The organism is Brachybacterium muris, from assembly GCF_016907455.1.
Lineage (GTDB): Bacteria > Actinomycetota > Actinomycetes > Actinomycetales > Dermabacteraceae > Brachybacterium > Brachybacterium muris.
In genome coordinates, this window is sequence record NZ_JAFBCB010000001.1 from 1,887,830 (window position 1) to 1,944,033 (window position 56,204).

At 70.3% G+C, this 56,204-nt stretch carries 51 protein-coding genes, 3 tRNA genes and 1 pseudogene (2 of these 55 running past the window's edge); 21 read left to right on the forward strand and 34 right to left on the reverse strand.

Annotated features, from left to right (window positions below):
• The 6 genes from JOD52_RS08740 to rbsD all read left to right on the forward strand — a co-directional run.
• On the forward strand, positions 1–967 hold the 3' portion of the coding sequence (locus JOD52_RS08740) for a substrate-binding domain-containing protein (RefSeq protein WP_204409522.1). Its footprint begins 50 nt before the window's first position; 967 of the gene's 1,017 nt are visible here — the last part of the coding sequence; its start codon lies beyond the left edge, outside the window; the stop codon is at positions 965–967.
• On the forward strand, positions 964–2,490 hold the full coding sequence (locus tag JOD52_RS08745; protein ID WP_017824099.1) for a sugar ABC transporter ATP-binding protein: 1,527 nt from the start codon (positions 964–966) through the stop codon (positions 2,488–2,490). Before JOD52_RS08740 ends, JOD52_RS08745 begins: the two co-directional genes overlap by 4 nt.
• Positions 2,487–3,467, forward strand: coding sequence for an ABC transporter permease subunit (locus JOD52_RS08750; protein WP_204409524.1), 981 nt, complete (start codon positions 2,487–2,489; stop codon positions 3,465–3,467). Before JOD52_RS08745 ends, JOD52_RS08750 begins: the two co-directional genes overlap by 4 nt.
• Before the next feature lie 69 nt (positions 3,468–3,536).
• Positions 3,537–4,496, forward strand: coding sequence for a substrate-binding domain-containing protein (locus JOD52_RS08755; RefSeq protein WP_204409526.1), 960 nt, complete (start codon positions 3,537–3,539; stop codon positions 4,494–4,496).
• Entirely contained in the window at positions 4,493–5,422 is a 930-nt protein-coding gene (locus JOD52_RS08760) for a PfkB family carbohydrate kinase (protein WP_204409528.1), read from the forward strand. The genes JOD52_RS08755 and JOD52_RS08760 overlap by 4 nt, the downstream gene beginning before the upstream one ends.
• Positions 5,419–5,802, forward strand: a complete 384-nt coding sequence (gene rbsD, locus JOD52_RS08765; protein WP_204409530.1) for a D-ribose pyranase — start codon at positions 5,419–5,421, stop codon at positions 5,800–5,802. Before JOD52_RS08760 ends, rbsD begins: the two co-directional genes overlap by 4 nt.
• Positions 5,803–6,011: 209 nt before the next feature.
• Here rbsD and proB read toward each other — a convergent pair whose 3' ends face one another.
• The 5 genes from proB to JOD52_RS08790 all read right to left on the reverse strand — a co-directional run bounded on the left by proB (position 6,012) and on the right by JOD52_RS08790 (position 12,916).
• Positions 6,012–7,163 carry a glutamate 5-kinase gene (gene proB, locus JOD52_RS08770; RefSeq protein WP_017824104.1) on the reverse strand — a complete coding sequence of 384 codons (1,152 nt, stop codon included), beginning with the start codon at positions 7,161–7,163 and terminating at the stop codon, positions 6,012–6,014.
• 33 nt (positions 7,164–7,196) lie between these two features.
• The gene (gene obgE, locus JOD52_RS08775) at positions 7,197–8,732 is read right to left on the reverse strand and encodes a GTPase ObgE (RefSeq protein ID WP_204409532.1); all 1,536 of its coding nucleotides are present in this window, start codon (positions 8,730–8,732) and stop codon (positions 7,197–7,199) included.
• A gap of 121 nt (positions 8,733–8,853) precedes the next feature.
• Positions 8,854–9,108, reverse strand: a complete 255-nt coding sequence (gene rpmA, locus JOD52_RS08780) for a 50S ribosomal protein L27 (RefSeq protein WP_017824106.1) — start codon at positions 9,106–9,108, stop codon at positions 8,854–8,856.
• Between the two features lie 36 nt (positions 9,109–9,144).
• Positions 9,145–9,453 carry a 50S ribosomal protein L21 gene (rplU, locus tag JOD52_RS08785; protein ID WP_017824107.1) on the reverse strand — a complete coding sequence of 103 codons (309 nt, stop codon included), beginning with the start codon at positions 9,451–9,453 and terminating at the stop codon, positions 9,145–9,147.
• A gap of 286 nt (positions 9,454–9,739) precedes the next feature.
• Positions 9,740–12,916, reverse strand: coding sequence for an Rne/Rng family ribonuclease (locus JOD52_RS08790; protein WP_204409534.1), 3,177 nt, complete (start codon positions 12,914–12,916; stop codon positions 9,740–9,742).
• Positions 12,917–13,397: 481 nt separating this feature from the next.
• On the opposite strand from JOD52_RS08790, the gene JOD52_RS08795 reads away from it, so the two are divergent.
• The 5 genes from JOD52_RS08795 to JOD52_RS08815 are packed head-to-tail and all read left to right on the forward strand — an operon-like array spanning position 13,398 to position 20,785.
• A complete protein-coding gene (locus JOD52_RS08795) occupies positions 13,398–14,954 on the forward strand; it encodes a cytochrome ubiquinol oxidase subunit I (RefSeq protein ID WP_204409535.1) in 1,557 nt (518 codons plus the stop codon).
• A gap of 18 nt (positions 14,955–14,972) precedes the next feature.
• A complete protein-coding gene (cydB, locus tag JOD52_RS08800; protein WP_204409536.1) occupies positions 14,973–16,073 on the forward strand; it encodes a cytochrome d ubiquinol oxidase subunit II in 1,101 nt (366 codons plus the stop codon).
• 58 nt (positions 16,074–16,131) lie between these two features.
• Positions 16,132–17,862 carry a thiol reductant ABC exporter subunit CydD gene (gene cydD, locus JOD52_RS08805; protein WP_204409537.1) on the forward strand — a complete coding sequence of 577 codons (1,731 nt, stop codon included), beginning with the start codon at positions 16,132–16,134 and terminating at the stop codon, positions 17,860–17,862.
• Positions 17,859–19,640 (forward strand): thiol reductant ABC exporter subunit CydC, encoded by a 1,782-nt coding sequence (gene cydC / locus JOD52_RS08810; RefSeq protein ID WP_204409538.1) that lies wholly within the window; start codon positions 17,859–17,861, stop codon positions 19,638–19,640. The genes cydD and cydC overlap by 4 nt, the downstream gene beginning before the upstream one ends.
• Positions 19,637–20,785 (forward strand): sensor histidine kinase, encoded by a 1,149-nt coding sequence (locus JOD52_RS08815; protein ID WP_204409539.1) that lies wholly within the window; start codon positions 19,637–19,639, stop codon positions 20,783–20,785. The genes cydC and JOD52_RS08815 overlap by 4 nt, the downstream gene beginning before the upstream one ends.
• Before the next feature lie 8 nt (positions 20,786–20,793).
• Here the strand turns inward: JOD52_RS08815 and JOD52_RS08820 are convergent, their stop codons facing one another.
• From JOD52_RS08820 to JOD52_RS08860, 9 genes are all read right to left on the reverse strand, one after another.
• Positions 20,794–21,381, reverse strand: a complete 588-nt coding sequence (locus JOD52_RS08820; RefSeq protein ID WP_204411608.1) for a response regulator — start codon at positions 21,379–21,381, stop codon at positions 20,794–20,796.
• Positions 21,382–21,413: 32 nt separating this feature from the next.
• On the reverse strand, positions 21,414–22,400 hold the full coding sequence (gene mutM / locus JOD52_RS08825; RefSeq protein ID WP_204409540.1) for a bifunctional DNA-formamidopyrimidine glycosylase/DNA-(apurinic or apyrimidinic site) lyase: 987 nt from the start codon (positions 22,398–22,400) through the stop codon (positions 21,414–21,416).
• Between the two features lie 3 nt (positions 22,401–22,403).
• Complete coding sequence (gene rnc, locus JOD52_RS08830; protein ID WP_017824116.1) at positions 22,404–23,156, reverse strand: ribonuclease III; 753 nt, start codon at positions 23,154–23,156, stop codon at positions 22,404–22,406.
• Entirely contained in the window at positions 23,156–23,809 is a 654-nt protein-coding gene (locus JOD52_RS08835) for a YceD family protein (RefSeq protein WP_204409542.1), read from the reverse strand. Before JOD52_RS08835 ends, rnc begins: the two co-directional genes overlap by 1 nt.
• A 42-nt stretch (positions 23,810–23,851) precedes the next feature.
• On the reverse strand, positions 23,852–24,343 hold the full coding sequence (gene coaD / locus JOD52_RS08840; RefSeq protein WP_017824118.1) for a pantetheine-phosphate adenylyltransferase: 492 nt from the start codon (positions 24,341–24,343) through the stop codon (positions 23,852–23,854).
• 10 nt (positions 24,344–24,353) lie between these two features.
• Positions 24,354–25,448 (reverse strand): GNAT family N-acetyltransferase, encoded by a 1,095-nt coding sequence (locus JOD52_RS17720; RefSeq protein WP_338124072.1) that lies wholly within the window; start codon positions 25,446–25,448, stop codon positions 24,354–24,356.
• 8 nt (positions 25,449–25,456) lie between these two features.
• The gene (locus JOD52_RS08850; RefSeq protein ID WP_204409544.1) at positions 25,457–25,654 is read right to left on the reverse strand and encodes a hypothetical protein; all 198 of its coding nucleotides are present in this window, start codon (positions 25,652–25,654) and stop codon (positions 25,457–25,459) included.
• A 178-nt stretch (positions 25,655–25,832) separates the two neighbouring features.
• Entirely contained in the window at positions 25,833–26,117 is a 285-nt protein-coding gene (locus JOD52_RS08855) for a GNAT family N-acetyltransferase (RefSeq protein WP_017824121.1), read from the reverse strand.
• A gap of 5 nt (positions 26,118–26,122) precedes the next feature.
• Positions 26,123–26,788, reverse strand: coding sequence for a hypothetical protein (locus JOD52_RS08860; RefSeq protein WP_204409546.1), 666 nt, complete (start codon positions 26,786–26,788; stop codon positions 26,123–26,125).
• An 82-nt stretch (positions 26,789–26,870) separates the two neighbouring features.
• On the opposite strand from JOD52_RS08860, the gene JOD52_RS08865 reads away from it, so the two are divergent.
• Positions 26,871–27,410 carry a GNAT family N-acetyltransferase gene (locus JOD52_RS08865; protein ID WP_204409548.1) on the forward strand — a complete coding sequence of 180 codons (540 nt, stop codon included), beginning with the start codon at positions 26,871–26,873 and terminating at the stop codon, positions 27,408–27,410.
• Between the two features lie 43 nt (positions 27,411–27,453).
• On the opposite strand, the gene JOD52_RS08870 is transcribed toward JOD52_RS08865, so the two are convergent.
• Positions 27,454–27,768 (reverse strand): Beta-galactosidase C-terminal domain, encoded by a 315-nt coding sequence (locus JOD52_RS08870; RefSeq protein WP_150108459.1) that lies wholly within the window; start codon positions 27,766–27,768, stop codon positions 27,454–27,456.
• Positions 27,769–27,967: 199 nt separating this feature from the next.
• On the opposite strand from JOD52_RS08870, the gene JOD52_RS08875 reads away from it, so the two are divergent.
• Both JOD52_RS08875 and JOD52_RS08880 read left to right on the forward strand, forming a co-directional pair.
• On the forward strand, positions 27,968–28,750 hold the full coding sequence (locus JOD52_RS08875) for a phosphatase PAP2 family protein (RefSeq protein ID WP_017824125.1): 783 nt from the start codon (positions 27,968–27,970) through the stop codon (positions 28,748–28,750).
• On the forward strand, positions 28,747–32,199 hold the full coding sequence (locus JOD52_RS08880) for a DEAD/DEAH box helicase (RefSeq protein ID WP_239551848.1): 3,453 nt from the start codon (positions 28,747–28,749) through the stop codon (positions 32,197–32,199). The genes JOD52_RS08875 and JOD52_RS08880 overlap by 4 nt, the downstream gene beginning before the upstream one ends.
• Before the next feature lie 36 nt (positions 32,200–32,235).
• Here the strand turns inward: JOD52_RS08880 and JOD52_RS08885 are convergent, their stop codons facing one another.
• Positions 32,236–32,844 (reverse strand): RsmD family RNA methyltransferase, encoded by a 609-nt coding sequence (locus JOD52_RS08885; protein WP_204409550.1) that lies wholly within the window; start codon positions 32,842–32,844, stop codon positions 32,236–32,238.
• A gap of 1 nt (position 32,845) precedes the next feature.
• The gene (locus JOD52_RS08890; RefSeq protein ID WP_204409552.1) at positions 32,846–35,149 is read right to left on the reverse strand and encodes an ATP-dependent DNA helicase RecG; all 2,304 of its coding nucleotides are present in this window, start codon (positions 35,147–35,149) and stop codon (positions 32,846–32,848) included.
• A 339-nt stretch (positions 35,150–35,488) separates the two neighbouring features.
• On the opposite strand from JOD52_RS08890, the gene rpmB reads away from it, so the two are divergent.
• The gene (gene rpmB, locus JOD52_RS08895; RefSeq protein ID WP_017824130.1) at positions 35,489–35,683 is read left to right on the forward strand and encodes a 50S ribosomal protein L28; all 195 of its coding nucleotides are present in this window, start codon (positions 35,489–35,491) and stop codon (positions 35,681–35,683) included.
• Positions 35,684–35,829: 146 nt separating this feature from the next.
• On the opposite strand, the gene JOD52_RS08900 is transcribed toward rpmB, so the two are convergent.
• The 3 genes and pseudogenes from JOD52_RS08900 to JOD52_RS08910 form a co-directional block, all read right to left on the reverse strand.
• Entirely contained in the window at positions 35,830–36,918 is a 1,089-nt protein-coding gene (locus tag JOD52_RS08900; protein WP_338124128.1) for a phosphotransferase family protein, read from the reverse strand.
• A gap of 64 nt (positions 36,919–36,982) precedes the next feature.
• Positions 36,983–37,590, reverse strand: a pseudogene (locus tag JOD52_RS08905) (LysE/ArgO family amino acid transporter).
• A gap of 34 nt (positions 37,591–37,624) precedes the next feature.
• Entirely contained in the window at positions 37,625–38,722 is a 1,098-nt protein-coding gene (locus JOD52_RS08910; RefSeq protein WP_204409556.1) for an NAD(P)-dependent alcohol dehydrogenase, read from the reverse strand.
• A gap of 394 nt (positions 38,723–39,116) precedes the next feature.
• Here JOD52_RS08910 and JOD52_RS08915 point away from each other — a divergent pair, with 394 nt between their 5' ends.
• On the forward strand, positions 39,117–40,604 hold the full coding sequence (locus JOD52_RS08915) for an HNH endonuclease signature motif containing protein (RefSeq protein ID WP_204409558.1): 1,488 nt from the start codon (positions 39,117–39,119) through the stop codon (positions 40,602–40,604).
• Positions 40,605–40,723: 119 nt separating this feature from the next.
• Here the strand turns inward: JOD52_RS08915 and JOD52_RS08920 are convergent, their stop codons facing one another.
• The gene (locus JOD52_RS08920) at positions 40,724–41,806 is read right to left on the reverse strand and encodes a thiamine-phosphate kinase (RefSeq protein WP_204409560.1); all 1,083 of its coding nucleotides are present in this window, start codon (positions 41,804–41,806) and stop codon (positions 40,724–40,726) included.
• A gap of 81 nt (positions 41,807–41,887) precedes the next feature.
• Here JOD52_RS08920 and JOD52_RS08925 point away from each other — a divergent pair, with 81 nt between their 5' ends.
• Complete coding sequence (locus JOD52_RS08925; RefSeq protein ID WP_259886125.1) at positions 41,888–42,424, forward strand: DUF3515 family protein; 537 nt, start codon at positions 41,888–41,890, stop codon at positions 42,422–42,424.
• A 64-nt stretch (positions 42,425–42,488) separates the two neighbouring features.
• On the opposite strand, the gene JOD52_RS08930 is transcribed toward JOD52_RS08925, so the two are convergent.
• From JOD52_RS08930 to leuC, 7 genes are all read right to left on the reverse strand, one after another.
• Complete coding sequence (locus JOD52_RS08930; protein WP_204409562.1) at positions 42,489–43,604, reverse strand: D-alanine--D-alanine ligase family protein; 1,116 nt, start codon at positions 43,602–43,604, stop codon at positions 42,489–42,491.
• Positions 43,605–43,617: 13 nt separating this feature from the next.
• Entirely contained in the window at positions 43,618–44,628 is a 1,011-nt protein-coding gene (locus tag JOD52_RS08935; RefSeq protein ID WP_204409563.1) for an NAD(P)H-dependent glycerol-3-phosphate dehydrogenase, read from the reverse strand.
• Positions 44,625–45,473 carry a lysophospholipid acyltransferase family protein gene (locus JOD52_RS08940; RefSeq protein WP_204409565.1) on the reverse strand — a complete coding sequence of 283 codons (849 nt, stop codon included), beginning with the start codon at positions 45,471–45,473 and terminating at the stop codon, positions 44,625–44,627. The genes JOD52_RS08935 and JOD52_RS08940 overlap by 4 nt, the downstream gene beginning before the upstream one ends.
• Positions 45,473–46,027: a DUF2867 domain-containing protein gene (locus tag JOD52_RS08945; protein ID WP_204409567.1), complete on the reverse strand. Its 555-nt coding sequence runs from the start codon at positions 46,025–46,027 to the stop codon at positions 45,473–45,475. The genes JOD52_RS08940 and JOD52_RS08945 overlap by 1 nt, the downstream gene beginning before the upstream one ends.
• Position 46,028: 1 nt before the next feature.
• On the reverse strand, positions 46,029–47,345 hold the full coding sequence (gene murA / locus JOD52_RS08950; RefSeq protein WP_204409569.1) for a UDP-N-acetylglucosamine 1-carboxyvinyltransferase: 1,317 nt from the start codon (positions 47,343–47,345) through the stop codon (positions 46,029–46,031).
• 182 nt (positions 47,346–47,527) lie between these two features.
• The gene (gene leuD / locus JOD52_RS08955) at positions 47,528–48,139 is read right to left on the reverse strand and encodes a 3-isopropylmalate dehydratase small subunit (protein ID WP_204409570.1); all 612 of its coding nucleotides are present in this window, start codon (positions 48,137–48,139) and stop codon (positions 47,528–47,530) included.
• 83 nt (positions 48,140–48,222) lie between these two features.
• Complete coding sequence (leuC, locus tag JOD52_RS08960) at positions 48,223–49,635, reverse strand: 3-isopropylmalate dehydratase large subunit (RefSeq protein WP_204409572.1); 1,413 nt, start codon at positions 49,633–49,635, stop codon at positions 48,223–48,225.
• Positions 49,636–49,801: 166 nt separating this feature from the next.
• On the opposite strand from leuC, the gene JOD52_RS08965 reads away from it, so the two are divergent.
• The gene (locus JOD52_RS08965; RefSeq protein WP_017824143.1) at positions 49,802–50,536 is read left to right on the forward strand and encodes an IclR family transcriptional regulator; all 735 of its coding nucleotides are present in this window, start codon (positions 49,802–49,804) and stop codon (positions 50,534–50,536) included.
• A gap of 39 nt (positions 50,537–50,575) precedes the next feature.
• On the opposite strand, the gene JOD52_RS08970 is transcribed toward JOD52_RS08965, so the two are convergent.
• The 6 genes from JOD52_RS08970 to JOD52_RS08995 form a co-directional block, all read right to left on the reverse strand.
• Positions 50,576–51,394: a universal stress protein gene (locus tag JOD52_RS08970; RefSeq protein ID WP_204409573.1), complete on the reverse strand. Its 819-nt coding sequence runs from the start codon at positions 51,392–51,394 to the stop codon at positions 50,576–50,578.
• A gap of 115 nt (positions 51,395–51,509) precedes the next feature.
• Positions 51,510–51,585, reverse strand: a tRNA-Glu gene (locus JOD52_RS08975).
• 62 nt (positions 51,586–51,647) lie between these two features.
• Positions 51,648–51,720 (reverse strand) — tRNA-Glu (locus JOD52_RS08980).
• A 29-nt stretch (positions 51,721–51,749) separates the two neighbouring features.
• Positions 51,750–51,821 (reverse strand) — tRNA-Gln (locus tag JOD52_RS08985).
• Positions 51,822–52,021: 200 nt separating this feature from the next.
• Positions 52,022–53,545 (reverse strand): glutamate--tRNA ligase, encoded by a 1,524-nt coding sequence (gene gltX / locus JOD52_RS08990; RefSeq protein WP_017824145.1) that lies wholly within the window; start codon positions 53,543–53,545, stop codon positions 52,022–52,024.
• A 108-nt stretch (positions 53,546–53,653) separates the two neighbouring features.
• Positions 53,654–54,430: a fumarylacetoacetate hydrolase family protein gene (locus JOD52_RS08995; RefSeq protein ID WP_017824146.1), complete on the reverse strand. Its 777-nt coding sequence runs from the start codon at positions 54,428–54,430 to the stop codon at positions 53,654–53,656.
• A 35-nt stretch (positions 54,431–54,465) separates the two neighbouring features.
• On the opposite strand from JOD52_RS08995, the gene JOD52_RS09000 reads away from it, so the two are divergent.
• The 3 genes from JOD52_RS09000 to JOD52_RS09010 form a co-directional block, all read left to right on the forward strand.
• Positions 54,466–54,747, forward strand: a complete 282-nt coding sequence (locus JOD52_RS09000) for a DUF2249 domain-containing protein (protein ID WP_017824147.1) — start codon at positions 54,466–54,468, stop codon at positions 54,745–54,747.
• 90 nt (positions 54,748–54,837) lie between these two features.
• The gene (locus JOD52_RS09005; protein WP_204409574.1) at positions 54,838–55,896 is read left to right on the forward strand and encodes an Atu2307/SP_0267 family LLM class monooxygenase; all 1,059 of its coding nucleotides are present in this window, start codon (positions 54,838–54,840) and stop codon (positions 55,894–55,896) included.
• Between the two features lie 59 nt (positions 55,897–55,955).
• Positions 55,956–56,204 carry the beginning of a hypothetical protein gene (locus JOD52_RS09010; RefSeq protein WP_204409575.1) on the forward strand. Its footprint extends 330 nt past the window's final position, so only the first 249 of its 579 coding nucleotides appear in the window; its start codon is at positions 55,956–55,958; its stop codon lies off the right edge, out of view.

Sequence of the window (56,204 nt, forward strand, 5' to 3'; positions counted from 1 at the left end):
CGGCACCGCGTCTCGAGCCCTCAGCGGGAACGGTTCCGTTCGCCCGGCCACGCGCGAGGCCGTGCTCCAAGCCGCCAAGGACCTGGACTACAGGGTCAACTCCCTCGCTCGATCACTGCGTTCGAACCACACGGCGAGCATCGGCCTGCTGATCCCCGATGTGCGCAACCCCTACTTCTCCCAGCTGGCGCACGTGGTCGAGCAGAGCGCGCTCGAGCACGGTGTCACCACCCTCCTGTGCAACGCGGACGAGCGCCCGGAACAGATGGCCATGTACGTCGACGTGCTGCGCGAGCGCCGCGTGGACGGCGTCATCGTCTCCCCCTTCGCCGATGCAGAGCAGGCCCTGGCTGGCCTTGATGACGACGCGATCCCCACCGTCTTCATCGACAGGCGGATCCCCGACTCCCCCACCCCATCGGTCACCAGCGATACCGGCTCGGCACTCGACGAGGCGATCGCCCTCATGTCCCGGCTGGGGCACCGCAGGGTCGGCTTCATCACCGGTCCTCGCACGACATCGACCGGTATCGAACGCATCGAACAGGTTGCCGCCGCTGCGGATCACCACGGTGTGGAGGTCGAATGGCAGGAGGGAGACTTCCACCCCGAGTCCGGCCACCGCGCCGCCACCTCCCTACTCGGGAGCGGCATGCGCGCGATCCTCGCCAGCGACGCCCAGACCACCGAAGGTGCTCTGAGCGCGATCGTCGAGCAGGGCGTCACTCTCGGTGAGGGCCTCCATTTCATTGGCTTCGACGGCACACCCGCCACCGCACTGATCCGTCCGTCGCTCACGTACGTGCGCCAGCAGGTCCAGGAGATGGCTGCGACCGCTGTCGATCTGCTCGTACGTCTGCGAGCAGGGGAGATCGTCACGTCGGTCCGGCTTCCCAGCACACTCGTCCTCGGCGGCTCCGCCCGGCCCGCCGCCGATCACCTCACAGAAGAGAGGTCCTGCGCATGACCGCCCCCTTGCTCCGACTGGACCACGTCACTAAGACGTTCGGGCCTGTCACCGTGATCGATGACGTGAGCGTCGATGTCCTCCCCGGCCGCGTGCAGGTGCTGCTCGGTGAGAACGGTGCAGGGAAGTCCACACTCATTAAGATGATGTCGGGCATCTACCAGCCCGATGGTGGGCGCATCCTGATCGACGGCAACGAGACCCATCTCCCCACGGTCAAGGCTGCCGAAGCCCACGGCATCGCCACGATCCACCAGGAGCTGAACCTGGTCCCTCAGCTCAGCGTGGCCGAGAACATCATGCTCGGCAGGACCCCGCAGAAGCTCGGGCTCGTGGACCGCTCCTCTCTGCGTCGCCACGCCTCCGCTGCGCTTGAGCGCATCGGCCTGCGGGTCCCCCTGGACCGCCCGGTGGGAACCCTGGGGGTCGCCAAGCAGCAGCTCGTCGAGATCGCCAAGGCCCTCTCCCAGCAGGCCCGCATACTGATCCTCGACGAGCCCACCGCGGCCCTCACCGGAACGGAGATCGACCAGCTGTTCTCCGTGGTCGAGGATCTGCGGGCCGACCAGGTGGGAATGGTGTTCATCTCCCACCACCTCGACGAGATCGCACGGATCGGCGACACCGTCACCGTGCTGCGCGACGGCCAGTTCGTGCAGGAGGTCCCCGCAGACACTCCGGAGAACGAGCTGATCCGACTGATGGTGGGCCGCGACATCGAGGACCAGTTCCCCCGCCGCGCCCCCGAACAGCCCGGCGACGTGCTGCTCTCCGTGGAGGGTCTGAGCAGCGAAGGGCACTTCGAGGACGTCTCCTTCGAGGTGCGCGCCGGTGAGGTGCTGGGCATAGCCGGGCTGGTGGGCGCCGGCCGCACCGAGGTGCTGCGAGCCGTCTTCGGTGCTGACCGCTACGACCGCGGCACCGTCGCCGTCGAGGGCGATCAGTTGCCACCCGGGGACGTGGGTGCTGCGATCGAAGCGGGACTGGGCCTGGTCCCCGAGGACCGCAAGGCCCAGGGCCTGGTGCTCGAGCACTCGGTGCAGGACAACACGTGCCTGGCGACATTCCGCCATCACGCCCGCGCAGGGCTCGTGGATCGGGCCGGCGAGAAGCGACGGGCCGATGACGTCACCTCCCGGCTGAACGTGCGGATGGCCGGTCTCGGCCAGCCCATCCGCAACCTCTCGGGCGGCAACCAGCAGAAGGTCGTCTTCGGGCGCTGGGTACTGGCCGACACCCGCATCCTGCTGCTGGACGAGCCCACCCGCGGCGTCGACGTCGGCGCAAAGGTCGAGATCTACGAGCTGATCAACGCCATCACCGACAACGGCGGGGCAGTGCTCATGGTCTCGAGTGAACTGCCCGAGGCGCTGGGCATGAGCGATCGTCTCCTGGTGATGAGCGCTGGCCGCGCCACCGGCGTTCTCGAGTCCAACACCGCCTCGGAGGACGACGTCATGGCCCTGGCCGTCTCCAACATCGAACCCGCCCAGACCATCTCCTCGGAAGGAGAAGCGGCATGACCGCCACTGCCCAGACCACCTCGCCCACCCGGCGCTCGACCCTCTCGAAGGTCGGCCACTGGGCGATGAACAACGGTGCACTGGTGGGGCTGATCCTGCTGTGCATCGGTCTGTTCATCGCCACTCCGGCCTTCCTGACGATCCCGAACATCATCAACATCGGGATCCAGGCTGCCGTGGTCGCGATCCTCGCCTTCGGAATGACCTTCGTCATCGTCACCGCCGGGATCGACCTGTCCGTGGGGTCCGTCGCAGCTCTGGGTGCGATGGTCTCCGCCTACTCCTTCGCCTCTCTGAACCTCCCCGGGATCCTCACCGTGGTGGTCGGACTCGGGGTGGGCATGCTGGCCGGTTCGATCTCCGGTCTCGCGATCGCCTACGGCAAGCTGCCCGCCTTCATCGCCACACTCGCCATGATGTCCATCGCCCGCGGCCTGACCCTGGTGGTCTCCAACGGCACCCCCATCGATACGTCGGACACGGTCAACATCTTCGGGAGCCGCGTGGCCGGCATTCCCGTGCCGATCTTCGCGATGGCACTGGCGGGAGTTGTGTGCTGGTTCATCCTCTCGCGGACCGTCCTGGGACGCTCCATGTACGCCGTGGGCGGGAACATCGAGGCCGCCCGACTCTCAGGCATCCCCGTCAAGCGCGTCCTGGTGTGGGTCTACGCCCTGTCCGGTCTGTTCGCAGGCCTCGCAGGACTGGTGCTTGCTGGGCGCCTGCGCTCTGCAGGGCCTCAGGCCGGCTCCGGCTACGAGCTCGACGCGATCGCTGCCGTGGTCATCGGCGGCGCCTCCCTGGCCGGCGGCTCCGGCAGGGCGACCGGCACCCTCATCGGCGCCATCCTTCTGGCGGTCATCCGTAACGGTCTGAACATCCTGAACGTCTCCTCGTTCTGGCAGCAGGTCGTGATCGGCTGCGTGATCGCACTAGCCGTCGGCTTCGACGTCTTCCGCCGCAAGACCGACTCCTGACCCCTGACAACGCTCTACCGCACCTACGCAACCAACCCATCGGGGCCGCGCCCCACGAAAGGAACAAAGATGTCCCCCGTCAACCCCACCCGACGTCAGACTCTCGGCCTCACCGCCGTCCTCGCCGGAGCCCTCAGCCTGGCCGCCTGCAACCGCGGCGGCGGGGAGGCCGGCGGCGAGGGAGGCGGCGGTGGAGGCACAGTCATGCTGTCGGTCTCCACCCAGACGAACCCGTTCTTCGTTCAGCTCGTCGACGGCGCACGGAAGGCAGCGGACGAGCTCGGGCTCACCCTCGAGGTGCAGGACGCCTCCGATGATGCCTCCACCCAGGCCAACCACCTGCAGAACGCCATCACCCAGGGGGTCGCCTGCGTCATCGTCAATCCCACCGACTCCGATGCAGTGTCCGCCTCGATCGAAGCGCTGAACGCCGCCGAGATCCCCGTGATCGCTGTGGACCGCAATGCCACCAGTGGTGAGCTGGTCTCCTACATCGCCTCCGACAATGTCGCAGGCGGCGCTCAGGCTGCCCAGGCCCTTGCCGAGGCCATCGGGGACACCGGCCAGATCCTCGTGCTCCAAGGCGTCCCCGGCGCCTCGGCCACCCGTGACCGCGGCCAGGGCTTCACCGAGGAGATCGCCAAGCACGGTGACATCGAAGTGGTCGCGGAGCAGACCGCGAACTTCGACCGTGCCGAGGGTCTGAACGTCGCCACCAACCTCCTGCAGGCGAATCCGGACGTGGTCGGCATCTTCGCCCACAACGACGAGATGGCGCTCGGTGCCATCGAGGCCCTCGGCCCGCGGGCGGGATCGGAGGTCTTCGTGGTCGGCTTCGACGGCACCGGGGACGGATTGGCCGCCGTCGAGGCCGGGACCATGCATGCCACCATCGCGCAGCAGCCCGGTGAACTTGGAGCCCAGGCCGTCGAACAGGCCCAGACCGTGGTCGAGGGCGGCAGCCCGGAGGCCGAGGTCCAGGTCGACGTGGTGGTGGTCACCGCCGAGAACGTGAGCGAGTACCTGTGACGGGCATCGTCGTCGTCGGCTCCATCAATGCCGACCTCAATCTGAGAGTCGAGCGCCATCCCGGTCCCGGGGAGACGCTGATCGGAGCAGATGGTTCGGTCACGCCCGGGGGGAAGGGCGCCAACCAGGCCGTTGCCGCCAGGAGGCTCGGTGCCGAGGTGCGGATGGTCGGAGCCGTCGGCGACGATGCCCATGCCGGAGCGGCACTGTCACTGCTGAAGGAGTGCGGCGTCGGTGTGGGCACCGTCTCCACCAGCCCCGGCACTCCCACGGGTCTGGCAGTGGTCACCGTCGACGAGCATGGGGAGAACACCATCGTCGTCGTCCCCGGGGCCAACACCACCGTCGATGCAGCCGCTGTAGGCGCCCATGCCGCTCTGCTCGAGGACGCCGATATCGTGGTCCTGCAGGGGGAGATCCCCCGCAGTGGCATCGAAGCGGCGGCCCGCCTCTGCGGTGGGCGGGTGATCCTCAATCCGGCCCCCGTGCTCGAGCTCGATGCGGAGGTGCTGCACCGAGCGGATCCCCTGGTCGTCAACGAGCACGAGGCAGGTCTGGTCCTCGGTTTGCTCGCACCAGGCAAAGACGTGCCCGAGGATGCGGGGGACATGCTGCAGGCACTGCGGCGCGCGGGGATCGGCTCGCTGGTCCTCACCCTCGGTGGGGAGGGTGCCCTCGTGCTCCCGGCCGGTGCAACCGAGGTCGTCCCAGTGCCCGCCTCACCAGTGGCGGCCGTGGACACCACGGGGGCGGGCGACGCCTTCATCGGGGCCCTCGCCGCCCACCTGCTGGGGTCCGACGACCTGGTAGAGGCCGCCCGCTTCGCCGCGCGGGTGGGTGCCTTCGCGGTGCGTTCGGAGGGTGCCCAGCCGAGCTACCCCTACATGACCGACGATCTGCCAGGTCCCACGGAGGCATCCCGATGAGGACGACCGGTATCCTTCACGCCCAGCTCGCCCTCCACATTGCACGTCTACGCCATACGGACACCTTCGTGGTGGGCGATGCAGGGCTACCGGTTCCTCCCGGGGTTCCTGAGGTCGACCTTGCCGTGGGCTTCGGCATCCCCCGCTTCGCGGACGTGCTCGATCTGATCCTCTCGGAGGTCGCGATCGAGGGTGCAGTCCGCGCCGTCGAGGCGGAGGGGCAGGATGCGGGTCGATGGTTGGCCGAGCGGTTCCCCGATGCTGAGGCGGTCCCCCACGAGGAGCTCAAGTCCCTCACTGCATCCGCGCGGTTCATCGTGCGCACGGGAGAGGCGTCCCCCTACGCCAACGTTCTCCTCCGTGCAGGCGTTCCTTTCTGACGATCGCGATCCACTCTGCAGCTGCGACCAGACTCTCATGAGCCGCCGAGCCCGGGCGGCAACGACGCCGGTGCCGATCCGGTCGAGTTCGTGCTCGCCGCCCAGGTGGGGTGCCTGGACGTGGTGATCCACACCGTTGCGAAGGAGAAGGGCGTCGAGGTGCCCTCCCCGGCGCCGCCATCGAGACGGTCCTCACCCGCTCCTGAGACTCACAGCAGCACCATCTGGTCGCGGTGCACGGCCGGGCGGCGGAACCTCTCCCCCAGCGATTCACGCAGCTCAGCGGAGCCGTGGCCGCTCATCACCCGCAGCTCCTCGCTGCTGAAGCCCACCAGACCCCGGGCGATCAGCTGCCCGTCGGGGCCCGCCACGTCCACCGGGACCCCCGCGGGGAAGGTGCCCTCCACCCGGGCCACCCCGACGGCCAGCAGGGAGCGACGGCGGCTGCGCAGGGCCTGGGCGGCACCCTCGTCCACGTGCAGGGTGCCGGCGCCGCGGGTGGCGAACCTCAGCCACACCAGGCGGGATCGGCGACGGCCGTGGTGGGCGGGGAAGAAGGTGCCCACGTCCTCGCCCGCGACGGCCCCGGCGAACTGCGCGGCCGAGGTCATCACGGTGGCGGTACCGGTGGTGGAGGCGTGCTGGGCGGCCGAGAGCTTGGTGACCATCCCTCCGGTGCCCACCTTGGATCCCACCGCGCCGATGCTCACCCCGGACAGCCGGGCCACGTCCTCCACCACGGAGATGCGCTCGGCACCGGGATCGCTGGGGGGTGCGGTGTACAGGGCGTCCACGTCGGTCAGGAGCACCAGGGCGTCGGCCCCGAGCAGCTGGGCCACCAGGGCTGCCAGGCGGTCGTTGTCCCCGAAGCGGATCTCGTGGGTGGCGGTGGTGTCGTTCTCGTTGACCACCGGCACCGTGCCCAGGTCCAGCAGCGCCTCCAGGGCGGAGCGCACGTTGCGGTAGGTCTGCGGTCCGATCACATCGGACTCCGTCAGCAGGACCTGTCCGGTGATCCGGTCATGAGCGGCGAAGGCATGGGACCAGGATCGGGCAAGCAGTGCCTGGCCCACGCTGGCGGCAGCCTGCTGCAACGGGACCTCGCGCGGCCGCTCCACCAGACCCAGCGGCGCCAGCGCAGCAGCGATCGCTCCGGAGGAGACGATCACCACCTCGGTACCGCCCTCCAGCAGGGCGGCGGCGGTGGATGCGATCTCGCGCACCCGCACCTTATCCAGACGCCCGGCGTCATCGGTGAGGCTGGAGGAGCCGATCTTCACCACGATGCGGCGGGCATCCGCCAGCTGCCCACGCTGTGTGAGCCGGGCCGGCTGACGCGGCGCCGTGCCGTTCCCGCTCATCGGGCACCGCCGTTCACCTGGGCCCGCCGTCCATCATGAGGAGGCGTCCTCGTCCACGGCGGGGTCGGCCCAGTGACCGGCGCGACGCTCCTCCTCCATGGCAGCCAGGCGGCCCAAGCGTGCATCGGTGCGCGCGCGCTGCTGCTCGCGCTTCTCCTCGCGGGTGGGCCGGTGGTGGTCCTCCAGGCGCTTGTCGGTGCCACGGCGGCCCAGCAGTTCGGCACCGCCCATCATCGTCGGCTCCCAGTCGAACACCACGGCGTCGTCATCCGGGCCGATCAGCACGGTGGAGCCGGCCACGGCACCGGCCGAGTACAGCTCCTGCTCCACGCCCAGGCGTGCCAGGCGGTCGGCGAGATAGCCCACGGCCTCGTCGTTGGTGAAGTCGGTCTGTCGCACCCAGCGCTCGGGCTTATCGCCCACCACGCGCCAAGCGGTCGCGCCCTCGAACTGCTCGGTGACCACGCGGAAGTCGGTCTCGTCCACTGCATCGGGGGTGATGACGATCGGGGCGCTGGAGGGCTCGGGCAGCGAGGCGCGGGCCTTCTCCACCAGTTCGCCGAGCACGAAGCTGAGCTCGCGCAGTCCCTTGTGGGACACGGCGGAGACGTCCAGCACCGGTACGTCACGCTCGGCGAGCCGTTCGCGCACCATGTCGGCCATGTCGGCGCCGTCGGGCACGTCGGTCTTGTTCAGCACGACGACGGTGGGGCGCTCCATCAGCGGCACCCGACCTTCACCTGGCTCGTCCAGCCCGGCGGCGTACTCGGACAGCTCCGACTCGATGGTCTCCAGGTCGCTCAGCGGGTCGCGATCGGATTCGAGGGCGGCGGTGTCCAGGACATGCACGATCACGTGGCAGCGCTCGATGTGGCGCAGGAAGTCCAGGCCCAGGCCCTTGCCCTGGCTGGCGCCGGGGATCAGCCCGGGCACGTCCGCGACGGTGTACCGGTACTCCCCCGCCTCGACCACTCCCAGGTTTGGCACCAGGGTGGTGAAGGGGTAGTCGGCGATCTTGGGTCGCGCGGCGCTCATCGCGGCGATCAGCGAGCTCTTGCCGGCGCTGGGGTAGCCCACCAGGGCCACGTCCGCCACGGACTTCAGCTCCAGGATCAGGGTCCGCTCCTGGCCCGGTTCGCCCAGCAGGGCGAAGCCGGGTGCCTTGCGGTGGCGGGAGGCGAGGGCAGCGTTGCCCAGGCCCCCGGAGCCGCCGCGGGCCGCGATGAAGCGGGTGCCGATGCCAGTCATGTCCGCCAGGACGGTGCCGTCCTCGGTGGTGATCACGGTGCCGTCCGGGACCGGCAGCACCAGGTCCTCGCCACGGCCGCCATGGCGCAGGTCGCCCTTGCCGAAGTCACCGGAGGACGCCTTCTGGTGGGGCTTGTGGTGATACGGGAGAAGGGTGGTGGTGGAGGCATCCACCTCGAGGATCACGTCCCCACCACGGCCACCGTTGGCGCCGTCGGGGCCCGCCAGGGGCTTGAACTTCTCGCGACGGATCGAGGCGGCGCCGTGGCCGCCCGAACCGGCGACGACGTGCAGTTTCACGCGGTCGACGAACGTTGCCATGGGTCTACTCCGATGCGGTACGAGGGTGGGTACGCGTCGAGGGGCGGAGCTGTCGGCTCCGCCCCTCGATGGCGAATCTGGTTGCCCGGCGGCGTGCCGGACGGATCAGCGGTCGCTGCGCTCAGGCGGTAGCGACGACGTTGACCACGCGGCGATCGCGCTTGCGGCCGAACTCGACCGTGCCCGCCGTGAGGGCGAACAGGGTGTCGTCGTTGCCGCGGCCCACGCCGTCACCGGGGTGGATCTTGGTACCGCGCTGACGCACGATGATCTCACCGGCGCCGACGACCTGGCCGCCGAAGCGCTTGACGCCGAGGCGCTGGGCGTTGGAGTCACGCCCGTTCTTGGAGGAGCTGACGCCCTTCTTCGATGCCATCTGGAATCAATCCTTCTCTCGTTACGAAGGGATCGCTCAGGCGATGCCCGTGATCTTCAGGCGGGTCAGCTCCTGGCGGTGGCCCTGGCGCTTCTTGTAGCCCGTCTTGTTCTTGTACTTGAGGATGCGGATTTTGGGACCACGCAGCTCCTCGAGGATCTCAGCGGTCACCTTCACCTTGTCCAGGTCGGACTTGGCGGAGGTCACCGAATCACCGTCGACCAGGAGGACGGGAGCGAGCTCGACGCTGTCGCCCGCCTCGCCGGACACGCGGTTGATCACGATGGTGTCACCGACCGACACCTTCTCCTGACGACCGCCTGCGCGGACGATTGCGTACACCACGTCACTGCTCCATCTTGGTTCGGGAATGCTTGATCAATTCGTTCATGCTGAATTGCTTTGAGCCGGACTCGCGGACTCACCGCGCACCTGCGACCGTCGACCATTCCCGGTGTGCTCCGGTCATGTCCGGAACGCCCCAGGAGGGAGGTGCGGTCGCGCGACGCCCAGCGGGATCACGACTTCGACGCGTTTTGCGCCAGGGGATAGCTTACGATCCCCGGGCCCTGCGGTCAACCAGTCTTGCCGGTCCGACCAGCATGAATGCTGATGAACGCTGTGGAACTCATCACCCTTCGGGGGTGGGAGTGCCCTCGACGGAGTCCGTCTGCGCCTCGGAGGGGTCGATACGACCCTCGGCAGCGTCCCCGGGCTCGATGCGGGACTCGGCCACGGGGGCCTCCTCCGCTGCACCCTGCCCGTCGGCGCCCTCGGGGCCGGCAGAGGGGGCGGACTCCTCGACGCGATCAGCCTGTTCAGGCTGCTCGAGCTGCTGCGCGGACGCGTCACCCTCGGGGCCGGCCACGGGCGCGGTCTGCTCGGAAGCGCCGCCCTGCTGAGGCTGCTGGGGCTGCTCGGACTGCTGCGACTGCTCAGTGTCCTGGGGTTGCTCGGTCACAGCTTGCTCCTTCGTCTCGGACGGATCGTTCTGCGAGGACTCGACGGAGACGAGCTGGCCGTCCACCGTCACCTCGGGGTTCGCCTGGTGGCCGGAGGCCGCAGCGATGGAGGCGATGGTGGCGCGGGCCAGGGCCCGGGAGTTCTCGTCCTCGCGCAGGCGGTGCACATCGGCGGACTGCGGATCCAGCAACTCGCCCACGGCCTCCTTGGCCTCGGCGGTGCGGGACTTGCGGCCACCGCGGCGACGGGAGGACCGCGAGGTCTCCTCACCGGAGCCGCCGCCGTTCCCACTGCCGTTGCTGTTCCCGCCACCGTTGTTGCCATGGCCGTTGGTGTGGGCGTGGTTGGCGCCCTCGACGTCCACGATCAGGCCGCGGCCGTTGCAGTGCTCACAGGTGGCGGAGAAGGTCTCCACCAGGCCCTGACCCACGCGCTTGCGGGTCATCTGGACCAGGCCCAGCGAGGTCACCTCGGCGACCTGGTGCTTGGTGCGGTCACGGCCCAGGCACTCCACCAGGCGGCGCAGCACGAGGTCACGGTTGGACTCCAGCACCATGTCGATGAAGTCGATGACGATGATGCCGCCGATGTCCCGCAGACGCAGCTGCCGCACGATCTCCTCGGCGGCCTCCAGGTTGTTGCGGGTCACCGTCTCCTCCAGCGAGCCGCCGGAGCCGGTGAACTTGCCGGTGTTGACGTCCACCACGGTCATGGCCTCGGTACGGTCGATCACCAGGGAGCCGCCCGAGGGCAGGTACACCTTGCGGTCCATCGCCTTCAGCAGCTGCTCGTCGATGCGGTGCTTGGCGAACACGTCCTCAGGGCCCACGTGACGGGTCAGACGCTCCAGCAGGTCCGGTGCCACGGAGGAGACGTACTCGTGCACGTCGTCGTGGACCTTGCTGCCCTCGACGATCAGCGAGGTGAAGTCCTCGTTGAAGACGTCGCGCACCACCTTGATGGCGATGTCGGGCTCCTGGGACAGCGCCGCGGGTGCCGACTTCGACTTCTGGGCCTTCTGGATCCTCTCCCACTGAGCGCGCAGGCGCTCCACGTCGCGGGTGAGCTCCTCCTCGCTGGCCCCCTCGGCGGCGGTGCGCACGATGACGCCCGCATCCTCGGGGATCAGCTGGCGCATGATCTTCTTCAGCCGTGCGCGCTCGGTGTCGGGCAGCTTGCGGGAGATGCCGGTCATCGAACCGCCGGGCACGAACACCAGGTAGCGACCGGGCAGGGAGATCTGGCTGGTCAGGCGGGCGCCCTTGTGGCCGATCGGGTCCTTGGTGACCTGCACCAGCACAGAGTCGCCGCTCTTCAGGGCGAGCTCGATGCGGCGGGGCTGACCCTCCAGGCCCGCGGCGTCCCAGTTGACCTCACCGGCGTACAGGACGGCGTTGCGTCCCTTGCCGATGTCCACGAACGATGCCTCCATCGACGGCAGCACGTTCTGCACCTTGCCCAGGTACACGTTGCCCACCATGGAGGTCTGCGACTTCTGCGCGACGTAGTGCTCCACCAGCACGTCGTCCTCCAGGACGGCGATCTGGGTGCTGCCGGCGCGCTCGCGCACCACCATGGAGCGCTTGACGGACTCGCGGCGAGCCAGGAACTCGGCCTCGGTGATCACACTGCGGCGGCGGCCGGCATCGCGACCCTCGCGGCGGCGCTGGCGCTTGGCCTCCAGACGGGTGGAGCCCTTGACGGACTTCACCTCGTCCCGGCCCTCGCGCACCTTGACCACGGTGTTGGGCGGGTCGTCCGGGGAGCTCACATCGCCGTCACCGGAGCCGGAACGACGCCGACGGCGGCGCCGACGCGAGCTGGACGAGCTGGAGGAGCCGTCACCGGAGTCCTTGTCGTCCTCGGACTCCTCCCGCGAGTCGTGATCGTCGTCGTCCGAGGCGCCGCCGGAGTGCTCGGAGTCCTCGGTCGAGTCCTTCTCGCCGTCGTCGTTGCCGGAGCGGTCGTCGTCACCACGGCCGCGGCCACGGCGGCCGCGACCGCCACGGCGACGGCGACGGCGCGAGCTGCCGGAGTCCCCACGGCTCTCGTCGTCCTCGGAGTCCTCGGAGCCCGAAGAATCGGCGTCCTCGTCGTTGCTGTCCTCATCGGCGGAGGCGTCGTCGTCCTTGCTGCGGGAGGAGCGCGACTCACCGCGACGCCGCGAACGGGTGCGACGGCGGGGCTTGTCCTCCGTCACCTCCTCGCCCTCGGTGTCGTCCTGGTCCTGGTCCTGATCCTGGTCGGTATCGCTGCCGGCGTCGAAGGAGAGGTCGACCTCTCCCACGGGGGCGTCCCGCGGGCCGACGGTGGTGCGGGGCTGGGCGGGGGCGGGCGCCTGGAACAGCAGCGAGGCGAAGTCCTGCTGGGCCTGCTCGCGGCGGGCCCGGTCGTCCTCGTCCTGCTGCTCGGTGCCGCTGCCGCCGCGGGTGCTGGCCAGGGCGCGCAGATCGTTCGCGACGGGACTGTCGCCGTCCTCGTCCGCAGCGATCGGTGCAGTGGCGTCGGTGCCGGACTCCGTCTGCTCCTTCGCGGCCGGGGCGGGCTCCTCGGCAGCGGGGGCGGGCGGTTCGAAGGCGGGGATCATCGGGGCCCCGGCGGGGGCGCCGGCACGCCGACGGGGACGCTTCGTGGTGCTGGCCGCAGCGGCGTGCTCAGCATCCACGCCCGGCTGCTCCGGGACCACGGTGCGGAACACGGGCGCGTCCGTGGTGGTCTCAGGGGTGATCACGGGGGCCGGGGCCCCGGCGGGCGCGCCCGCCGCGCGGCGGCGCCGGCGCGTCGTGGGCTCCGAGGGGGTTTCCTCGGTCGAGGTGGTGTCGAGATCGTCGGTGCTGTCAGCCATGTGGCCGTCTCCTCCTGGAGGATCCAGCGCACCCTGGGTCCTATGTGGTCATCGTCCCTGGGGACGGAAGTCTTTGGCCCTCGCCGCCGCGCTGCTCCTCGGAGGGAGCGCTGCGATGCTGATCGCGGGAGCCGACTCGGTCGCGTGAATTCGCGTTCCCGGTGCTCCGACGCAACAACGCCGGGAGGTTCCCCCACCCGGTACGGGGCAGGAGAGCGCCTCGGTCAGTATGGCACAGCGAGTCCTGCAGGAGCATGGCGACATGCCCCGCGACACACGCGCGCGGCCCGTTCCGGCACACGCATCGTGAGCACCTGCACCGCAATGTGCTGTGCTCGCGGCCCACAGGTGGGAGACTGGTCGAAGACTGGCAGCAGCCTGATAACTGCCGCAACGGCGGAGCTCCCGGGACGATGGTCCCCCGCAGCCTCACCGCCCGGTCGTACTTTCGTGACAGCGTGTCGTTCCCCCGGGAGGATCCATGGAAGCCCTCGACCTGGCACGGTGGCAGTTCGGAATCACCACCGTGTACCACTTCATCTTCGTACCACTCACGATCGGTCTGTCGCTGCTGGTGGCGATGATGCAGACCGTCGCCGTGCGGTCCAAGGACCCCGTCCGCAAGGACGCCTGGACCCGCCTGACCAAGTTCTTCGGCTCGATGCTGATCGTCAACTTCGGCATCGGCATCGCCACCGGCATCGTCCAGGAGTTCCAGTTCGGGATGAACTGGTCCGAGTACGCCCGCTACGTCGGTGACGTGTTCGGCGCACCCCTGGCCCTCGAAGGCCTGCTGGCGTTCTTCCTGGAGTCGGTGTTCCTGGGGCTGTGGATCTTCGGCTGGAACAAGCTGCCCGAGAAGATCCACCTGCTCACCATCTGGATGGTGGCGATCGGCACCATGCTCTCGGCGTACTTCATCATCGCCGCGAACTCCTTCATGCAGCATCCTGTGGGCGCCATGCTGAACCCCGAGACCGGTCGCGCCGAGCTCGACCCCTCCCAGGGCTCCATCCTCTCGGTCCTCACCAACGTCACCACGCTGGCGGCGTTCCCCCACGTGATCTCCGGTGCCTGGCTGGTGGCCTCCGCCTTCGTCACCGGCGTGGCCGGCTGGCACATGGTGCGCCACCACAACAAGGCCCGCCAGCTGGGTCTGGACTCCGTGGACGGTGCCGAGCACAACCTCATGAGCCGCAACGTGTTCCGTCCCGCCGTGCGCTTCGGCGTGGTGGCCATGTTCATCTCGGCCGTGGTGCTGGTGGTCTCCGGCGATTTCCAGGCCAAGATCATGTTCGAGCAGCAGCCGATGAAGATGGCCTCGGCCGAGGCGCTGTGCGAGACCCAGTCCGGTGCGCCGTTCTCCATCCTCACCGTGGGCGGCCCGGACGCGTTCGCGGCCGACTGCGACAGCGTGACCCACCTGATCGAGGTCCCTTACGTCACCTCGATCCTGGCCACCTATGATCCGAACGCCACCCTGCAGGGCGTGGACGACCTCAACGCCCAGTACAAGGAGCAGTTCGGCGAGACCACCACCGACATCTTCGGCAACGAGGTCGAGGCCGACTACCGCCCCAACCTGTTCGTCACCTACTGGTCCTTCCGCCTGATGATCGGCCTGGCCGCGTTCAGCGCCATCGTGGCCTTCTGGGCGCTGTGGGTCACCCGTGGCAAGGGTGAGAACGCCCGCACCACCGGCTCCAAGGCCTTCGCCTGGTTCACGGTGCTGGCGATCCCGATGCCGTTCCTGGCCAACTCCGCCGGCTGGGTGTTCACCGAGATGGGCCGACAGCCCTGGGTGGTCCACCCCAACCCGCTGGACCCGACGGTGCGCCTGATGACTATCCAGGGCGTCTCCTCCAACCCCGGCTGGATGGTGCTCACCTCCCTGGTGACCTTCACCCTGCTGTACGGGGTGCTCGCCGTGGTGTGGTTCTACCTGATGCGCAAGGCCGCCCTCAAGGGCATCCCCATCCCGCAGCGTGACGAGCAGACCGACGAGCTCGACACCCCGGCCATCTCCTTCGGGTACTGAGAAGGGACAAGGACTGTCATGGACATGATCGATCCGACCTTGCTGCAGACGCTGTGGTTCGCGCTGATCGCCTTCTTCTTCCTGGGCTACTTCCTGCTGGAGGGTTTCGACTTCGGGGTGGAGATGAACGTCCTCGCCCTGGGCAAGGGGGACACCGAACGTCGCGGCACCATCATCTCGACCATCGCCCCGATCTGGGACGGCAACCAGGTGTGGATGATCGTTGCCGGCGCTTCGATCTTCGCCGCTTTCCCGGAGTGGTACGCCTCCCTGTTCTCCGGCTTCTACCTGGCGCTGCTGCTGCTCCTGGTGATGCTGATCGTGCGGGTGTGCGCCTTCAAGTACCGCGCCAAGCACGACAGCCCCACCTGGACCCGAACCTGGGACTGGGTCCACATCCTCTCCGGCTTCCTGCCGGCGCTGCTGTGGGGCGTGGCCTTCGCCAACATCGTCAAGGGCGTCGCGATCGATCCCAACAGCTGGGTGACCACGTCGCTGCTGGGTCTGCTGAACCCGTTCGGCCTGCTGGGTGGGGTGGTGTTCGTGCTGCTGTTCTGGCTGCACGGCACCTTGTACCTCACTCTGCGCACGGTGGGTGAGCTGCGGGCGGGAGCGAACCGTCTGGCCGGGATGCTGGTCTGGCCCACCATCATCGCCGGTGCGGTGTTCCTGATCTGGTACCAGCTGGCCTACTCCAACTCTGCCCTCACCTGGCTGCCCTTGCTGGTGGCGGCGGTGGCCCTGGTGGCGGTGGCAGTGCTGAACCGGATGCGCCGGGAGGGCGCGGCCTTCATGGCCTCCCTGACGGCGATCGGAGGGGCGGGTGTGACGCTGTTCGGTGGCCTGTTCCCGTACGTGCTGCCGGCCACTAACGATGCCGCCAACTCGCTCACGGTCGCGGGCGCCTCCTCGAGCGAGCACACGCTGCTGGTGATGACCATCGCCGTGGTGGTGTTCATGCCGATCGTGCTGGCCTATCAGTTCTGGGCCATCCGGGTGTTCCGCCACCGCATCGGCAGCGAGGACGACCCCCAGCCGCCCAGCCTGACCGAGCGCGCACGCGACGCCTACCGAGAGGCCTTCGACCAGGACGCTCCTCGGCCCCGCGCGGAGAGCTGAGAGCTCGGGGGGACCCTCGGCACGCCGGGACCCCCCGCTCCCTGACAGACTGTCCTCAATGACCACCTCGATCTCGCGCCCGCCCTCCCCGCCCGCCGCGGGGACGGTGGGCGCGTCCGTTCCCGCACCCGCCCGTCGCGCCTCCCGGGCGCCCCTGGACCCGCGACTGGTGCGCGAGGTGCGGGCGGCCCGCATGCACGTGGCACGCACGGCGGCGCTGGGCCTGGTCCAGGCCGCCTGCGTGATCGTCACGGCCCTGGTGATCGGGCACCTCGGCGCGGAGCTGCTGGTGCACCGCCGGCTCCCCCAGTCCGCCCCCCTGCTGCTGGGACTGCTGGCCCTGGCACTGGTGGTCAGGGCGGCGGCGGTGCTGGTGGAGCAGCGCACCGCGCACCGGGCCGCCACCGATGCGATCGCCCAGCTGCGCTCCCGGATCGTGTCCCACGCAGCCCGCCTGGGACCGAGGGGCTCCGCCGGCCGCGGCGCGGACCTCACGGCCCTGGCCACCACCGGCGTGGAGAACCTCCGCCCCTACCTGGTGGGCTACGTCCCGCAGCTGCTGCTGAGCCTCACCGTGACCCCGCTGTGCCTGGTCACCATCGGCCTGCTGGACCTCACCAGCGCCCTGATCGCCCTGTTCACCCTGCCGCTGATCCCCCTGTTCATGATCCTGGTGGGCAAGCTGACGGTGGGCCGCTCCGAGAAGCTGCTGGCAGACATGCGCACCATGTGGGCGCAGATGCTGGACCTGGTGGACGGCCTGCCCACCCTGCGGGCCCTCGGCCGGGAGAAGGGCCCGGAGAAGGTGGTGCGCAGTCTCGGTGACAGGCATCGCGCCTCCACCATGGGCTCGCTGAAGTACGCCTTCCTCTCGGGGATGGTGCTGGAGCTGCTGGCCACCCTGTGCGTGGCGCTGATCGCGGTGAGCATCGGCATGCGCCTGGTGTACGGGCACATGGACCTGGCGCCGGCACTCGCGGTGCTGGTGCTGGCCCCGGAGGTGTACCAGCCGCTGCGCAACGTGGGCTCCCAGTACCACTCCTCCACCGACGGCCTGGCCGCGGTGACCGCCTCCTTCGAGGTGCTCGATGAGCCCGTGGCCCCCGACGGCACCGTCGAGGCCCCGGACCTGCGCACCGCCACCCTCGCTCTGCGCGGGGTGACCGTGCACTCCCGGGACGGCCTGGCACCGCACCTGGCCGACGTCACCATCAGGCCCGGCCGGGTGCTGGCCCTGACCGGTGCCTCCGGCTCCGGAAAGACCACCGCCGTGCAGGTGCTGCTGGGCCTCCTGGAGCCCGACGAGGGCCGCGCCGAGGTGATCGCCGCCGACGGCACCACCACCGACGTGCGCGAGCTCCGCCGTCGCTCCCTGTGGGACCAGGTGGCACTGCTCCCCCAGCGGCCCGTGCTCCCCCCGGGCACCATCCGCTCCGTGCTCACCTCGACCCGCCCCGACGCCACCGAGACCGAGATCGAGCACGCCGCCTCCGTGGCCGGGCTGGACCCCGTGATCACCGAGCGCGGCTGGGACGCGGACCTCGGCCGCGCCGGAGCCGGCATCTCGCTGGGGGAACGCCAGCGACTGTCCCTGGCCCGCGCGATGCTCTCCCCCGCTCCCCTGGTGGTGCTGGACGAGCCCACCGCGCACCTGGACGGCGCCACCGAGCAGGTGGTGCTGGACCTCATCGCCGACCTGCGCTCCCAGGGCCGCACCGTGCTGGTGATCGCGCACCGCTCCCGCCTGGTGGACATCGCCGACGACGTGGCCGAGGTGCACGCATCATGACCACCCAGCGCACCCCTGCGTCCCCGGACGCCGCCACCTCGCCGGACATCGCCCTGCGGCGCGCCGAGCATGCGCTGGAGATCCCCCGGGCGCGCCTGGCCACCGCCGTGCTCACCGCCTGCGCGACCCTCGCCGTTGCCTTCGCCCTGGCCGCGGTCTCCGCCTACCTGGTGACCCGCGCCTGGACCATGCCGCCGGTGCTGGACCTCACCGTGGCCGTGGTGATGGTGCGGGCCCTGGGCGTGGCACGCGGCGTGTTCCGCTGGCTGGACCGCATGACCACCCACTCCGTGGCCCTGCGGGGCGTGGTCTCCCTGCGCACGAACCTCTTCACCGCCCTGGCCTCCCGCACCGACGACGCCCTGACCCGCCTGCGCCGCGGCGACCTGCTGGCCCGCATCGGCGACGACGCCCAGGAGCTCGCCGACCACGTCATCAAGGCGATCGTGCCCGGCATCGTCTCGGTGGTCATGTTCGCGGTGGTGCTGGCCACCATCATGCCGATGTCGATACTGGCGGGCCTGACCATGGCCGCGTCCCTGGTGCTGGCCTCGGTGCTGGCCCCGCTGGCCGCCTACCGCGCCTCCCGCATCTCCCAGGACGCGGTGGTGACCACCCGCTCCCAGGTCTCCGCGAGCGCCCTGGAGATCCTGGACGACGCCACCAGCCTGCGGATGGACGGCCGCCTGGACGACGCCCTGGAGGCCTTGACCCAGGAGCAGACCGCGCACGACGCGGCGATCGACCGGGCCGCCCTGCCCGGCGCCGTGGCCTCGGCCGCGGTGCCCGCCTCCATGGTGCTGGCGGTGCTGGGATCGCTGCTCGCCGCCGGCAGCGCGTGGCTGGACGGCGGAGCCTCCGCCGGTCAGATCGGCGTGCTGCTCCTGCTGCCGCTGTCGTCCTTCGAGGCGGCCACGGCCCTGCCCGCGGCCGCTGCCCAGTACGCCCGCTCCCGGGCCGCCGCCGTGCGGCTGGACGCGGTGGTGGGCCCCGGGGACGCGATGGGGGTCAACAGCGCCACGGCCCCTGCCGAGCAGCCCGCACCCGCGAGGGCGGCGCACCTGCGCACCGTGTGCCTCACCGCCGGCTGGACCCCGGACGCCCCGCGCGTGCGGAACCTGGAACTGGACCTGGCTCCCGGCTCCCGCCTCGCGGTCGTCGGGGCCTCCGGCAGCGGGAAGTCCACCCTGCTGGCCACCCTCGCGGGGCTGCTGTCGCCCCTGTCCGGCTCGGTGCAGCTGGACGGCACCGACATCGCCTCCCTGCCGCCCCACGCGGTGCGCGAGAGGGTCACGATGTTCGCCGAGGACGCCCACGTGTTCGCCACCAGCCTGCGGGAGAACCTGCGCGTGGTGCGGGGGGACCTGGACGACGACACCGCCCTGCACGCGCTTGCCGCCGTGGGCCTGGACGACTGGGTGGCGCAGCTGCCCCGCGGCCTGGACACCCTGCTGGGTCCGGACGGCACCACCGTCTCCGGGGGCGAACGCCGTCGGCTGCTGTTGGCCCGTGCGGTGATCCGGGGCCGCGGCGTGCTGCTGCTGGACGAACCCACCGAGCACCTGGACACCGCCCGTGGCGATGCTCTGCTGTGCTCCCTGCTCACCCCCGGTGACGAGTCGCTGGTGCCGACGGGCACCACCGTCGTGGTGGTCACCCACCGCACCGAGGCGATCCCGACCACCACCCCCGTGCTCCGCATCGAGCCCGGTGCACGTACCGCTCTCGACTGCCCCCGCACTGCCCGTGGCCGCACCGAGACCCAGGAGGACCGATGACCAAGGACCTGCAGCCCCCCGCCCGCGCGGACCGTCCCCGGGTGCAGGACCTCGCCAGTGCGGTCCTGGCCGGCGGTGACACCGAGGACCTGTTGGAGCTGCTGGTGGCCTCGTCCCGCACGGACCTCGCACCCGGCACCGCGGTGCTGGTGATGCCGCTGGAATCGGGCACCTGGACGGTCGAGATGGCCGAGGGCCCGGAGGCCGCAGAGCTGCTGGGGCTGCTCATCGACCCGCAGAGCGCCCCCGGTCGGGCACTGGCAGCCGGGGACGACGACGCGCTGGAGACCATCGGCTCCCTGCGGCTGCCCGAGGACGCGCCCGAGCCGGCACGCGCCCTGCTGGCCATCGTGGACGCCGCCGAGCACGGCTACGGATTCCTCGCCGTGATCCGTTCGGACGAACATCAGGATCTCGCGTTCACCATCGCGGACCGGGAGCGACTCGATGCGCTGGCGGGGCTGATCGCCCTGGCACTGCGAGCCCCCACCCTGGGCACCGGGGAGGTCGACGACGAGCGCAGCAGGATCGCCCGCGATCTCCACGACCTCGCCATCCAGGAGCTGTTCGCCGTCGGCATGGAACTGGAGGCCCTCACGGATGCTCTCGCCTCCCCCGGGGAGGGGCTCACCAACTCACGGATCCGCAGCTCGGTGGCCACCTCCGTGCAGGGCGTGGAGAACGCTGTGGCGCAGATCCGTCAGATCGTGCAGTCCCTGCGCCGAGAGCGCAGCGAGGCCACCCTGTCGGAGCGACTGCGGCACGAGGCGGGGCTGGCCACGGCCGGGCTGGGCTTCGTGCCCACGCTGCGCCTGCCTCCCCACCCCTCCCCGCTGGATGCCGAACTGCCCGGTGAGATCGCGGAGGACGTCGTCGCGGTCGTCCGTGAGTGCCTGGCCAATGCCGCGCGTCATGCGCACGCCAGTGCCGTGGCGGTCTCGGTGAGCGTGTTCAACGAGGGTGTGGACCGGGTGGTGCAGGTGAACGTCTCGGACAACGGCCGGGGGATCGACCCCACGGTGACCCGCCGCAGCGGCCTGGCCAACATGTCCAGCCGGGCACGGCGTCACTCCGGGTGGGTGGACGCGTTCAACCTGGAGCCGGGCACCATGATCTCGTGGCGGGTGACGCTGCCCCCGCAGTGATCAGACGGTCACTTCCAGCCGGCGCGGCGGCGGGCGGCGACCATGGCGGCCACCTGGGTGCGGCGCTGCATGCCGAGGGTCTGCAGGATCACGGTGACGCGGTTCTTGACCGTCTTCTCGGCGATGCCGATCTGCTCGGCGATCTCCCGGTTGGAGTGGCCGTCACCGATCAGCTCCACGATGCGACGGTCGGACTCGGACAGCTCCGGCTCGTCCTCGGCGCTGCCATTGGCCCACACGGTGCCGCCACCGTGGACCGTCTCGATGGCGCTGACGATGTCCTTGGAGCGGGCCGACTTCAGGATCAGCCCGGCAGCACCGGCGGCGCGGGACTCCCTGAGGGCCGCGTCGTCGTCGAAGCTGGTGAGCACCAGCATGTCCTGCTCAGGGTTCAGCTCACGGGCCGCACGCATCACGTCGATGCCGGTGCCGTCGGGCAGCTGCAGGTCCACCACCAGGACGTCGGGGCGGATCGCGGGCAGCCGGCGCGTGGCCTCGACCACGGAGGACGCCTCGCCCACCACGGTGAGGGCAGCGCTCGAATCGATCGCGGTGACGATGCCGCGCCGCACCACCTCGTGGTCGTCCACCAGCATCACGCGGATCGGGCCGTGCTCATCGCTCGATGTCACTGAGGGTCCTTCCTGGATCGTGCCGTCGCCGAGGGACGGCCGACTGCTGTGGGTGGGCGCTGGCATCCGGGGCAATGATGACTCGATCGTCCCTGATGCACAGTCCGCCGGATCAACTTACCGCACCGCGTACATGGTTCGCCTGCCCGTCCGTACGCGTGGAGGGAGCGCGCGAAGTATCCGCTGCGACCGTCGACGTTGACGTAGAGGGCATCGAAGCTGGTTCCTCCGTGCTCCAGGGCCCGCTCCATCACGTCCTGAGCGGCGCGGAGGATCGCGAGGGTGCGCCGCTGGGTGAGTGCACTGCCGGGGGTGTCGAAGCGGGTGCGGGCCGCCCACAGGGCCTCGTCGGCGTAGATGTTGCCGATGCCGCTGACCAGGTCCTGCGCCAGCAGCAGCGTCTTGATCGCACTGCGGCGGGAGCGGATGGAGCGGGCGATGGCGGGGAGGTCCGCGGCGGGGTCCAGCAGGTCCCGGGCGATGCCGGCGGCGTCGGCGGGCAGCAGGTGGTCGGGGCTTCCCGCCCCGGCGAGGGCGCCGTCGGATGCCTCGATGAGAGGACTGGTCCACAGGCCGCCGAAGATGCGCTGGTCGATCAGGTCGATCGCGCTGCCGGAGTCCAGGTGGAGGGTGACGCGGCGGTGGCGCCGCGGATCGGGGGCCGGGCCCTCCGAATCGGCAGGGGGCAGCACGGTCGCGGTCGAGTTCTGACGCACGCGCCACTGGCCGCTCATTCCCAGGTGGGTCACCAGGGCCTGGCCGACGTCGGCGCCGGACTCGTCCAGACGCCACCACAGGAACTTGCCGCGCCGCACCAGGGCGGTGAGCCGATTGCCCTCCACGGCCTCGCGCAGGCGGTCCGCGCCGCCCACCTGGCGGCGCAGGATCCGCGGGTCCAGCACCTCGACGCGCTGGACGGTACGGCCGATGGTGTGGGGCAGCAGCCCGCGCCGCACCACCTCCACCTCGGGCAGTTCGGGCACGGCTCAGCCTCGCGGGATCAGGGTCTCGCCGCGCTGGGAGAGCACGGCCCGCACGGCGTGCTGAGCGGCCACCAGTTCGGCGTCCTTCTTCGAGGGGCCCTCGCCGCTGGCGGTCACCACCTGGGGCACGCTGACGGTGGCGGTGAAGACCTTCTGGTGCTCGGGGCCGGTCTCCGTGATCCGGTACACCGGGACGGTGGCGGTCTCCGCGGCGATCTCCTGCAGGCGGGTCTTGAAGTCGTACCCGGCCTCGAGGAACTCGTCGGAGTCCAGCAGCGGGCGCAGCAGGTCCAGCACGAAGCGGCGGGAGACGTCCTGCCCGCAGGACAGGTGCACGGCACCGATCACGGCCTCGGTGGTGTCGGCGAGGATCGAGGCCTTGGAGCGGCCGCCGGAGAGGTCCTCCCCCCGCCCCAGCTTCACGTACGCGCCGAGGTCCACCCGGGAGGCGATCAGCGCCAGGGCCCGGGTGTTGACGGTGGCCGCACGACGACGGGCCAGGTCGCCCTCGGGGAGGCCTGGATGGGCGGCGTAGAGCTCCTCGGTGACGGCCAGCTGCAGCACGGCGTCACCCAGGAACTCGAGTCGCTCGTTATGGGTGGTGAGGTTGTTCTCGTAGGCGAAGGAGCGGTGGGTCAGCGCCAGGTCCAGCAGGCCGGACTCCGCCAGGTCAGCGCTCTGGGCACCGTCCAGCGGCAGGGAGCGCAGCAGGCGTGCCGGGTCTGCGGCGGGGGTGGTGCGGCGGGATCTCGCCATCAGTCGCGGGCCTCCTGGCCACCGTCCCGGTCGGCAGCGCCCTCCGATGCCGGCCCGTCGCGGTCCTCGGTCGAGGCAGTGTCGGCGGAGCCCTCATCGGCGCCCTCGGCGAGCAGGCCCTGCAGGGCGGCCCAGCGGGTGTCGATCACGTCGTGCTCGTGATCCGGGTCGTCCTCCATGCGGAAGCCGCACTGGGGGCACAGACCCGGGCAGTCGGGGCGGCACAGGGGGCGGTCGTCGGCCTCCAGGGCGAGGGCGTCGCGGGCCAGGGGGCCCACGTCCACCTGCTCGCCCTCGAGCATCACGGTGTCCTCGCGCTCGTCGGCCCTGACCTTCTCGGGGTACATGAACAGTTCGTCGATCCGGGCGGAGACGTCGTCCCCCACCGGGTCCAGGCAGCGCGAGCACTCCCCCACCAGGTGCGCCTCGACAGTGCCGTGCACGTAGATGCCCTCGACCACGGACTCGAGCTCGGCCTCGACGGCGACCGGGTCACCCTCGGGCACCTGCATGGGGGGGCCGCCGGCCTCGCGGGCGGTGGCGGAGACGGTGCGCTCCACGTGGCGGTGGGAGCCGGTGCGGCCGATCAGGTCGACGGCGTCGAAGCGGAGGTCGCTGTCGAACGGCGTGGCCATGGCGTCAGGGGAGGTCATGGTGGGGCGCTCCTGTTCGGGTTCGGGGCCGGAGGGGACTGTTCAGGATACGTTCCCTGCCGCGGCGAGCGCGTCCAGGGAGGGCTCGGGGAGCATGTCGGACACGTCACCGCCCAGCGTGTGCACTTCTCGCACCAGGCTGGAGGAGATGTGGGAGTAGCGGGCCTCGGTGAGCAGGAAGATGGTGTCCACGCCGGCCAGGTGGTGGTTCATGCGGGCCATCGGCTCCTCGTAGGCGAGGTCGAGCTGGGAGCGCAGGCCGCGCACCACGGCGCCCGCCCCCACCTCGCGGCAGAAGTCCACCAGCAGCCCGCTGCCCAGGGTGCGCACCTCGACGGTGGAGTCGAGCCCGTCGGCCTTGAGGGACGCGGTGATGGCGCCGGTGCGGGCCTCGAGGTCCAGCAGCCCCTTCTTGGAGGGGTTGTGGGTGACGGCGATGACCACGTGCTCGGCGATCGCGGCGGCCCGCCGGGTGAGGTCGCGGTGGCCCAGGGTGTAGGGGTCGAAGGAACCGGGCAGGACGACGGTGCGCATGGGCGCAACTCTAGTGCGCCCACATGTTCGGTCGTGGCGAACGGTACGGTCGCGTCGCCGCCACCTGGTCGAAGCCGAGCGCCTCGTAGAACGCTCGTGCCCCGGCGCGGTTCTCGTCGACAGTCAACTCGATCCGCTGCCTGCCCGTGCACTGCTGGGCAGCGGTGATCAGCAGTTCCCCGATTCCTGCCCGGCGCGCCGTGGGATCCACCGTGATGAAGTCGAGGTACACGCCATCGCGACCCTGGTGCTGGTACGCAACGTAGCCACGCACCCCATCCCCGTCATCGAGGACCAGCGTCGAGTAGCGGCCGGCACGATCCAGGAGTTCGACCGCGCTCGCGTAGGTACCGGGGAACTCCGCTTCATGCAACGCACGGACCCGGGGCAGGTCCTCAGCGGTGGCGGGACGGATTTGCAGGTCCAGCTCGTTCGCCGGAACGGGGGCGGTGCGGGAGTACTCGAAGTTGGCCTCCCTGTGTCGCCACCCGCAGCGGGTCGCCAGCTCGGCCATCTCCCGGTGGGCGACATCCGCGTACATCTCGTGATCTCCTACGGGGGCGAGGGAGGTGACGGTGCCCAGCAGGGCGGGACCGTGCGCGACCCAGGCGTCCTGCTCCATCCAGGGCCCGTACACCCAGGAGCGAGCCAGCTCCTCGTCCCATTCGATGACGACGGCGCCCGTGAGGCGTCCATCCTCGGCAGTGGAGATGTGGAGCGTCTCGGTCCACGGCTGGTCCAGGCCCTTGAGGTCGTCTTTGATGCTCTCGGCGTCCGTCCCGAGATAGGCGCAGGCGGTGGCCGGCGACTGCTGCTGTTCGACGATGAAGTCGAGCACGGCTTGATGGTCGATCGCACGTGATGTGATGGGCATCGGATCATGCTCGCGGGTGGACCGGGGCCGGTCAATCGAGTTTCCGCCGTTCCGAGCTGAAGGAGTCGGGCGGGACATCGACCCCGGTCGCAATCTATGTGCGCCGCTGACGCTCTCGCTGTCGTCGGCCATCCTCTCTGGGCCGCTTCCGCGGTCGTCCTCGGCGCGCTGGCGCATGCCTGCCCGGCACTGCTCCAGATCGATGTGCTCGGCCGGTCGGACGAGCTGCACGCGCGCGTTCAGGACCGGCGCCGATCCCGACCGACGACGCTTCGTTCGGCGGCACAGCCATCTGCATGGTGATGGCCGTAGGTGCGTCTCTCGCTGCGCAGGGCCATCACTCCGAGCACGAGGAAGACGACGCCTCCGAGACCGACCAGGATCGCCGGCCCCACCTTTCCGAGCCACAGGAATATCGCCATCAGGGCGAACTGCATCAGGGCAAGGGCGAGCGGGGCGATCCATGCTCGTGGGGGGCTTTGCAGGTTTCTCATGCCTCCCCCGTACGAACTGCGTTCGGTTCGTCCGTGCGACCTTCGTCGGGGATGGTGGGCGAGAAGGGTCCAGGCCGCGAGCTGGTCCGTGCAACCGCCGACCTGCATCCTGCGGTACTGCTCACGACTCAGCCGGCGAGGAACGGTACTCGCTCGCCAGCAGGGCGAAGCTCATGCCGTCCAGCCAGCGGCCGCTGCGGTGCAGGGAATCCTCGCGGAAGTGCCCTTCCAGCCGCATCCCGATCTTCTCCATGAGGCGCCTCGAGGCGAGGTTGTCGGCGAAGCAGTTGGCCTCGACCCGGCGCACACCCAGGCCGTCGAAGGCGATCGCCATCAGTGCAGCGGCGTACTCGGTGCCGTAGCCGCGCCCGGCGAGGGAGGCGACGGCGCTGCGCTCAGAGTCCACGGGTCTCAGAGTCCACGGGTGTCGGAGTCCCGGGTCCCAGAGTCCACAGGACGGTCCGCTCGTGCGTCGTCCGGCCGCGGGCCCGTCGTCGAGGAAGCCACAGCCGGATCGTCCGCCGACGGGGCGGGGTCGTTCGCTGTGGGCGCGATCACCACGCGCTTCGGGGCGAACAGCACCAGTCCCATCAGACCCAGCAGGGTGAGCAGCAGAGCGGGAACCATCGCGTACCAGTGGAGGTTGAGCAGGACCTCGCCCCACGGGCCACTGAGTCCTGCATCGAAGTACGTCATGCTCGTGTACACCCCGGCATAGGCGAAGGTGTAGTGGGCGATGGGCAGAGCGAGACGCAGCCCGGCCCCGAGGAACAGCAGCAGGGCGGAGAGCTTCACCAGTGCCCGGTACCGCCCGATGCATGCCCCGGCGAGCAGCATCACCAGTCCGCCCAGCACCAGCGCTGCAGCACTGTCGATCAGCAGCATCGTCGTCTCCGTCTCCGTCGCGGGAGGGGCCCAGACCTGCACGGCGGTGCCCTTGGAGCCGAGGACGAGGAGTGCCCCCTCCACCAGCAGCAGGACGAAGAAGAGGAACCCGACCACCACGGTCAGCCACTGCAGTTTGCGGCTGGGGCGCGTGGCGAGGGCAGTGCGTGATGTGGCAACGGGGCTGGTCATGACGGTTCTCCTCATAGGAACAACGGTGGAAGGAAAGTAGCACTGCACCAGCGGCATCGCCTGCATCGCCTACGGTGAGTCCATGTCGATCCCTCTGCCGCTGACTACCGACCGCCTCACCCTGCGCACCTACCTGCCCAGCGACATGCAGGCCCTGTTGGCGTACTACTCGGACCCGGAGGTGGCGCGGTACCTGCTGGATGATCCGTGGACGCCGCAGCACGCGGAGCAGCAGATGGAGCAGCAGCTGACCCGCACCGGTCTGGACTGCGAATCCCGCTCCCTGGCCGTGGTGGTCGAGCACCAGGGCGCGGTGATCGGGGACCTCGCGATCTGGTTGAACGACGGCACCGGCCAGAAGGCCGAGATCGGCTGGGTGTTCTCACCGCAGGCCGCCGGCAAGGGCTTCGCCGCGGAAGCCGCGGCCGCACTGATCGACGCCGCCTTCACCCACCACGACCTGCACCGCATCGAGGCGCAGATGGACGCCCGCAACGACGCTTCGGCCCGGCTGTGCAAGCGGCTGGGGATGCAGCGGGAGGCGCACCTGCGGGAGAACTGGTGGATGAAGGGCGAGTGGACCAGCACCCTGGTGTACGGGGTGCTGGCCAGCGAGCGCTGACAGCGAACCGCAAGCTCCTCGCAGCTGCTGCCGAGCTCGCCGGTCAGGCCTCGATGACGAGGGTCTGGCTCTCCCCCGCCTCGATCGTGATCTCGCCGGAGGTACCAGGGATCGTGAGGGTGTGGTCCTGCGTGGTGTGGTTCAGCACCACCACGTAGCGGGTGCCGTCCTCGCCGTGGCGCTGCAGCACCTCGACATCGGTAGGGAGGTCCGGCACCTCGATCCCGGCCGCGGCATAGGCGCCCTCGAACACGGTGGCGAGCCCCTCCAGGTCCAGGTCCGAGCCGACGTACCAGGCCTGGCCGGCGAGTAGTCGTCGTTCATGTCCTCGAGTGTGCCACCGCCTGCCGATACACATCCTCTGCCATGGCGCCTGCAATGTGCCGGCAGGACAGGATGGCGGCGTCAGCGACCTCTGACAGTGCCACACTGATCCGATGTCCTCGATGTCCTCACCACCGGCGACCCCGCCTTCGCCGGACCCGCCTCCGGCGCCATCGACGCCGTCACCGACGATCGGGGCGCCCGGCGAACCCGGGTCCGGCCATCTGCCGGCCATGGCTGACAGGAGTGCGTCGGCCGGGATCGCCCACTCCCCCGAGGGCCGCCGCACCGTCGGCATGCTGGCGCTGGTGCTGCTCGCTATTGCGGGCCTCTCAGCCGTCGCCGTGTGGGGCGCGGGTGAGATCCTCGAAGCGGTCGGTGAACGTGACGGGGTCGCTTTGTGGGACCGCCCGGTCCTGGACTGGGCGATCGGGCAGCGCCGCCCCGGCCCGGTCTCCGCCCTTTTGTGGTTCACCAACGCCGGCGGCCCGATCTGGCAGCCGATCATCATGGCAGCGCTGGCGCTATTCCTGTGGTGGCGGTGGCGCAACCCCACCCCGTTCGTGCTGATCGCGATGGCCGAGGTGGGCGCTGTCCTCATCTCCTCCACGACCAAGCGGGTGGTGGACCGTGCGCGCCCGCCCCAGATCGACGCGGTGCCACCGTTCGAGGTCTCGCCCAGCTTCCCCAGCGGCCACACGATGCAGGCGTTCGCGGCAGCCACGATCATCGCCTACCTGCTGATCCGCTACCTGTGGGACCGGCCCCGTTGGCTGCAGGCGATGATCGGCCTGCTCGCGCTGGCCTACGCCTGCCTGATGGGTTTCTCCCGGGTGTTCCTGGGCTACCACTGGCTGACCGACGTGCTGGCAGCGGCCATGCTGGGCATCGCCTGGTCCGCGGTGGTGATCGCCTGCCACCGCGTGTGGCTCAGGCGCAGTCGCTCTCGTCCCCGCCAGCGACTGGAGCACCGAACAGCTCGGTCGTCGGATCCGGATGACACCATGACCGCATGAGCGAAACGCCACCGGCCCCCTATGTGAGCGAGCAGTCCATCCTGCACCTGGTGGGTGCCCAGAGCGCGCAGCGGGGAAAGCTGATCACGCGCACGGGAGCGGCCTCCATCGTGGAGTGGGAGCTCACCGATGCCGACGGCACCCGGGGCGTGCTCACCGGCACTGTCCAGGGGACGCAGCCCCACCCGTACACCACGGTGGTGCACCTGAAGGCCGGCACGGAGGTCCGCAGCCTCGGCGTGACCGGATGGGAGCCGTACCGATCCACCTGCTCCTGCCCCGTGCAGCAGGACTGCAAGCACGCGGCCGCCCTGCTGTACGTCGCCACCGCCCAGGCGATGCGGGAACGGCTGGCGGGGCCCCGCCGCGGCGCCACCCCCCGCGCCGGCGCCTCCCCCTCGGACGCGGCACCTGCTCTGCAGGACCGCGGTCTTTCTGCCCAGGAAAGACCCTCACGTGGCCGCCCCGCGCCCGCTACACCCACATGGCGGGAACTGCTGGGCCCGCTCGTGCACGGCGGCACCTCCCCCGTGCCCTCGGAACCGCTGGCCTTCGGGGTGGAGCTTCGCACCGAGTACGGCGGGTTCGGGTTCTCCCGCTTCGGTGCCCAGCCGGCCACGCTCCAGGACATCCGCGAGGGCGCTTCCCTGCACGCCGGGCTGCGGTTGCTGCGCCCGGGCACCCGGGAGAACTGGATCAAGGGCGGGCTGACCTGGAAGAAGTTCCAGTACAGCAGTCCTTTCCCCGCGATCCGCAGTGACCATGCCTCCCTCGTCTCCCGTATCGTTCGGCTGCAACTGGCCGAGAGCACCTACGGGGTGGACCCCGGGGAACTGCTGCGGCTGGACTCCTTCACCCCTGACGGCTGGGCCCTGCTCTGCGAGGCCCGCCGCCTCGGCATCGATTTCGTGGGCCAAGGGGTGCTCTCGCACATCGAGTGGGCCGAACCGGTCACCGCAGCCCTCGATGTCCGACGCGCAGGTGCGGGGCTCCGGTTGTCCACCGTCGCCACCACCGCCGAGGACGCGACCAGGACCGACCTGCGCCCGGCCGGGCCGGGCGGCTTCATCGCGGTGCTGCCGAACGAGGACTCCCCGCAGTCGGCGCGGCTGCAGTTGGCCCCGGCCGCCGAGCCAGTGCCGGAGGCCCTGCGGGCCCTGTTCCGCCGCCACGAGCAGGTGGAGATCCCGGCCGAGGAGACCCAGGACTTCCTGGAGGACTACACCCCGCAGCTGCGCAGCACGATGTCCCTTCGCAGCACCGACGGCTCCGTCACCTTCCCCGACCCGGTGCCGCCGCGCCTGCAGCTGGTGGTGCGCCACCGTCGCGGCGACCTCACCGACCTGGAGTGGCAGTGGGTGTACACCGCACCACGGCGCGTGCTGCCCCTTCATCGGACGGGCCGCATCACGCGCTCCGCCGTGGGCAGGGATCTGGACCACGAGGAGCAGGTGCTCGCCGAGGTGCGCGCCCTGTGGCCACGGGCGTTCGGTGCCGACGAGGCCACCCTGCACGACGTCGAGGGTGCCGCCTTCGTGGAGCATGTGCTGCCGCGGATTGCGACCCTGCCGGACGTGGACGTCATCGAGCACGGCAAGCGCCCCGGCTACCAGGAACTCACCGGCACCCCGCACCTTCGCATCGTCCAGGTCGAGAGCCCCCGCACGGACCGCACCGACTGGTTCGACCTCGGTTTCGAGATCACGATCGGCGAGCACCTGGTGCCCTTCACCGCGATCTTCAAGGCCCTCTCCCAGGGCAGGAAGTCCGTGCTGCTGCCGGACAAGACCTACGCGAAGCTGGACCACCCCACCTTCGACAAGCTGCGCGAGCTGCTGATCGAGGCGGAGTCCATGCCGGAGTGGGAGCCGGAGGCTCCTGCCATCGGCCGGCACCAGGTCACGTTCTGGGAGGAGTTCGAGGACCTCGCCGACGAGTCCGCCACCGCCGTGGCCTGGCGCCGCAGCGTGGGTGCCCTCACGGACCTCCAGGAGATCCCCGTCCCCGCCCCGCCGCCCGGCCTGGAAGCGATCCTGCGCCCGTATCAGCACGAGGGCTTCGCGTGGCTCACGTTCCTGTACGAGCAGGGGCTCGGCGGGATACTCGCCGACGACATGGGCCTGGGCAAGACCATCCAGACCCTCGCTCTGTTCCTCCACGCCCGCGGTGCCGGTCCATCGTCGGCCCCGCCGTTCCTGGTGGTCGCACCCAGTTCGGTGCTCTCGGTATGGGAGTCCGAGGCCGCCCGTTTCGCACCGGGACTTGATCTGCGAGTGCTGCCCACCACCACCGCCAAGCGCGGCACCCCGCTGGCCACGGCGGTCGAGGGAGCCGACGTGGTGGTCACCAGCTACGCCCTGCTGCGCCTGGACCAGGAGGAGTACACGGCCCTGGACTGGCAGGGCCTGGTGCTGGACGAGGCCCAGTTCGTCAAGAACCGCATCGCGAAGGCCCACCGCGCCGCTGCCGAGGTGCGGGCCCCGTTCCGGCTGGCGATCACCGGCACGCCGATGGAGAACTCGCTGACGGACCTGTGGTCTCTGCTGTCGCTGACCGCTCCCGGCCTGTTCCCGTCGATGCCGCGGTTCCGGGAGGAGTACGTCAAGCCGATCGAGAAGCACGACGGCACCGCACCTGCCCGCACCCGGGCCGATCAGCGGATGTCACGGCTGCGCCGTCGGATCCGGCCCTTCGTGCTGCGCCGTACCAAGGACGTGGTGGCCACGGACCTTCCCGAGAAGCAGGAACAGGTGGTGCGGGTCCCTCTGGAGCCCAAGCACCGCCGGCTCTACGAGCAGGTGCTGCAGCGTGAGCGGCAGAAGCTGCTGGGCCTGGTGGAGGACCTGGACCGCAACCGCTTCATCGTGTTCCGCTCCCTGACCCTCCTGCGGATGCTGGCCCTGGATCCGGCGATCGTGGACCAGGAGCACGCGGCGGTGCCCTCCTCGAAGCTGGAGGCGCTGATGGGCAAGCTCGAGGAGGTGCTGGCCGAGGGGCACCGGGTGATCGTGTTCAGCCAGTTCACCTCGTTCCTGAGCCGGGTCGCCGAACGGCTGGAGCAGCAGCAGGTGCCGTTCTCCTACCTCGACGGCTCCACAGACGACCGCGCCGGGGCCATCGCCTCGTTCCGCGAGGGCGAGCTGCCGGTGTTCCTGATCAGCCTGAAGGCCGGCGGGTTCGGCCTCACCCTGACCGAGGCCGATTACGTGTTCCTGCTGGACCCCTGGTGGAACCCGGCGGCGGAGGCCCAGGCCGTGGACCGCGCCCACCGCATCGGCCAGCAGCGCACCGTGATGGTGTACCGGATGGTCGCCGAGAACACCATCGAGGAGAAGGTGGTGGCGCTGCAGGAGCGCAAGGCCGCCCTGTTCAGCTCCCTGACCGACGGCGACTCCGCCTTCCAGAGCGTGCTGAGCGCCGAGGACGTGAGGGACCTGCTGCAGGACTGACCCGAACCCGGTACGCGGTCGGCCGGTCCGCCGCGGTCAGGCCGGCCCGCCGTACTGCAGCGCCGTCTCGCCGTAGCTCTTGGTGCCGTCGTCCGCGTAACCGTCCGGCCAGGAGATCGGCCGGGTGCGGGATGAGCGCTCCACCACCACCACCGCCTCGGGGGCCAGCGCCGACAGCAGAGTGACCAGCAGCGATTCGACGGCCTCGGTGGCGACCTCGTAGGGCGGGTCGATGAACACCAGGTCCCAGCCGGCACCGGCATCGGTCCCCGCCCGCCCATCAGGCACGTCATCGCCATCGACCCGCGCTGCGGGGAGGTCATCGACCATTGTCTCGGCCCGCGCTGCCCTCACCTCAGTACGGTCCTCCAGCCCGAGCGCCCTGGCAGAGCGTCGCAGCTGCTGGGCGCTCGCACCGTGCGCCTCCACCAGCAGGGCGCTGCGGGCCCCGCGGGAGAGCGCCTCGAAGGCGAGGGCCCCGGTGCCGGCATAGAGGTCCAGCACGCGGGCCCCGTCGATCGCGTGCCAGCCGGCCAGACGGGAGAACAGGGCCTCACGCACCCGGTCGGTGGTGGGACGGGTGCCCTTGCCGGCGCTGCCGGGTATGGGGCGGCCTCCCAGCTCGCCCGCGATGATGCGCGGCATCTCAGCTCCTCTCCACGTCGGGGTCGGCGTCCTGGAGCCGCCGTTCGATGGCAGCCACGAGGTCGGGATGGGTGAGCAGGTCCGGGTCCACGTCCACCACCGTCCGGGCATCCTTGCGGGCTTGCTCGATGGCGTCCACGTCACGCAGTACGTCCAGGTAGCGCAGGGTACGGCCCAGGCCCGACTGCTCATCGCCCACCAGGTCACCCGCTCCGCGGTGCTGGAGGTCCAGTTCGGCCAGGGCGAATCCGTCCGCGGCCCCGGCGATCTGTTCCAGGCGCTGCGAGGTCTCCGATCCGGGGACGGCGCGGGTGTCGAGGAAGGCGATGCCCGGGTGGGTGCCGCGTCCCACGCGACCGCGCAGCTGGTGCAGCTGGGAGACGCCGAAGCGCTCGGCGTCCAGCACGATCATCACCGAGGCGTTGGGGACGTCCACCCCCACCTCGATCACTGTGGTGGCCACCAGCACGTCCACCTCGCCTGCGACCACGCGGGCCATCACGGCCTGCTTCTCCTCGCTGCTGAGACGGCCGTGCAGCACCGCGATCCGGGCGCCGGCCAGCTCCGGACGGGAGGCCAGCCGCCGCGCTGTCTCGGTGACACCACGGGCCGGGAGCTGGGCTTCCTCCGGGCCGACATCGGGGTCGAACAGCACTCCCTCCGGCCCTGCTCCCCCGGCACCGGCCGTGTCCCCGCCATCAGCGCCCGCCTCATCACCTGGTCCGGGATCCGGGGTCGTCCCCTCAGCGGTGTCCGCGCCACCGGTGCCCGTCTCGTCGATGCGGGCGCACACCACGAACACCTGTCTGCCGGCGGCGACCTCCTCGCCTGCGCGCTGCCACATGCGCTGCTCCCACTTGGGCAGGTCCTCGTGCACCACGAAGCTCTCCACGCCGGCCCGCATGCCGGGGCGGTCGCGCAGGGTGACCACATCGAGGTCGCCCATGGTGGCCAGTGCGGCCGTGCGCGGGATCGGGGTGGCGGTCATCACCACCATGTGGGGACTGGCGCCGCCGGGCCCCTTGGTGCGCAGCTGCCGTCGGTGGTCCACACCGAAGCGGTGCTGCTCGTCGATCACCACCAGCCCCAGGGAGGCGAACTCCACCGACTCGGTGAGCAGCGCATGGGTGCCGATTACGATGCCGGCCTCGCCGGAGGTGACGTCCAAAAGAGTGCGTCGTCGTTCGGCGGTGCGCTGGGAGCCGGTGAGCAGCCGCACCCGGGTGGCGTCGGCGTGGCCGTCCAGCTGCCCGGCGCGGGAGAGGTCCCCCAGCAGATCGGTGATGGTGCGGTGGTGCTGCTCGGCGAGCACCTCGGTGGGGGCCAGCAGTGCCGCCTGGTGACCGGAGTCCACGGCCCGCAGCATGGCGCGAAGTGCGATGACCGTCTTGCCGGAGCCCACGTCGCCCTGCAGCAGGACGCTGGTGGGGTGGTCCCGCTCCAGCCGTTCGATGATCTCCTGGCCCACGTACTGCTGCCCCTCGGTGAGCTCGAACGGCAGTCGCTGATCGAAGGCGGGCTGCAGGGGTCCCTCAGCGCGAAGCGCCGGGGCGGGGGTCCGGGCATCGGCCACCCGGCGCTGCGCGAAGATGGTCTGCAGCACGAAGGCTTCCTCGTACACCAGGTGACGCTTCCCTCTGTCCACGTCCTCCCAGGTCAGGGGCTGGTGAAGCAGGCGCATCGCCTCGGGCAGGCGGTCGATGCCGCGGCTGTCCAGAAGTTCCCTGGGCACGGGCTGCTCGAGGTTCTCGACGTGGTCCAGCGCCTTCCGCATCGCACTGCGCACGGTGGCAAGGGCAATGTTCTTGCGCAGCGGGTACACGGGGCGCGGGCGGCGCGCCCGGATCCGGCCGGCGTCGGTGTCCTCGAACTCCTCGTACTGGGGGTGGGTGATCTGTGGGCGGTCGCCCATCTTGTCCCAGCCCACGGTGCCCCACACCATCAGCAGCTTCCCGGGGACCAGGCTGCGTCGATGCCAGGCCACCTGCCCGGGGTTGTAGAGGAAGAAGGTCAGGGGGATGTCGTCGGTGTCGTCGGTGACGCGGGCCTCGAGGATGGTCCCGTGGCGGCTGCGCATCCGGCGCTCCTTCACCGAGACCACCCGCACCTCGGCGCTGACCTCCATGCCCACGTGCACGTTGCGCAGGTGCTCCAAGGGAGCCGGGGTCACGTAGCGGCGCGGGGCCTGGCGGAGCATGGTGTCCAGGTCCAGCAGGCCCAGCTGCTTCATCGCCGTGGCCTCCTTGCCGGCCAGGATCGCGGCGAGCTGGGGCGTGAGCCGGGGGAGCTTCTGCCTGCTGCTCATCAGGACCCTTCTGGCCGGACCGGGGCGCGGAGAGCGGGCGGCAGCCGGCTGGGGGCTGTGTTGAGCGCTCCGACGTGGGACGATGGGTCCCTGGACCGCACCATCGTGCCACTTCGCCGGCGCCTTGTGTCGGAATCCACAACCCGGAGTGGCGCTGCGCCCCTTCTGGTGGGAGGTCACCGTGAGATACACTTCCCAGGTTGCCCCGACCTCCTGGGTGCTCCGCGCCCGTCCGATCTCAGGTCACCGCCTCCGGTGGAGGCTCCCGTGCCAGCGGCCGGCGAGCGGACACCATGGCGTGGGCACCCGAACAGATTTCTATTCCTCAGGAGACTGACAGTGGCTTCCACGTGTGACATCTGCGCCAAGGGCCCGAGCTTCGGCAAGAGCGTGTCCCACTCTCACCGCCGCACCTCGCGCCGCTGGAACCCGAACATCCAGAGTGTGCGCACCCTGATCAACGGCACCAGCAAGCGTCTGAACGTCTGCACCTCCTGCCTCAAGGCTGGCAAGGTGCAGAAGCTCGGCGCCTGAGCTTCGCGGCGGGCACGCGCCCGCATCGCTCGAAGGCCCCCGTCCGTCACGGACGGGGGCCTTCGTCTTTCCCGCCGTCTGGCCCACAGTCGCGTCCGCCGTCCGTTCCACGCTGCCCCGGTCGAAACCGATGTCGGGCAGGCCCCTCAGGTGAGCCAGTCGCGGATCTGCTGCTGCACCCCGGCAGCGGTGTCCGCGTAGAACTCCGCCTCCTCACCGCCGGCGGCAGCGACCCGATGGAAGTGGGCGGAGGTGAAGAACACCTCGTGCAGCAGGTGCGCAGCCCGGCGGCGCAGCATGGCCGTGCGCAGCTGAGCCGCATCGGGCACACCTCCGCCGGCCGGACTGCTGAGCGGCTCCCCGAGCTCAGCTCTCGCCTCGACGTACACGTCCACCTGATGCTCGATCTGGTTCTCGTCCAGCTGCACGTACCAGGGCTCGGCCTGGATCTGGCCGCCGATGAAGGCGAGGTCCCGGGCAGGATCCCCGCGGTGGCTCCACTCCCAGTCCACCAGGCGCGGCACTCCCTGCTCGTCCACGAGCACGTTGGCGGCACTCGCGTCACCGTGGACCAGCAGGCGCTCGGCGTGGTCGAAGGCGGAACGGGCCGATTCCTGGTGCCGCAGGACCGCCGGCCACAGCTCCTCCAGGGTCCGGGCGGCATCGGGCTCGTTGGTCCTCCACCAGGCAAGCGCCTGCTCCGCATCCCGCACCGGGTCACCGACAGCGGCCAGGGCGGTGGCGTCGGCGCCGCCGTGCACGTGCAGGCGCGCCAGCTGCCGGGTCAGCGCCGCCACCAGATCGTCGTTCCAGTCCGCGGCGGGCAGGCGGCGGCCAGGGACCCGAGTGGTGACGACGAACGCCAAGGGCTCCTCCGCGGTGGGCTCGTGGGAGCCGATCGAAGCGGCCGAGAGTCCCTCGGGGACGTGTGCGAGCACTGCGAGCTCAGCACCGAGGGGGTGGGTGAGCTGGGCGATCGGGCGAGTGGGGACCTTCACCACCAGTTCGAGGGCCGGATCGCCACCGCGCACCACAGACCAGGCGCGGAAGGACTCCCCGCTGCCGAGCGGGTGCACCTGCACCTCACCCGGGCCCGGCATCGCCGTGCTCGCCTGGCCATGCCCCGCCACGTGCACGGGCAGGGCCTTGGTCCACCAGTGGTGATGGGCGGCGGCGAGCGCGGCCACCTGGTCGGCGTCGAGCTGGGGCGGGAGCACGGTGCGCGGATCGATCATGCTCACCATGTTCGCAGGACTCCGTGGCCCAGCTGGCCGGATGGTCCGGGCGCTGCCGCCGTTCTCACACGCCGAAGGCGAGTTTCGCGGCCACCAGCAGCATCACGATCCCCACTCCCGCATCGAGCAGTCGCCACGTGGAGGGCCGGTCCAGGACTCCAGCCAGCGCCCGGGCCCCGAGGCCGAGCGTGGTGAACCACACGGCACTGGCGAGCATAGCGCCGGCGGCGAAGGCCCACCGCAGCTGCCCGAACTGGTTGGCGATCCCGCCGACCATCAACACGGTGTCCAGGTACACGTGGGGGTTCAGGAACGTGAGTGCGAGGGTGGTCAGCACCACCGATCGCGCGGAGGCGGCGCCTGGGCCTCGAGTCTGCCGGGCCTGACCGCGGAGCGGAACGACCGCAGGGCGAAGAGGATCAGGTAGACCACGCCTCCCCAGCGCAGCACGGTCAGGAGCCAGGGTGCAGCAGCAGCGAGAGCCCCGATCCCAGCGGTTCCCACGGCGATCAGCGCTATGTCGGCCAGTGCGCACAGGGCGATCACCGTGCCGATGTGCTCTCGGCGGATGCCTTGACGCAGCACCCAGGCGTTCTGGGCACCGATCGCGACGATCAGGCCCAGCCCGGTGCCGGCGCCCGCGAGGAGCACCGGCACCAGCTGATCGCTCACCGGAGCATCATCCCCGGTCCGGGAGCAGGCGGCATCATGCGGGCTGCTCCACCTCGACCTGGTCGAAGGTCGCGGTGTCGATGACGGCGCGGAAGAACACCTCGCCCGCCACCACCTTGTCGTACATGGCGTCCGCCTCGGTCACACCGATGGTCTCGATCTGGGCGGCGATGCCGTGCTCGGCACAGAAGTCCAGCATCTCCTGGGTCTCGGCGATACCGCCGATGTTGGAGCCGGCCAGCACCTTGGAGCCACCGATGAGGGAGCCGAAGCCCAGCTTCTGCTGCTCCGGCGGCAGCCCCACCACGGCCATCACGCCGCGCGGGGTGAGCAGGGAGAGGTACTTGTCCACCGGGATGTCGGCGCTGATGGTGTTGAGGATCAGGTCGAACTCGCCGCGGTGGTCGCGGAAGAAGCCGTCCTCGGTGGTGGCGAGCATGCGGGTGGCGCCCATGTCGATCGCCAGCTGCTCCTTCTTCAGGCTGCGGGAGAGCACGGTGACCTCGGCGCCCATCTTGGCGGCGATCTGCACACCCATGTGGCCCAGCCCGCCCAGTCCCAGCACGGCCACGCGCTTGGCACGTTCGCCGTCCTCGGACTGGACCTTCTCCCCGGCGTCCCAGCGGGCCAGTGGCGAGTAGGTGGTGATGCCGGCGCACAGCAACGGGGCCGCGACGTCGAAGTTCAGGGCATCGGGGATGCGCAGCACGAAGCGCTCGTTGACCACGACCTTCTCGCTGTAGCCGCCCTGGGTGATGGTGCCGTCCACGTCCTCGGCGTTGTAGGTGCCGACGGAGCCGTTCAGGCAGCTCTGCTCCTCGTCCATCGCGCACTGCTCGCATTCGCCGCAGGCGTTGACCAGGCAGCCCACACCGACGCGGTCGCCCACCTTGTACCGGGTGACGTCCTCACCGACGGCCTCCACGATCCCGGCGATCTCGTGGCCCACGCACAGGGGGAAGTGCGCCTCGCCCCACTCGTTGCGGATGGTGTGGATGTCGCTGTGGCAGATCCCGGCGGCCTTGATGTCGATCACGACGTCATCGGGACGCGGATCGCGGCGCTCGATCTCGGTGACCTGGAACGGCTGGTCGGGACCGGTCTTCTGCAGGGCCTTGACGGTGAAGGGCATGGGATCCTCCTCGGGGTGCGCTCAGGGAGCGCAGCAGTGTGATCGTGACGGGTCAACGGTAGCCGTCGACGGTGGGAGTGGGATGACAGGAGTGCCGAGACTGAGATCGTCGGCCCCGGAGCAAGCGCCCGGGTTCCTCCCCAGCGTTGCGTCGTCCCCAGTGCGGTTGCGGGGCTTGGTTTGTCGGAGCCTGTTCCTAGTGTTGGGTGCAGGTGGAAGGGCCAGGTCATTGGCCTTTTCGTGATCAGTGATCCCGTGAGTGCAGGGAAGGGGGTGGGGGGAGATGCCGTCGTACAGCTTCGGTCCGGGCGGGCTTGTCGAGGAGCCTCGTCGCGTGCCCCGCCGCGCTCCTGTCACCATCGGCGGCCCGCCCCCATCGCCTCCCAGGTCCACGGTGCAGGCGCGTACCCCGCTCACGGAGGAGACCGTCGCCGAACGGGCAGGAATCGACGCCGACACCCCGCAGGGTGATGCGGCCGTGCGCTTGCTCGCGCTCCAGCGTCACCAGTCCGCCGAGCACGCCCGCCTACTGCGTGAACTCGCACCACTATGGGTGGCACCCGAGGACGGTGAGTCCGCCCCGGATGACCGTGAGGAAGCAGACCTCGTGGTCGCGGTCGCCCTGCGCACCACCACAGTGCGGGCCGGGACCCTGCTGCGCGACGCCCATCTGGCCATCGACGAACTACCGCGCCTGTTCGCGCGCCTGGAGGCCGGGGACCTGCCGGTGGAGTGGCATCAGCGGATCCTGCGCTCGGTGCGGGAACTCACCCCGGCCCAGCGGTCCGAGCTCGACACTCGCGTGGCGGCCTGGGACCTCGCCTCGATCCCCGTCCAGCGCTTCCGTCGTGAGCTGCGGCTGCTGATCGCCTGGCTCCACCAGGCCGGGCAGAACGCGCCACGCCCGGAGGACCTGCGCGACGTCGCACTCGAGGGATCCCTGGTGGATGACGGCACCGCGACCCTGCGGATCACCGGCCCGGTCCCCGAGATCCTCTCCCTGGCACGCCGGCTCGACGCGAGTGCCCGCGCTGTCCAGGACCATCAGCGCCGCGCCCTCGCCGACGGCGCCCCGATCCCCTTCGACCCCGACGGCGCCGCGGCCCTGAACGGGTCACCCCTCACGTTGGCTGCCCTGCGCTACGCGATCCTCACCGGATCCGTGCTCGAGACCGGCGGCATCGAGGTTCCCACCGAGCGGTTCCGCCTGAACGTGACCGTGCCGGTGATGACCCTGATGGGGTTCTCCGACGCCCCCGGGGTGGTGGACGGCACCGTCCCTGTCCCCGCCTCGATGGCCCGCATGATCGCCGCACGCGAGCCGTTCTGGTACCGGGTGCTCACCGACCCGGTCACCGGCACCTTCATCCCCGCCGCGGCCAGCAGCTACCGGCCACCCACCGCGATGCTCGAGCACCTGCGCATGGAGAACCCGGTATGCGCGGTCCCCGGGTGCACCCGCGCCAGCACCAGCCGCGCCGAGGCCGACCACATCCAGGAGTACGACCACACCGACCCCGCCTCCGGCGGCCCGACCTGCGTGAGCAACCTCCACCTGCTGTGCTTCACCCACCACCGGTTGAAGACCCGCGGGATGATCGACCCGGTACGCGGACCCGACGGCACCACCCGCTGGAACATCGGCACCGAACGGGATGATCGGTCTCGAAGCCCCGGCAAGAACCGACCTCGCGCCACCGCGAGCATCCCCGCGAACCGTGATCTCGCCACGCCCACCCTGGCCTCGGCACTGCTGGACGCCTGGGAACAGCACCACTGGGAACAAGAGATTAAAGCCCTCATGCGCAACGGCGCCTTCGACGAACCCGACGAGCTCGACCACGAGGACTACCTGCGCCGCACCGCACCGCCGCCGTTCTGATCTGCGCTGCCGTTCTGACGGAGGGCAGTGGATCGCGATCGCGCTACGGCACCTCTATGCGCTCACTTCGGATCGCGACCGTGCCAGCGGTCTGGAGACGGATGATCCATCAAGCGTGATCAGCCGAAGTGGTCGAACCCCTCGCCGGTGATCGGTTCACCGTCCAACAGCACACGAGGGGCCGGCTGGCCGACGTGCTCGCGGATCACTCCGATCACCCGGAACCCCTGTGGCACCGCGCCAGGGGCGAAGGTGGCGAGCATCGCGTGCTCCTCCCCGCCGTGCAGCACCCAGTCCCACGGGTCTGCATCCAGCACTGAAGCCGGCACAGCCAGTGCGTCGACGTCACCGCCCAGGGCCGTGGCGTCGAGGTCCACCTGCACGCCGGAGGCGACGGCGATGCGGCCACCGTCGCGCACCAGTCCGTCGGACAGGTCCATCATGGCGGTCGCTGCCCTGCCGCTCGCCCATCCCAGGGACAGGTCCGGATCCGGGGCGTTGTGCCAGGCCACCAGTCCCTCCAGCTGAGTGAGGAGAGCGGGATCCAGCGGGGTGGTGGCGGGGTGGGAGGGCGGAGCCGCCGGAGTCCCGCCCGTCCCCGGGGCGATGAGCACCGTGCCGTCCCCCTTCACCTGGACCCTTCCGGAGAGCACCGCTGCCAGGCCAGCGGCGGAGCGTCCCAGGGCGGGGCTGCCGATGGCGAGGACATCCCTGGGGCGCGCGCCGCTGCGCAGCACTGCCCGTTCCCCCTCCCTGAGTGCCCCGACGGCGGTGATGGTGAGGGTGGGCCTGTCCGCTCGCCCCAGGTCGCCGCCCACCAGCTGGGCGCCGTCCTCCCTTGCACGCCGGGTGAGTCCTTCGGTGACCTGCTCGAACCAGTCCACCGGGGTGTCCGCGGGCATGGACACGGCGGCGACCAGGGCGATCGGCCGGGCGCCCATCGCGGCCACGTCGGCCAGGTTCTGCACGGCGGCCTTGTGGCCGATCCAGCGCGGACAGGTGGTGTGCGCGAGGAAGTCGAAGCCCTCGACCATGGTGTCGGTGGTGATCACCAGTCGGGTACCGGGAAGGTCCACCACGGCAGCGTCATCCCCCGGCCCCACCTCGACCCGATCGCCCCCAGGGACATGGGTGAGCAGCCGGGCGAGGATCCCGGCTTCGCCGAGGTGCTCGCTGGTCCCCGGGCTCTGCTGCTGGCTCATGCCCCCAGTGTGCCGGAGGGACCGGGTCTCGTGCGCCGGGCGCGCAGCGTGCCGTGCCTGCACCGACGGTAGGCTCGACTGGTGCCCCTTCGATCCTGCCCGTCCACCCTGCACGCCCGTCCGTGCCGCCCCCGTCGTGCCCGACTGCTCGCGGCCTCTGCTGTGGTGGCGCTGCTGGGTGGCCTCGCGGCCTGCGGCACGGTGACGGTGCCGGCCGGGCCTGCGGCCTCGGACCCGCTGTGCGCTGAGATCGTGTTGGGAGCACCGCACGAGATGCTGGGGCTGGAGCGCAGCGAGACCAGTTCCCAGGGCACCGTGGCCTGGGGTTCCGGCGAGGACACCGTGGTGCTGCGCTGTGGCGTGGAGCCTCCCGGCCCCACCACCGATGCCTGCACCCGCTTGGAGGACCCCAGCGGCGTGCAGGTGGACTGGATCGTGCGCGAGCAGGACGAGATCGTGCTGCTGACCACCTACGGGCGCGTCCCCGCGGTCGACATCTCCGTGCCGCGCTCCGTGGCCCCGGATCAGCCCTCGGCCGCCGCCCTGGACATGGGCCGCCTGGTGGATGCCACGATCCCCGCCATCGACCATTGCGTGGGCGCCGGCGACGTGTCCTGAAGACCGCCCGCGGCGACCCGGTCCTCGCAGGAGGTTCGGATCGGTACGGGCAGCTCCGCGCTGGTCAGCGCAGGCCGATACGGCGGGTGAGCGCCTGCTCCACCAGATCCGTGATCAGCGCGGTGTAATCCACGCCCATGTTGGCCCACAGCACCGGGAACATCGAGTACGGGGTGAAGCCGGGCATGGTGTTGACCTCGTTGACGATGACCTGGCCCTCGTCGGTGACGAACACGTCCACCCGGGCCAGCCCTTCCAGCCCCAGGATCTCGAAGGCCTGGGCGGCCACGTGCCGCACCTCCTCCAGCACCGCGTCCGGCAGCTGGGCGGGCACCTGGATGTCCACGGTGCCCTTGCCGAAGTACTTGGACTCGTAGTCGTAGAACTCGAGGTCCTCCCCCACCTTCACCTCACCGGGCACGGTGGTGCGGGGCTCGGCGCCGTCGATGCCCTGGAGCACACCGCACTCGACCTCGCGTCCGGACACGGCCTGCTCGATCACCACAAGAGGGTCCTGGGCGAAGGCCGCCTGGAGGGCGGCCTCCAGGTCCTCCTCGCGCGTCACGCGGGTCACGCCCAGGCTGGAGCCTGCGCGGGAGGGCTTCACGAACCAGGGCAGGGGGTGCTCCGTACGCAGGTGCTCGAGCACGGCGCGCGGCTGGCGCTCCCACCGGTCCTGGTGCACCACGATGCCGGGGGCACAGGTGAGCCCACCGGCCTCGAGGGCGCGCTTCGTGCTCGCCTTCTCCATGCACAGGGCGGAGGCCAACACACCGCTTCCCACGTAGGGCACGTCCAGCAGGTCCAGCGCACCCTGGATGGTGCCGTCCTCGCCGTACGAGCCGTGCAGCAGGGGGAAGACCACGTCGATCTCGGCCAGGGGTTCCACGCGGCCGTCACGCACCACGCGCAGCAGCATCGGTTCGCCGGGGCGGTGGGCCGCGGCCGGCAGCAGCACCTCGGGGCCGTCCTCGGTGACCTCAGGGGCGCGCCCGCCCACCATCGACCACGCCGCGGGATCGTCGGATACCTGCACGTACCGGCCATCGCGGGTGACCCCCACGGCGATCACCTCGTACTTCTCGCGATCGATCGCGCCGAGGATGCCGCCTGCGGTCACGCACGAGATGCCGTGCTCCCCGCTGCGGCCGCCGAACAGGAGTGCAACGGTGGTCGTCATCGGGCCAGCGTAATCACTCCGGTCGCACTGATCGTGACAGCAGGGCCGTGGTGACCTGCTCGATGCTCGCGCCGTGATCCACCACCGCCACCACGGCGCGGGTGATCGGCATGTCCACCCCCAGCCGCTCGGCGAGATCAGCCACGGCCCGGGCGGTGGCCACGCCCTCGGCGGTCTGGCCCACCTCGGCCACGGCCTGCTCGATGCTCAGCCCGCGCCCCAGTGCCAGGCCCAGACGATGGTTGCGGCTGAGCGGGGAGGCGCAGGTGGCCACCAGGTCGCCCATCCCGGCCAGGCCCGCGAAGGTCTCCCGGGTGCCGCCGAGCGCCACCCCGAGCCGGGTGATCTCGGCCAGGCCCCGCGTGATGAGGGAGGCGGTGGTGTTGTGGCCGTGGCCGAGGCCCGATGCGGCTCCGACGGCGATCGCGACCACGTTCTTCACGGCCCCGGCGATCTCCACGCCCATGACGTCGGTGGAGGTGTAGGCCCGCAGGTAGGGGGCGTCGCACCAGCGGGCGAAGGTGCCGGCCAGTTCCTCGCTCGGTGCGGCGACGACGGTGCCGCAGGGACGGCGGTCGGCGATCTCCGCGGAGAGGTTCGGGCCGGACAGCACCCCCACCAGGTCCTGGCGTGCTGCACCGGCCTGGATCAGCACCTCGCTGATGCGGGCATCGGTGCCGCGCTCGATGCCCTTGGTCAGGGACAGCACCGGAACAGCCGGCAGACCGCTCGCGAGTCCCGGCTGTTCCCGCCAGGAGGAGAGGGTTGCGCGCAGGGACTGGGCAGGCACGGCGACGACCAGTCCCTCGGCTCCGTCGAGCGCGTCCTGGATCCGCGAGGTGGCGGTGACAGAGGCGGGCAGTTCGTGCTCGCCCAGGTAGCTGTGGTTGGTGTGGTGCTCAGTGATCTCCTCGGCCACCTCCTCGCGGCGGGCCCACACCACCACATCGTTGCCGGCGTCCGCGAGGACCTGCGCGAAGGTGGTGCCCCAGCTGCCGGCGCCCAGTACTGCCAGTCGAGTCATGATCGCTCCTGTCGTCGAGGCCTTCGCTGCCGGGGGTGGCCCTCCTCGGGCCGGTACGCGTCCTTGCGCGGGTCGTATCGCCGGGCGGGAGGCTCTTCGTGCCGCAGCTCAGCCAGCATCTGGGTGATCGTGTCCATCAGCTCTGCGGTGATCCGCACCGCGGCCTGCTGAGTGCTCTCGCCCTCGGAACGCTCGGCACGGATCGGCTCGCCCACCCGCACCATCACTCGCCGGCCGGGACCGGGGCGAGGGACCGTCGAACCCTGCGGCCACAGCAGGTGGGAGCCCCAACAGGCCACGGGGATCAGCGGCACCTGGGTGTCCAGGGCCAGACGGGCCGCCCCCAGACGGGCCTGCATCGGCCAGGAATCGGGATCACGGCTGTAGGTGCCCTCGGGGAACACCATGATCATCTCGCCACGGCGCAGGGCCGCCCGGGCCGCATCGAGCGCGTCGGTCGAGCGGGACGTTCCGCGCAGCACGGGGATCTGCCCTGTGCGACGGATCAGGGTGCCGAGCACGGGGATGCGGAACAGTGACTCCTTGGCCAGGAACCGCGGCGCGACACCGGCGGCGTGCAGCAGGTGCCCGTAGGCGAAGGCGTCGAAGGGGCCCAGGTGATTGCCGCAGACGACGGCCCCGCCAGGGCGCTGCAGATGCTCGGCTCCGGCCCAGACGGGGCGGGCGAGGATGCTGAGAGCGGGGCGCAGGACGAACTGGAGCGCCCCGATGATCGCACCAGAGCGTCGCTCGGGCGGGCGCGCGGCCCCCAGGTCCCAGCTGCGCGCGATGGCACGCCGACCGCGCGGCCCCCGCAGGGGCCCGGCCGGCGACCTGGTGCGCATCAGCGGGAGGGGTGCTCGGTGCCCCGCCCCAGGGCCTTGCGCACCGCCTGCGACCCGACCGACCGGACCGGGCGACCGCTGGTGAGGGTGCGGCGACGCAGGGTGGTGGGTGACCGCCGCGCCAGGGTGTTGACGGCGGCGGCATGCATCAGGCGGCGCGGGCCGTACTTCAGCCGACCGCGGATCGAGCGGTACTTCACCGCGGTGGTGACCTGGAGCAGCTGACCGCCGGGCAGCAGCGCCACCCCGATGCGCACCTGCAGGTCCTCGTCGTCGTCGCGGATCAGCGCTTCGCTGCCCACCACCTCATCTGCCAGGTACTCCTTGGCAGGCGGGGGCACCATGTCCAGCAGGCGCACGGCCTCGTCGCGCAGCGCGAGCAGGCCGCGCCTGCCCAGCGGCGTGTTCTCGTGGGAGAAGATCGCCTCTGCCCACACGCGCGGATCGGTCTCGTCCACACCGCGGGTGGGGACGATCACCACGTCGCAGTAGTCCGGCACGGGGATGTCGCGCAGGGCCAGCGAGGTGGAGGCCGTGGTGTGACCCTCGGTCATCTCAGTCCTCCCAGAACTCGGCCCCGAGCGCCGTAAGCTTCTCGCGGAACTGCTCGTAGCCGCGGTCGATCAGGTCGATGCCGTGGATCGCGGAGACGCCCTCCGCGCCGAGCGCGGCGATCAGGTACGAGAAGCCGCCGCGCAGGTCCGGCACGGTGATCTCGGCACCGTGGAGGGTCTTCGGTCCGGAGATCACTGCGGAGTGGTTGAAGTTGCGGCGGCCGAAGCGGCAGCTGGAGCCGCCCAGGCACTCGCGGTACACCTGGATGTGGGCACCCATGTCGTTCAGGGCCGAGGTGAAGCCCAGGCGGTTCTCGTACACCGTCTCGTGGACGATGGAGATGCCGTCGGCCTGCGTGAGCGCGACCACGAGGGGCTGCTGCCAGTCGGTCATCAGCCCGGGGTGGACGTCGGTCTCCACCGCGATCGCCTTCAGCGGCGTACCGGGATGGTAGAACCGGATGCCCTCCTCGGAGATGTCGATCCCGCCGCCGATCTTGCGGAAGGTGTTCAGGAACGTCGCCATCGGCTTCTGCTGGGCACCGCGCACGAACACCGAGCCCTTCGTCACCAGGGCCGCGCAGGCCCAGGAGGCGGCCTCGATGCGATCCGGGATCGCCACGTGCTCGTAACCGCCCAGGGTGTCCACACCCTCGATGATGATGGTGCGGTCGGTCTGCACGGAGATGATCGCGCCCATCTTCTGCAGCACGGCGATCAGGTCCTCGATCTCGGGCTCCACCGCGGCGTTGGTCAGCTCGGTGACGCCCTCGGCCCGCACAGCGGTCAGCAGCACCTGCTCCGTGGCGCCGACACTGGGGTACTCCAGATGGATGTTGGCGCCGTGGAGGCCGTCCGGCGCGGTGATGTAGATGCCCATCTCACGCTTGTCCACCACGGCACCGAAGCTGCGCAGCACGTCGAGGTGGTAGTTGATCGGCCGGTCACCGATGCGGCAACCGCCCAGGTCCGGGATGATCGCCTCGCCGAGCCGGTGCAGCAGGGGGCCGCAGAACAGGATCGGGATGCGGGAGCTGCCGGCGTGGGCGTCGATGTCGGCCACGTGGGCCTTCTCCACTGCGGAGGGATCCATGCGGATCACTCCGCTCTCGACGTCGCGCTCCACCTTGACGCCGTGGACCTTCAGCAGTTCACCGACGATCTGGACGTCCCGGATGTCCGGGACAGACCGCAGCACGCTGGGCTGCTCCCCGAGCAGGGCGGCCACCATCGCCTTGGAGACGAGGTTCTTCGCACCGCGCACGGTGATCTCGCCGTCGAGGGTGTGGCCTCCACGCACATGGAATGTCGAGCTCATAGTGTCCTTGCTCCGCTGGACGAGCGCCGCGGCGCCCGCTTGTTTGACCGGCTCACCATACCGGAGCACCCCGCTCGCGGTCCGCGAGGGATCTCTCAGGCATCCGTCCGGTCGGTCCGGCCGCGTCCACTCCTTCGGCCTGCCACTGGGGCGTGACACGGACGGTGTCACACCCCACTCGGTCAGGCGGACTCGGCGTTGCGGGCAGGGAGGGTCTTGGGGAGCCAGGAGGGGCGACGCGCCTCGAAGGCGGTGATGTCGGCCTCATGGCGCAGCGTCAGGCCGATGTCGTCCAGGCCCTCCATCAGCCGCCAGCGGGTGTAGTCGTCCACGTCGAAGCGGAAGGTCGCATCGGCCGCATGGACCTGGCGCTCCACCAGGTCCACGGTGATCTCCGTGCCGGGGGTCTCCTCGAGGATCTTCCACAGCTGCTCAATGTCGTCCTGCGCCAGCTGCGCTGCGACTAGCCCCTGCTTGCCGGCGTTGCCGCGGAAGATGTCAGCGAAGCGCGAGGACAGCACGGCCTTGAACCCGTAGTCGCGCAGCGCCCACACGGCGTGCTCGCGGGAGGAGCCGGTGCCGAAGTCGGGGCCGGCCACCAGCACGGAGCCGGAGCGGTAGGCGTCCTGGTTCAGCACGAACTCGGGGTCGTTGCGCCAGGCGGAGAACAGGCCGTCGTCGAAACCGGTCTTGGTGACGCGCTTGAGGTACACGGCGGGGATGATCTGGTCGGTGTCGACGTTGCTGCGGCGCAGAGGGACACCGATACCGGTGTGGGTGGAGAAGGCTTCCATCGGGATGCTCCTGGGGTCTGTTGGTTCGAAGGTCCGGTCGTACCTTGTGGCAGGGTCCTCGCGGGTGTGGCGCGAGGGGCTGCTCAGGCCACCGTGACGAGGTCGGAGGGGGAGGACAGGGTGCCGCGCACGGCGGTGGCGGCGGCCACCACCGGGGAGACCAGGTGGGTGCGGCCGCCCTTGCCCTGACGCCCCTCGAAGTTGCGGTTGGAGGTGGAGGCGGCCCGCTCTCCCGGCTTCAGCTGGTCGGGGTTCATGCCCAGGCACATCGAGCAGCCGGCCTGGCGCCACTCGGCACCGAAGTCGAGGAAGTCGCGGTCCAGTCCCTCCTGCTCGGCCTGCAGGCGCACGCGCGCCGAGCCGGGCACCACCAGCACCCGCACCTCGGGGTGCTTGGTCTTGCCGCGGATGACATCGGCGAAGGCGCGCAGGTCCTCGATGCGACCGTTGGTGCACGACCCCATGAACACGGTGTCCACCTTGATGTCCTTCAGCGGGGTGCCGGGGACCAGGTCCATGTACTCCAGTGCGCGCTCGGCCGCGACGCGGGCGTTGTCCTCGGCGAAGTCCTCGGGCGCGGGCACGGCGGCGCTCAGCGGCAGGCCCTGGCCGGGGTTGGTGCCCCAGGTGACGAAGGGCTCCAGCTGGTCGGCGTCGATGGTGACCTCGGTGTCGAACACGGCGTCGTCATCACTGCGCAGGGTGCTCCAGTACTCGACGGCCTCGTCCCAGGCCTCGCCCACCGGGGCGTGGGGACGGCCCTGGACGTAGTCGAAGGTGGTCTGGTCCGGGGCGATCATGCCCGCGCGGGCACCGGCCTCGATGGACATGTTGCAGATCGTCATGCGCCCCTCCATAGAGAGGTCACGGATCGCCTGGCCGCGGTACTCCAGCACGTAGCCGGCGCCGCCGCCGGTGCCGATCTTCGCGATCACCGCGAGGATGATGTCCTTCGCGGTGACACCCGGCTTCAGCGAGCCCTCGATGTTGATGGCCATGGTCTTGAACGGGGTCAGCGGCAGGGTCTGGGTGGCCATCACGTGCTCCACCTCGCTGGTGCCGATGCCGAAGGCTAGAGCCCCGAAGGCACCGTGGGTGGAGGTGTGGGAGTCGCCGCACACCACGGTGATTCCGGGCATGGTCAGGCCCAGCTGCGGGCCCACCACGTGCACGATGCCCTGGTCCTTGTCGCCCAGGGAGTGGATGCGCACCCCGAACTCCTCGGCGTTGCGGCGCAGGGTCTCGATCTGCGTGCGCGAGGTGATGTCCGCGATCGGCTTGTCGATGTCGATCGTGGGGGTGTTGTGGTCCTCGGTGGCGAGGGTCTGGTCCACCCGGCGCAGGGCGCGGCCCTCCTGCCGCAGGCCGTCGAAGGCCTGAGGGCTGGTGACCTCGTGGATCAGGTGGAGGTCGATGTAGAGCAGATCCGGCTCGCCGTTCTCTCCGCGGCGCACCACGTGGTCCGCCCAGACCTTCTCCGCCAGCGTTCCCGCCATGGATGATCCTTCCCCGCGTCCGGATCGCGGACGCCTGCTGTTCGTGCGTCCGGGATACGGACGCGTTGCTGCCATCACCCGAGTGCCGGGTGCACCACGCCATCCTGCGGCGAATCCCACTCCCCGACACTTGCGTCTCACAGACTAAGACGGGCAGTATCGGACCATGGACACCACATCGACGGAGAACGGCAGTGGCGTCGGCGTTCTCGACAAGGCCGCGATCGTTCTCAGCGCCCTCGAGGCCGGCCCCGCCACCCTGGCCCAGCTCGTGCAGTCGACGGGCCTCGCCCGCCCCACCGCCCACCGTCTCGCGGTGGCGCTCGAGTACCACCACCTGGTGACCCGCGACATGCAGGGCCGCTTCGTGCTGGGCCCGCGCCTGGGGGAGCTCGCCGCCGCCGCCGGCGAGGACCGCCTCCTGGCCGCCGCCGGGCCCGTGCTGGCCGCACTGCGCGACCACACCGGGGAGTCCGCTCAGCTGTACCGCCGCCAGGGAGACCACCGCATCTGCGTGGCCGCGGCCGAGCGCCCCATCGGCCTGCGCGACTCCGTGCCGCTGGGAGCGACCCTGACCATGAAGGCCGGCTCAGCCGCGCAGATCCTGCTGGCCTGGGAGGAACCCGACCGACTGCACCGCGGCCTGCTGGGCGCCCGCTTCACCGCGACCCAGCTCTCGGCCGTGCGCCGACGCGGATGGGCACAGTCCATCGGTGAGCGCGAGCCCGGCGTGGGATCGCTCTCCGCCCCGGTCCGCAGCTCCAACGGACGCGTGGTGGCGGCGCTGAGCATCTCCGGCCCCATCGAGCGCCTCACCCGGCAGCCCGGCCGCCTGCACGCCACCTCGGTGATGAGCTCTGCGAACCACCTCACCGAGATGCTGCGCCGCGCGGGAGGCTGAATCAGGCCCTCCCGGTCCGGTCAGCCACTCCTGGTGCGCCTACGCCCTCTCGACCCAGACGGGGGTGTGGGCGAACCTGAGCACGGTGACCAGCTGGCGCGGAGCAGCGATCCGATCGGAGTGTCGGGGATCCTTCTCCCCCGCCACCACCATCATCGACGCCCCTTCGCTGGCCTGCACCAGTTCCCTCGGGGAATCGCTGGTGGGGATGGTCACCCCCTGCACCTCGACACCGGGATGCGTGCGCGCAATCTCATCCCGCACCTCGGCCAGGACCTCCTGGGCCCGCTGCTCGTCCGCGTCCGCGCGGGCAACCAGCTGGATGGGGCGGCCGTAGCAGGCGGCGAGCTCAGCTGCCCGCAGGGCGGCCTCCTGGCCTCGCGGATGGTGGATCAGACCGATCGGGCCGTCGACATCAGGCCTGCCTCGCACCACCACCACGGGACAGTGCGCCCTGGCGGCGAGTGCGAGGCTCTTGGAGCCGACGATGATGGCGAGCAGCCTCCCCAGCCCGCGGCCTCCCACCACGATCACCTCGGAGCGGGCACTGGCCCCCACCAGCACGGGGACGGGGTTGCCGTCGATGATCTGCGAGGTGATGGTGAGCTCGGGGCGGAGCTCGCGTGCGATCGCGACAGCGTCCTCGATCAGGCCGTCGGCCGCACCCCGGATCCCCGACCCGGTTACGCCAGGGATAGGGTCGGTGTTGACATCGAGTTCGGTCCAGACGAAGGCGTGGACCAGGTGCAGGTGACCACCGATCACATGGGCGTGGTGAGCAGCCCAGCGGACGGCATCGTCCGCTTCTGGTGAGTCGAACACACCGACGGTCACGCGCGGAGTTGTGACGGGGCTCATACAACGACTGTACGCCGGAGGCCGCGCGGGCGCACCGCTTCTGGTCCTTGTGGGCGCCCGGTCCCGCACATGAAGAAGGAGCCGGCGCCCATGGCAGCCGGCTCCTGCTTCCTGCTGGTACCCCGTACCGGATTTGAACCGGTGTTACCGCCGTGAGAGGGCGACGTCCTGGGCCGCTAGACGAACGGGGCTCCACACCCTGCACAGAACCCTGTGACAGAGAGCAAGTGCAGCCCCGAAGGACTGCACTTCGTACCCCGTACCGGATTTGAACCGGTGTTACCGCCGTGAGAGGGCGGCGTCCTAGGCCGCTAGACGAACGGGGCGCGGCCGGATCGACCGAAGTCGATCAGCGCTGGGGTACCTGGACTCGAACCAAGAACAACTGAACCAGAATCAGCCGTGTTGCCAATTACACCATACCCCATGGTCAGAGCACGTTTTCAAGATCTTCTCGGCGGTGATCCTCCTGAGGCGGAGGGCTCGTGGCCGGGCTTCTCTCGGAAGCGTACCGGGAGACGACTCTAGCGAATCCTCGGCCGCATGACAAAGCGAAAGGGCCGTTCGGCCGTGTGAGGCTGCGCACCCAGTGCACCTCACGCGGCCGAACGACCCGACCGGCGGGGCTCAGGCGGCCAGGCGGTCCCGCAGAGCGCGCAGTCGCACGAGGCTGGAGGGTTTGCCCAGCAGCTCCATCGACTCGAACAGCGGCGGGGAGATGCGGCGGCCGGAGATGGCGCTGCGCAACGGCCCGAAGGCCAGGCGCGGCTTGATGCCCATGTCCTCGACGATGGCGGTGCGCAGCACGTCCTCGAGTGCGGCAGCGGTGAAGGAGTCCTCCGGCACCGCCTCGACCTCGGTCACGGCGCGATCCAGCACCGCAGCAGGGTCGTCCCCGATCTTCTTCAGGGCGTCGTCCTCGACCACCAGGGCCGCGTCGTCCACGAACAGGAAGCGCAGCAGGTCCGGGGCCTCGCCCAGCAGGTTCATGCGCGTCTGGACCAGCGGGGTGGCGGCGGCCAGCAGAGCTCGCTGCTCGGCGGTGACCGTCTCCCCCAGCACGCCTGCCTGCTGGAGGTAGGGGATCATCCGCTCGGTGAGCTCGGCCTCGGGCAGCAGGCGGATGTGGTCGGCGTTGATGGCGGTGGCCTTCTTGATGTCCACGCGGGCGGGGTTGGGGTTCACGCCGGTGGCGTCGAACCTCTCCACGAACTGCTCGCGGCTGAACACGTCCTGGTCGGCGCTGTAGCCCCAGCCCAGCAGGGCCAGGTAGTTGACCATGCCCTCGGGCAGGAAGCCCTGCTCGCGGTACAGGAACAGATTGGACTCGGGGTCGCGCTTGGAGAGCTTCTTGTTGCCCTCCCCCATCACGTACGGCAGGTGGCCGAACTCCGGGATCCTCTCGGCCACGCCGATGTCCATCAGGGCGCGGTACAGGGCGATCTGGCGGGGGGTGGAGGACAGGATGTCCTCGCCGCGCAGCACGTGCGTGACGCGCATCAGGGCATCGTCCACCGGGTTCACCAGGGTGTAGAGCGGCTGGCCGTTGGCGCGCACCACCACGTAGTCGGGGGTGGAGCCGGCCTTGAAGGTGATCTCCCCGCGCACCATGTCGGTGAAGGAGATGTCGACGTCGGGCATCCGCAGGCGCCATGTGGGCTCACGACCCTCTGCACGGAAGGCGGCCTTCTGCTCCTCGGTGAGCTCGCGGTCGTAGCCGTCGTAGCCCAGCTGCGGGTCACGGCCGGCGGCGACGTGGCGGGCCTTGGTCTCCTCAGCGGTGGAGTAGGACTCGTAGATGTGCCCGGCGTCCTTGAGCTTGGCGATCACGTCCTGGTAGATCTCGCCGCGCTGGGACTGACGGTACGGGCCGTGGGGGCCTCCCACCTCGACACCCTCGTCCCAGTCGATGCCGAGCCAGCGCATGGCGTCCAGCAGCTGGTGGTACGACTCCTCGCTGTCGCGGGCGGCGTCAGTGTCCTCGATGCGGAAGATCAGCTTGCCGCCGTGGTGGCGGGCGTGGGCCCAGTTGAACAGGGCCGTGCGCACCATGCCGACGTGCGGGGTGCCGGTGGGACTGGGGCAGAACCGTACCCGCACCTCCTCGGGCTCAGAGGTGGTGGGGGTGACGGTGTCGCCGGTGGTGGTCACGCGGGATGCTCCTCGATGGGGACGGATGTATGTGGTCGATGCAGGTGCGGCGCCTGGGGGCGCGCCGGAACGGTGGTTCGTCGGATCGGTTCGCCGGTGCGGGGTCGTTCAGCGCCGCACGACGGGGTTGGTGAGGGTGCCGATCCCTTCGATGGTCACGTCGATGCTGGATCCGGCCTCGACGGTGCGCACGCCGGCGGGGGTGCCGGTGAGGATCACGTCACCGGGAAGCAGGGTCATCACCTGGGAGATCTCGGAGACGATCTCCTCGATCGAGCGGATCATGTCGGCGGTGGTGCCGTCCTGGGCGCTCTCACCGTCCACGCTGGAGGTGATCGACAGCGCGGAGGTGTCCAGGTCGGTCTCGATCCAGGGGCCGATCGGGCAGGAGGTGTCGAAGGCCTTGGCCCGCAGCCACTGCTTCTCCTCGCGCTGGGCATCCCGGGCGGTGAGGTCATTGGCGCAGGTGAAGCCCAGGATCGCTGAGCGCACCTGTTCGGGGGTGAGGCCCTTGCTCATCCCCTTGATCACCACGGCCAGCTCGGCCTCCAGGCTCACCTCCTGGCTGTAGGCCGGCAGCACCACGGGATCGCCGGGACCGATCACGGAGGTGTTGGGCTTGAGGAAGTACAGGGCCTGCTCGGGCACCTCGTTGCCCAGCTCGGCGGCGTGGGCGGCGTAGTTGCGGCCCACGCACACCACCTTGGAGCGGGGGATCACGGGGGCCAGCAATCGCACGTCCTCCAGCGGAAGGATCGTGCCGGTGGGGCGGATCTCTGTGTACAGGGGATCACCGGTGATGCCGTAGACCATCTCGCGGCCATCCTTGGACTGGACGATGCCGTACATCGGGTCGTCACCGGTGGTGAATCGTGCGATACGCATGGTGGCCAGTCTAGGTGGTGGGGATACTGGCCCTCATGATCGAGCTCACCGATATCTCCTGCCCCGGTTCCGGAGGCTGCGGTTGCGGCAGCGGCGGAGTCTGCGGCTGCAGTGCAGGCACTTCTGACACCACCCATGATTCCGTCCTCGGGGCCCTGGAGCAGCTGCAGGCGGGCTCCTCGATGGTGCTGTTCGCCGACCGCGAGCCGCATATGCTGCTGGCGCGGATCGACGAGCGCTTCGGCGATGCCGTGAGTTGGGAGTACGACTCCCGGGAGGTGGGCGATATCCGCCTGCGCTTCACCAAGGAGACCTGACCGACCCGCATCGCCCCCACTTCCGCTCCCCCATCCGACCAGCTATAGTTGAACCATCAACCACATTTCGGCGCGGCAGGACGTGAACCCGTGAGCACCACCCACAGCACCACCGTCAACCCCTCGACGATCACCTTCGGCCTGGACACCTTCGGCGATGTCACCCATGGCCTGGACGGCACCCCCGTGGCCCCTGCCCAGGTGATCCGCAACGTCCTGGCCGAGGGCGTCCTCGCCGACCAGGTGGGCATCGACCACTTCTCCATCGGCGAGCACCACCGCCCCGATTTCGCCATCAGCGCCCCGGACACCGTGCTGGCGGGCCTGGCCACCCGCACCGAGCGCATCACCCTGGGCACCGCGGTGACGGTGCTCAGCTCCGACGACCCGATCCGGGTGTTCGAGCGCTTCTCCACCCTGGATGCCCTCTCCAGCGGTCGCGCCGAGATCACCATCGGCCGCGGCTCCTTCACCGAGTCCTTCCCCCTGTTCGGCTACGCCCTGCAGGACTACGAGACCCTGTTCGAGGAGAAGATCGACCTGCTCTCCACGATCCTCCCGCAGAAGCCGTTCAGCTGGTCCGGTAGCACCCGCCCGCCGCTGAAGGACCAGTCGGTGCACCCGCGGGCCGAGCGCACCATCCCCACCTGGGTGGCCGTGGGCGGCAGCCCGAACTCCGTAATCCGCGCCGCCCGCTACGGCTTCCCACTGATGCTCGCCGTGATCGGAGGCCAGGCCGAGCGCTTCGCCCCCTACGTGCAGCTGTTCCACGAGGCCAACGAGAAGCTCGGCAACCCCGCCCTGCCCGTGGGCGTCCACTCCCCCGGCCATATCGCCACCGACGACGACACTGCGCGCGACCAGCTGCGCGACGCATGGCTGGCCACCCGCAACCAGCTGGGACGCGAGCGAGGCTGGGGCCCGGCCGGCCCCGGCGAGTTCGACGCCGAGGTGGAGCACGGCGCGCTGTACGTGGGCTCGGTGGAGACCGTGGCCCAGAAGATCGCCCACACCGTGCGCACGCTCGGCGTGGGCCGCTTCGACCTCAAGTACGCCAACGGCACCGTGGCCCACGAGCACCTGATGCAGTCGATCGAGCTGTACGGCACCCAGGTGATCCCTCGGGTGCGCGAACTGCTCGCGAGCTGAGGCACTGCCCCGGTCGGCTGGGCGTAGGTCCCGGGGTGCACGGTGGCAGAATCCTCGGCATGGCCCCGGACCTGACCCCGCACGCGCTCGATGACGGGGACGTCCTGTACGCGACGCCCACCCGGGAGTACCGCAGGCTGCTCCAGGGGACCGTCCGAGCGATCCAGGTGCTCGCGGTGGCCCTGCTGGTGATCACCGGGGGCGCCGCGATCTGGGCACTCGTCGCGAGCGAGCGTTCGGACGGTGCCCTGTTCGCTGTATTCATGGTGATCCCGGCCCTGGGATCCCTCCTGCTGCTGGCCCTCACC

Coding starts and splice junctions, on each gene's coding strand:
- JOD52_RS08875 (WP_017824125.1), top strand. CDS start 27,968: ATGGCTGACAGGAGTGCGTCGGCCGGGATCGCCCACTCCCCCGAGGGC.
- JOD52_RS08820 (WP_204411608.1), bottom strand. CDS start 21,381: ATGCTGGTGGACGACCACGAGGTGGTGCGGCGCGGCATCGTCACCGCG.
- JOD52_RS08885 (WP_204409550.1), bottom strand. CDS start 32,844: ATGCCGCGCATCATCGCGGGCGAGCTGGGAGGCCGCCCCATACCCGGC.
- cydC (WP_204409538.1), top strand. CDS start 17,859: ATGACCACCCAGCGCACCCCTGCGTCCCCGGACGCCGCCACCTCGCCG.
- rnc (WP_017824116.1), bottom strand. CDS start 23,156: ATGGCGAGATCCCGCCGCACCACCCCCGCCGCAGACCCGGCACGCCTG.
- JOD52_RS08995 (WP_017824146.1), bottom strand. CDS start 54,430: ATGCGTATCGCACGATTCACCACCGGTGACGACCCGATGTACGGCATC.
- JOD52_RS08860 (WP_204409546.1), bottom strand. CDS start 26,788: ATGACCAGCCCCGTTGCCACATCACGCACTGCCCTCGCCACGCGCCCC.
- JOD52_RS08935 (WP_204409563.1), bottom strand. CDS start 44,628: ATGACTCGACTGGCAGTACTGGGCGCCGGCAGCTGGGGCACCACCTTC.
- JOD52_RS08815 (WP_204409539.1), top strand. CDS start 19,637: ATGACCAAGGACCTGCAGCCCCCCGCCCGCGCGGACCGTCCCCGGGTG.
- proB (WP_017824104.1), bottom strand. CDS start 7,163: ATGAGCGGGAACGGCACGGCGCCGCGTCAGCCGGCCCGGCTCACACAG.
- JOD52_RS08940 (WP_204409565.1), bottom strand. CDS start 45,473: ATGCGCACCAGGTCGCCGGCCGGGCCCCTGCGGGGGCCGCGCGGTCGG.
- leuC (WP_204409572.1), bottom strand. CDS start 49,635: ATGGCGGGAACGCTGGCGGAGAAGGTCTGGGCGGACCACGTGGTGCGC.
- JOD52_RS08970 (WP_204409573.1), bottom strand. CDS start 51,394: ATGAGCCCCGTCACAACTCCGCGCGTGACCGTCGGTGTGTTCGACTCA.
- JOD52_RS08900 (WP_338124128.1), bottom strand. CDS start 36,918: ATGATCGATCCGCGCACCGTGCTCCCGCCCCAGCTCGACGCCGACCAG.
- JOD52_RS08750 (WP_204409524.1), top strand. CDS start 2,487: ATGACCGCCACTGCCCAGACCACCTCGCCCACCCGGCGCTCGACCCTC.
- JOD52_RS09000 (WP_017824147.1), top strand. CDS start 54,466: ATGATCGAGCTCACCGATATCTCCTGCCCCGGTTCCGGAGGCTGCGGT.
- JOD52_RS08945 (WP_204409567.1), bottom strand. CDS start 46,027: ATGACCGAGGGTCACACCACGGCCTCCACCTCGCTGGCCCTGCGCGAC.
- JOD52_RS08930 (WP_204409562.1), bottom strand. CDS start 43,604: ATGACGACCACCGTTGCACTCCTGTTCGGCGGCCGCAGCGGGGAGCAC.
- JOD52_RS08795 (WP_204409535.1), top strand. CDS start 13,398: ATGGAAGCCCTCGACCTGGCACGGTGGCAGTTCGGAATCACCACCGTG.
- rpmA (WP_017824106.1), bottom strand. CDS start 9,108: ATGGCATCGAAGAAGGGCGTCAGCTCCTCCAAGAACGGGCGTGACTCC.
- JOD52_RS08920 (WP_204409560.1), bottom strand. CDS start 41,806: ATGAGCCAGCAGCAGAGCCCGGGGACCAGCGAGCACCTCGGCGAAGCC.
- cydD (WP_204409537.1), top strand. CDS start 16,132: ATGACCACCTCGATCTCGCGCCCGCCCTCCCCGCCCGCCGCGGGGACG.
- JOD52_RS08850 (WP_204409544.1), bottom strand. CDS start 25,654: ATGCAGTTCGCCCTGATGGCGATATTCCTGTGGCTCGGAAAGGTGGGG.
- leuD (WP_204409570.1), bottom strand. CDS start 48,139: ATGGAAGCCTTCTCCACCCACACCGGTATCGGTGTCCCTCTGCGCCGC.
- JOD52_RS08870 (WP_150108459.1), bottom strand. CDS start 27,768: ATGTGTATCGGCAGGCGGTGGCACACTCGAGGACATGAACGACGACTA.
- JOD52_RS08790 (WP_204409534.1), bottom strand. CDS start 12,916: ATGGCTGACAGCACCGACGATCTCGACACCACCTCGACCGAGGAAACC.
- cydB (WP_204409536.1), top strand. CDS start 14,973: ATGGACATGATCGATCCGACCTTGCTGCAGACGCTGTGGTTCGCGCTG.
- JOD52_RS08910 (WP_204409556.1), bottom strand. CDS start 38,722: ATGCCCTTCACCGTCAAGGCCCTGCAGAAGACCGGTCCCGACCAGCCG.
- rbsD (WP_204409530.1), top strand. CDS start 5,419: ATGAGGACGACCGGTATCCTTCACGCCCAGCTCGCCCTCCACATTGCA.
- JOD52_RS08880 (WP_239551848.1), top strand. CDS start 28,747: ATGAGCGAAACGCCACCGGCCCCCTATGTGAGCGAGCAGTCCATCCTG.
- obgE (WP_204409532.1), bottom strand. CDS start 8,732: ATGGCAACGTTCGTCGACCGCGTGAAACTGCACGTCGTCGCCGGTTCG.
- JOD52_RS08755 (WP_204409526.1), top strand. CDS start 3,537: ATGTCCCCCGTCAACCCCACCCGACGTCAGACTCTCGGCCTCACCGCC.
- JOD52_RS08890 (WP_204409552.1), bottom strand. CDS start 35,149: ATGAGCAGCAGGCAGAAGCTCCCCCGGCTCACGCCCCAGCTCGCCGCG.
- JOD52_RS08865 (WP_204409548.1), top strand. CDS start 26,871: ATGTCGATCCCTCTGCCGCTGACTACCGACCGCCTCACCCTGCGCACC.
- JOD52_RS08745 (WP_017824099.1), top strand. CDS start 964: ATGACCGCCCCCTTGCTCCGACTGGACCACGTCACTAAGACGTTCGGG.
- murA (WP_204409569.1), bottom strand. CDS start 47,345: ATGAGCTCGACATTCCATGTGCGTGGAGGCCACACCCTCGACGGCGAG.
- JOD52_RS08835 (WP_204409542.1), bottom strand. CDS start 23,809: ATGACCTCCCCTGACGCCATGGCCACGCCGTTCGACAGCGACCTCCGC.
- JOD52_RS08965 (WP_017824143.1), top strand. CDS start 49,802: ATGGACACCACATCGACGGAGAACGGCAGTGGCGTCGGCGTTCTCGAC.
- coaD (WP_017824118.1), bottom strand. CDS start 24,343: ATGCGCACCGTCGTCCTGCCCGGTTCCTTCGACCCCTACACCCTGGGC.